General features: G+C 54.9%; 55 protein-coding genes, 1 other RNA gene and 1 pseudogene (2 of these 57 running past the window's edge). 27 read left to right on the top strand and 30 right to left on the bottom strand.

Annotated features, from left to right (window positions below):
- From AB2B48_RS14810 to AB2B48_RS14820, 3 genes are all read left to right on the top strand, one after another.
- Positions 1–321 carry the 3' portion of a DoxX family protein gene (locus AB2B48_RS14810; RefSeq protein WP_064542109.1) on the top strand. 72 nt of this gene lie to the left of the window's left edge, so the window shows 321 of its 393 coding nt (coding positions 73–393); its start codon lies off the left edge, out of view; its stop codon occupies positions 319–321.
- A 70-nt stretch (positions 322–391) separates the two neighbouring features.
- Complete coding sequence (locus AB2B48_RS14815; protein ID WP_220440909.1) at positions 392–1,378, top strand: glutathione S-transferase family protein; 987 nt, start codon at positions 392–394, stop codon at positions 1,376–1,378.
- A 129-nt stretch (positions 1,379–1,507) separates the two neighbouring features.
- On the top strand, positions 1,508–1,873 hold the full coding sequence (locus AB2B48_RS14820; protein WP_185667866.1) for a DUF805 domain-containing protein: 366 nt from the start codon (positions 1,508–1,510) through the stop codon (positions 1,871–1,873).
- A gap of 75 nt (positions 1,874–1,948) precedes the next feature.
- Here AB2B48_RS14820 and AB2B48_RS14825 read toward each other — a convergent pair whose 3' ends face one another.
- Entirely contained in the window at positions 1,949–2,845 is an 897-nt protein-coding gene (locus tag AB2B48_RS14825; protein WP_185667865.1) for a LysR family transcriptional regulator, read from the bottom strand.
- Between the two features lie 104 nt (positions 2,846–2,949).
- On the opposite strand from AB2B48_RS14825, the gene AB2B48_RS14830 reads away from it, so the two are divergent.
- Positions 2,950–3,651, top strand: coding sequence for a pirin family protein (locus AB2B48_RS14830; protein ID WP_185667864.1), 702 nt, complete (start codon positions 2,950–2,952; stop codon positions 3,649–3,651).
- A gap of 26 nt (positions 3,652–3,677) precedes the next feature.
- On the top strand, positions 3,678–3,839 hold the full coding sequence (locus AB2B48_RS14835) for a hypothetical protein (RefSeq protein ID WP_185667863.1): 162 nt from the start codon (positions 3,678–3,680) through the stop codon (positions 3,837–3,839).
- A gap of 33 nt (positions 3,840–3,872) precedes the next feature.
- On the opposite strand, the gene AB2B48_RS14840 is transcribed toward AB2B48_RS14835, so the two are convergent.
- The 7 genes from AB2B48_RS14840 to AB2B48_RS14870 all read right to left on the bottom strand — a co-directional run bounded on the left by AB2B48_RS14840 (position 3,873) and on the right by AB2B48_RS14870 (position 11,781).
- Positions 3,873–5,177 carry a serine dehydratase subunit alpha family protein gene (locus AB2B48_RS14840; protein ID WP_368299531.1) on the bottom strand — a complete coding sequence of 435 codons (1,305 nt, stop codon included), beginning with the start codon at positions 5,175–5,177 and terminating at the stop codon, positions 3,873–3,875.
- Between the two features lie 19 nt (positions 5,178–5,196).
- Positions 5,197–6,522 carry a hypothetical protein gene (locus AB2B48_RS14845; protein ID WP_368299532.1) on the bottom strand — a complete coding sequence of 442 codons (1,326 nt, stop codon included), beginning with the start codon at positions 6,520–6,522 and terminating at the stop codon, positions 5,197–5,199.
- A gap of 546 nt (positions 6,523–7,068) precedes the next feature.
- Positions 7,069–7,449, bottom strand: an RNA gene (rnpB, locus tag AB2B48_RS14850) — RNase P RNA component class A.
- 32 nt (positions 7,450–7,481) lie between these two features.
- Positions 7,482–8,627, bottom strand: coding sequence for a glycerate 2-kinase (gene garK, locus AB2B48_RS14855; protein ID WP_368299533.1), 1,146 nt, complete (start codon positions 8,625–8,627; stop codon positions 7,482–7,484).
- A 95-nt stretch (positions 8,628–8,722) separates the two neighbouring features.
- Entirely contained in the window at positions 8,723–9,613 is an 891-nt protein-coding gene (gene garR, locus AB2B48_RS14860; RefSeq protein WP_185667859.1) for a 2-hydroxy-3-oxopropionate reductase, read from the bottom strand.
- A 30-nt stretch (positions 9,614–9,643) separates the two neighbouring features.
- Positions 9,644–10,414 carry a 2-dehydro-3-deoxyglucarate aldolase gene (gene garL / locus AB2B48_RS14865; protein ID WP_220440907.1) on the bottom strand — a complete coding sequence of 257 codons (771 nt, stop codon included), beginning with the start codon at positions 10,412–10,414 and terminating at the stop codon, positions 9,644–9,646.
- A gap of 26 nt (positions 10,415–10,440) precedes the next feature.
- Positions 10,441–11,781: an MFS transporter gene (locus AB2B48_RS14870; RefSeq protein ID WP_185667857.1), complete on the bottom strand. Its 1,341-nt coding sequence runs from the start codon at positions 11,779–11,781 to the stop codon at positions 10,441–10,443.
- Between the two features lie 413 nt (positions 11,782–12,194).
- Here AB2B48_RS14870 and garD point away from each other — a divergent pair, with 413 nt between their 5' ends.
- Complete coding sequence (garD, locus tag AB2B48_RS14875; RefSeq protein ID WP_368299534.1) at positions 12,195–13,766, top strand: galactarate dehydratase; 1,572 nt, start codon at positions 12,195–12,197, stop codon at positions 13,764–13,766.
- A gap of 58 nt (positions 13,767–13,824) precedes the next feature.
- Here the strand turns inward: garD and AB2B48_RS14880 are convergent, their stop codons facing one another.
- Positions 13,825–14,778, bottom strand: a complete 954-nt coding sequence (locus AB2B48_RS14880) for a sugar kinase (RefSeq protein ID WP_368299535.1) — start codon at positions 14,776–14,778, stop codon at positions 13,825–13,827.
- Positions 14,779–14,788: 10 nt separating this feature from the next.
- The gene (locus AB2B48_RS14885; RefSeq protein ID WP_368299536.1) at positions 14,789–15,622 is read right to left on the bottom strand and encodes a DeoR/GlpR family DNA-binding transcription regulator; all 834 of its coding nucleotides are present in this window, start codon (positions 15,620–15,622) and stop codon (positions 14,789–14,791) included.
- Between the two features lie 316 nt (positions 15,623–15,938).
- Between AB2B48_RS14885 and AB2B48_RS14890 the strand changes: the two genes are divergently transcribed.
- The 10 genes from AB2B48_RS14890 to AB2B48_RS14935 all read left to right on the top strand — a co-directional run bounded on the left by AB2B48_RS14890 (position 15,939) and on the right by AB2B48_RS14935 (position 25,573).
- The gene (locus AB2B48_RS14890) at positions 15,939–16,793 is read left to right on the top strand and encodes a tagatose bisphosphate family class II aldolase (protein ID WP_368299537.1); all 855 of its coding nucleotides are present in this window, start codon (positions 15,939–15,941) and stop codon (positions 16,791–16,793) included.
- Between the two features lie 23 nt (positions 16,794–16,816).
- A complete protein-coding gene (pfkB, locus tag AB2B48_RS14895) occupies positions 16,817–17,731 on the top strand; it encodes a 1-phosphofructokinase (RefSeq protein WP_368299538.1) in 915 nt (304 codons plus the stop codon).
- A 10-nt stretch (positions 17,732–17,741) separates the two neighbouring features.
- Complete coding sequence (locus tag AB2B48_RS14900; protein ID WP_368299539.1) at positions 17,742–19,154, top strand: PTS fructose transporter subunit IIC; 1,413 nt, start codon at positions 17,742–17,744, stop codon at positions 19,152–19,154.
- Between the two features lie 10 nt (positions 19,155–19,164).
- Complete coding sequence (locus tag AB2B48_RS14905; protein WP_368299540.1) at positions 19,165–19,980, top strand: HPr family phosphocarrier protein; 816 nt, start codon at positions 19,165–19,167, stop codon at positions 19,978–19,980.
- 176 nt (positions 19,981–20,156) lie between these two features.
- Positions 20,157–21,428 (top strand): tagatose-bisphosphate aldolase subunit GatZ, encoded by a 1,272-nt coding sequence (gene gatZ, locus AB2B48_RS14910; protein ID WP_368299541.1) that lies wholly within the window; start codon positions 20,157–20,159, stop codon positions 21,426–21,428.
- Between the two features lie 14 nt (positions 21,429–21,442).
- The gene (gene gatA, locus AB2B48_RS14915; RefSeq protein ID WP_368299542.1) at positions 21,443–21,907 is read left to right on the top strand and encodes a PTS galactitol transporter subunit IIA; all 465 of its coding nucleotides are present in this window, start codon (positions 21,443–21,445) and stop codon (positions 21,905–21,907) included.
- Positions 21,908–21,936: 29 nt separating this feature from the next.
- Positions 21,937–22,221, top strand: coding sequence for a PTS galactitol transporter subunit IIB (gatB, locus tag AB2B48_RS14920; RefSeq protein ID WP_368299543.1), 285 nt, complete (start codon positions 21,937–21,939; stop codon positions 22,219–22,221).
- 4 nt (positions 22,222–22,225) lie between these two features.
- Positions 22,226–23,599: a galactitol-specific PTS transporter subunit IIC gene (locus tag AB2B48_RS14925; RefSeq protein ID WP_368299544.1), complete on the top strand. Its 1,374-nt coding sequence runs from the start codon at positions 22,226–22,228 to the stop codon at positions 23,597–23,599.
- Between the two features lie 46 nt (positions 23,600–23,645).
- Positions 23,646–24,689, top strand: coding sequence for a galactitol-1-phosphate 5-dehydrogenase (gatD, locus tag AB2B48_RS14930; RefSeq protein ID WP_368299545.1), 1,044 nt, complete (start codon positions 23,646–23,648; stop codon positions 24,687–24,689).
- 110 nt (positions 24,690–24,799) lie between these two features.
- Positions 24,800–25,573: a DeoR/GlpR family DNA-binding transcription regulator gene (locus tag AB2B48_RS14935; protein WP_368299546.1), complete on the top strand. Its 774-nt coding sequence runs from the start codon at positions 24,800–24,802 to the stop codon at positions 25,571–25,573.
- Positions 25,574–25,684: 111 nt separating this feature from the next.
- On the opposite strand, the gene rsmI is transcribed toward AB2B48_RS14935, so the two are convergent.
- The gene (gene rsmI, locus AB2B48_RS14940; RefSeq protein WP_368299547.1) at positions 25,685–26,548 is read right to left on the bottom strand and encodes a 16S rRNA (cytidine(1402)-2'-O)-methyltransferase; all 864 of its coding nucleotides are present in this window, start codon (positions 26,546–26,548) and stop codon (positions 25,685–25,687) included.
- Positions 26,549–26,610: 62 nt separating this feature from the next.
- Here rsmI and AB2B48_RS14945 point away from each other — a divergent pair, with 62 nt between their 5' ends.
- Genes AB2B48_RS14945 through dolP form a run of 4 tightly spaced genes read left to right on the top strand, consistent with a single transcriptional unit; the run spans position 26,611 to position 30,243 of the window.
- The gene (locus tag AB2B48_RS14945; protein ID WP_368299548.1) at positions 26,611–28,704 is read left to right on the top strand and encodes a penicillin-binding protein activator; all 2,094 of its coding nucleotides are present in this window, start codon (positions 26,611–26,613) and stop codon (positions 28,702–28,704) included.
- A complete protein-coding gene (locus AB2B48_RS14950) occupies positions 28,662–29,051 on the top strand; it encodes a YraN family protein (RefSeq protein ID WP_185667844.1) in 390 nt (129 codons plus the stop codon). The genes AB2B48_RS14945 and AB2B48_RS14950 overlap by 43 nt, the downstream gene beginning before the upstream one ends.
- 16 nt (positions 29,052–29,067) lie before the next feature.
- Entirely contained in the window at positions 29,068–29,658 is a 591-nt protein-coding gene (gene diaA, locus AB2B48_RS14955) for a DnaA initiator-associating protein DiaA (RefSeq protein ID WP_035891056.1), read from the top strand.
- Between the two features lie 9 nt (positions 29,659–29,667).
- Positions 29,668–30,243, top strand: coding sequence for a division/outer membrane stress-associated lipid-binding lipoprotein (gene dolP, locus AB2B48_RS14960; RefSeq protein ID WP_185667843.1), 576 nt, complete (start codon positions 29,668–29,670; stop codon positions 30,241–30,243).
- A gap of 24 nt (positions 30,244–30,267) precedes the next feature.
- On the opposite strand, the gene AB2B48_RS14965 is transcribed toward dolP, so the two are convergent.
- The 5 genes from AB2B48_RS14965 to AB2B48_RS14985 all read right to left on the bottom strand — a co-directional run bounded on the left by AB2B48_RS14965 (position 30,268) and on the right by AB2B48_RS14985 (position 37,097).
- Entirely contained in the window at positions 30,268–30,906 is a 639-nt protein-coding gene (locus AB2B48_RS14965; RefSeq protein WP_368299549.1) for an NAD(P)H-binding protein, read from the bottom strand.
- A gap of 47 nt (positions 30,907–30,953) precedes the next feature.
- Positions 30,954–34,097, bottom strand: a complete 3,144-nt coding sequence (locus AB2B48_RS14970; RefSeq protein ID WP_368299550.1) for a CusA/CzcA family heavy metal efflux RND transporter — start codon at positions 34,095–34,097, stop codon at positions 30,954–30,956.
- Positions 34,098–34,107: 10 nt separating this feature from the next.
- Positions 34,108–35,343 (bottom strand): efflux RND transporter periplasmic adaptor subunit, encoded by a 1,236-nt coding sequence (locus AB2B48_RS14975; RefSeq protein ID WP_368299551.1) that lies wholly within the window; start codon positions 35,341–35,343, stop codon positions 34,108–34,110.
- Positions 35,343–35,645: a copper-binding protein gene (locus AB2B48_RS14980; RefSeq protein ID WP_368301970.1), complete on the bottom strand. Its 303-nt coding sequence runs from the start codon at positions 35,643–35,645 to the stop codon at positions 35,343–35,345. Before AB2B48_RS14980 ends, AB2B48_RS14975 begins: the two co-directional genes overlap by 1 nt.
- Positions 35,646–35,711: 66 nt before the next feature.
- Positions 35,712–37,097: a Cu(I)/Ag(I) efflux RND transporter outer membrane protein gene (locus AB2B48_RS14985; protein ID WP_368299552.1), complete on the bottom strand. Its 1,386-nt coding sequence runs from the start codon at positions 37,095–37,097 to the stop codon at positions 35,712–35,714.
- Positions 37,098–37,609: 512 nt separating this feature from the next.
- On the opposite strand from AB2B48_RS14985, the gene AB2B48_RS14990 reads away from it, so the two are divergent.
- Positions 37,610–38,896 carry an ABC transporter substrate-binding protein gene (locus AB2B48_RS14990; protein WP_368299553.1) on the top strand — a complete coding sequence of 429 codons (1,287 nt, stop codon included), beginning with the start codon at positions 37,610–37,612 and terminating at the stop codon, positions 38,894–38,896.
- A 96-nt stretch (positions 38,897–38,992) separates the two neighbouring features.
- Here AB2B48_RS14990 and AB2B48_RS14995 read toward each other — a convergent pair whose 3' ends face one another.
- Together AB2B48_RS14995 and AB2B48_RS15000 are read right to left on the bottom strand one after the other, a co-directional pair.
- Positions 38,993–39,409 carry a helix-turn-helix domain-containing protein gene (locus AB2B48_RS14995; RefSeq protein ID WP_185667836.1) on the bottom strand — a complete coding sequence of 139 codons (417 nt, stop codon included), beginning with the start codon at positions 39,407–39,409 and terminating at the stop codon, positions 38,993–38,995.
- A complete protein-coding gene (locus AB2B48_RS15000; RefSeq protein WP_185667835.1) occupies positions 39,406–39,717 on the bottom strand; it encodes a type II toxin-antitoxin system HigB family toxin in 312 nt (103 codons plus the stop codon). Before AB2B48_RS15000 ends, AB2B48_RS14995 begins: the two co-directional genes overlap by 4 nt.
- Before the next feature lie 191 nt (positions 39,718–39,908).
- Here AB2B48_RS15000 and AB2B48_RS15005 point away from each other — a divergent pair, with 191 nt between their 5' ends.
- Positions 39,909–40,592 carry a copper/silver response regulator transcription factor gene (locus AB2B48_RS15005; protein WP_185667834.1) on the top strand — a complete coding sequence of 228 codons (684 nt, stop codon included), beginning with the start codon at positions 39,909–39,911 and terminating at the stop codon, positions 40,590–40,592.
- Positions 40,582–42,027 (top strand): Cu(+)/Ag(+) sensor histidine kinase, encoded by a 1,446-nt coding sequence (locus AB2B48_RS15010; protein WP_368299554.1) that lies wholly within the window; start codon positions 40,582–40,584, stop codon positions 42,025–42,027. The genes AB2B48_RS15005 and AB2B48_RS15010 overlap by 11 nt, the downstream gene beginning before the upstream one ends.
- Here the strand turns inward: AB2B48_RS15010 and AB2B48_RS15015 are convergent.
- Positions 42,024–42,449, bottom strand: a complete 426-nt coding sequence (locus AB2B48_RS15015) for a YhbP family protein (RefSeq protein ID WP_333012214.1) — start codon at positions 42,447–42,449, stop codon at positions 42,024–42,026. The two genes, AB2B48_RS15010 and AB2B48_RS15015, sit on opposite strands and share 4 nt — an antisense overlap.
- A gap of 54 nt (positions 42,450–42,503) precedes the next feature.
- Here AB2B48_RS15015 and AB2B48_RS15020 point away from each other — a divergent pair, with 54 nt between their 5' ends.
- Positions 42,504–42,788: a GIY-YIG nuclease family protein gene (locus tag AB2B48_RS15020; RefSeq protein ID WP_317983846.1), complete on the top strand. Its 285-nt coding sequence runs from the start codon at positions 42,504–42,506 to the stop codon at positions 42,786–42,788.
- Here AB2B48_RS15020 and AB2B48_RS15025 read toward each other — a convergent pair.
- Together AB2B48_RS15025 and AB2B48_RS15030 are read right to left on the bottom strand one after the other, a co-directional pair.
- Positions 42,775–43,278: a GNAT family N-acetyltransferase gene (locus AB2B48_RS15025; RefSeq protein WP_185667830.1), complete on the bottom strand. Its 504-nt coding sequence runs from the start codon at positions 43,276–43,278 to the stop codon at positions 42,775–42,777. The two genes, AB2B48_RS15020 and AB2B48_RS15025, sit on opposite strands and share 14 nt — an antisense overlap.
- Positions 43,272–43,796: a ubiquinone anaerobic biosynthesis accessory factor UbiT gene (locus AB2B48_RS15030; protein WP_185667829.1), complete on the bottom strand. Its 525-nt coding sequence runs from the start codon at positions 43,794–43,796 to the stop codon at positions 43,272–43,274. The genes AB2B48_RS15025 and AB2B48_RS15030 overlap by 7 nt, the downstream gene beginning before the upstream one ends.
- Positions 43,797–44,015: 219 nt before the next feature.
- Between AB2B48_RS15030 and AB2B48_RS15035 the strand changes: the two genes are divergently transcribed.
- The 3 genes from AB2B48_RS15035 (at position 44,016) to AB2B48_RS15045 (ending at position 47,040) form a co-directional block, all read left to right on the top strand.
- On the top strand, positions 44,016–45,011 hold the full coding sequence (locus AB2B48_RS15035; RefSeq protein ID WP_368299555.1) for a ubiquinone anaerobic biosynthesis protein UbiU: 996 nt from the start codon (positions 44,016–44,018) through the stop codon (positions 45,009–45,011).
- A gap of 8 nt (positions 45,012–45,019) precedes the next feature.
- The gene (locus AB2B48_RS15040) at positions 45,020–45,898 is read left to right on the top strand and encodes a U32 family peptidase (protein WP_185667827.1); all 879 of its coding nucleotides are present in this window, start codon (positions 45,020–45,022) and stop codon (positions 45,896–45,898) included.
- Positions 45,899–46,032: 134 nt separating this feature from the next.
- On the top strand, positions 46,033–47,040 hold the full coding sequence (locus AB2B48_RS15045) for a luciferase-like monooxygenase (RefSeq protein WP_368299556.1): 1,008 nt from the start codon (positions 46,033–46,035) through the stop codon (positions 47,038–47,040).
- Positions 47,041–47,115: 75 nt separating this feature from the next.
- On the opposite strand, the gene AB2B48_RS15050 is transcribed toward AB2B48_RS15045, so the two are convergent.
- The 9 genes and pseudogenes from AB2B48_RS15050 to rbfA all read right to left on the bottom strand — a co-directional run.
- Positions 47,116–48,294: a hypothetical protein gene (locus tag AB2B48_RS15050; RefSeq protein ID WP_368299557.1), complete on the bottom strand. Its 1,179-nt coding sequence runs from the start codon at positions 48,292–48,294 to the stop codon at positions 47,116–47,118.
- Positions 48,295–48,348: 54 nt separating this feature from the next.
- Positions 48,349–49,595: pseudogene (gene mtr / locus AB2B48_RS15055) on the bottom strand (tryptophan permease).
- 145 nt (positions 49,596–49,740) lie between these two features.
- Positions 49,741–51,711, bottom strand: a complete 1,971-nt coding sequence (locus AB2B48_RS15060) for a DEAD/DEAH family ATP-dependent RNA helicase (RefSeq protein WP_185667824.1) — start codon at positions 51,709–51,711, stop codon at positions 49,741–49,743.
- A complete protein-coding gene (gene yrbN, locus AB2B48_RS15065; RefSeq protein ID WP_100249910.1) occupies positions 51,704–51,784 on the bottom strand; it encodes a protein YrbN in 81 nt (26 codons plus the stop codon). The genes AB2B48_RS15060 and yrbN overlap by 8 nt, the downstream gene beginning before the upstream one ends.
- Positions 51,785–51,889: 105 nt before the next feature.
- Complete coding sequence (nlpI, locus tag AB2B48_RS15070; protein ID WP_185667823.1) at positions 51,890–52,774, bottom strand: lipoprotein NlpI; 885 nt, start codon at positions 52,772–52,774, stop codon at positions 51,890–51,892.
- Positions 52,775–52,884: 110 nt separating this feature from the next.
- Positions 52,885–55,020: a polyribonucleotide nucleotidyltransferase gene (pnp, locus tag AB2B48_RS15075; protein WP_185667822.1), complete on the bottom strand. Its 2,136-nt coding sequence runs from the start codon at positions 55,018–55,020 to the stop codon at positions 52,885–52,887.
- Between the two features lie 357 nt (positions 55,021–55,377).
- Positions 55,378–55,647, bottom strand: coding sequence for a 30S ribosomal protein S15 (rpsO, locus tag AB2B48_RS15080; protein WP_035891092.1), 270 nt, complete (start codon positions 55,645–55,647; stop codon positions 55,378–55,380).
- Positions 55,648–55,799: 152 nt separating this feature from the next.
- Positions 55,800–56,744, bottom strand: coding sequence for a tRNA pseudouridine(55) synthase TruB (truB, locus tag AB2B48_RS15085; protein WP_185667821.1), 945 nt, complete (start codon positions 56,742–56,744; stop codon positions 55,800–55,802).
- On the bottom strand, positions 56,744–57,083 hold the 3' portion of the coding sequence (gene rbfA, locus AB2B48_RS15090; RefSeq protein ID WP_185667820.1) for a 30S ribosome-binding factor RbfA. The gene runs 65 nt beyond the window's last position; 340 of the gene's 405 nt are visible here — the last part of the coding sequence; its start codon lies beyond the right edge, outside the window; its stop codon occupies positions 56,744–56,746. Before rbfA ends, truB begins: the two co-directional genes overlap by 1 nt.

The following is a 57,083-nucleotide window of genomic DNA, read 5'->3' on the forward strand; positions in this document are numbered from 1 at the left end:
TGGGGCAAAATCACCGGGTATGCGGGTACGCAGCAGTATATGGAAGCAATGGGTGTCCCTGGTTTCCTGCTGCCACTGACCATTCTGCTTGAGTTTGGCGGCGGTCTGGCGATTCTGTTCGGTTTCCTGACTCGTACCACCGCGCTGTTCACCGCAGGCTTCACTCTGCTGACCGCCTTCATCTTCCACAGCAACTTTGCTGAAGGCATGAACTCGCTGATGTTTATGAAAAACCTGACCATCGCTGGCGGCTACCTGCTGCTGGGTATCACCGGTCCAGGCGCATTCAGCATCGACCGCGTGCTGAATAAAAAGTGGTAAGCGCACTATACTGAATGAATAAAAAAGCGAGGAGATATCTCCTCGCTTTTGCTATCTGGAGGAGAACATCATGGGACAATTGATCGATGGCGTCTGGCAGGACGTCTGGTATGACACCAAATCCACCGGTGGACGTTTCCAGCGTTCGGTATCCGCATTTCGCAACTGGCTGACCGCCGACGGCGAGCCAGGCCCGACCGGTAACGGTGGTTTTGCCGCCGAGAAGGATCGCTATCACCTGTACGTCTCTCTTGCCTGTCCGTGGGCGCACCGCACGCTGATCCTGCGTAAGCTCAAAGGGCTGGAGCCATTTATCTCGGTTTCCGTCGTGAATCCGCTCATGCTGGAAAACGGCTGGACCTTCGACGCCGATTTCCCGGCCGCCACTGGCGATACGCTTTATCAGCATCAGTTCCTTTATCAACTCTATCAGCATGCCGATTCCAGCTACTCCGGGCGCGTAACCGTACCGGTGCTGTGGGATAAAAAGAACCAGACCATCGTCAGCAACGAATCTGCAGAGATCATTCGCATGTTCAATACCGCCTTTGATGCCCTGGGCGCCAAAGCGGGTGATTACTATCCGGTCGCGCTGCGCGAGCAGATTGACGAGCTGAATAGTTGGATCTATGACACCGTGAACAACGGGGTCTATAAAGCCGGCTTCGCCACCAGCCAGGCAGCCTATGATGATGCCGTCGAGAAAGTCTTTAGCTCGCTGGATCGCCTGGAGAAGATCCTCGGCCAGCACCGCTACCTGACCGGTAATCAGCTCACCGAAGCCGATATTCGCCTGTGGACGACGCTTATCCGTTTCGATCCGGTCTACGTGACCCACTTTAAGTGCGATAAGCACCGCATCAGCGACTATCTGAATCTGCACGGCTTCCTGCGTGATATCTACCAGATGCCGGGTATTGCTGAGACCGTCGACTTCGACCATATCCGCAACCACTACTTCCGTAGCCACAAAACCATCAACCCGACCGGGATTATCTCCATCGGGCCATGGCAGGATCTGGACGAGCCGCACGGCCGCGACGAGCGTTTCCGCTAAGCACACCGGGCATCGGTCCTCGATGCCCAATTAATTCACTCCATCAATATTTACCACCTTTTCATTCACGACTATCCTTAGCTTGATCGCTTTAAAAACAAGTGATTAATGATCAACTGAGGCATAAAAATGGATTGGTATCTCAACGTTCTACGTAATTACATTGGGTTTGGCGGCCGCGCCCGTCGCAAAGAGTACTGGATGTTCATTCTGGTGAACGTCATTTTGACGTTCGTGCTGGGGGTGATAGACAAGATGCTGGGCTGGCAGCGCGCTGGCGGCGAAGGGATCCTCACCACTATTTACGGCATTCTGGTCTTTATTCCGTGGTGGGCAGTGCAGTTCCGCCGACTGCACGACACCGATCGCTCGGCGTGGTGGCTGTTGCTACTGATCATTCCGGTGATTGGCTGGATTGTGATCATCATCTTTAACTGCCAGAACGGAACGCCTGGCGACAACCGTTTCGGACCGGATCCGAAGCGTCTTTCCTGATCCCGGGTCGCTTCGCTCGTCCGGGCTACATGTTGCAGGTAGCCCGGACGAGGTGCGAAGCACCGACTCCGGGGTTTATTTCGCGGTTAACAACTTTTGAATCTCACGCAGACACCAGGACTTCGCTTCGCCCATGCTGTCGCGACGCCAGGCCATGATGATATCAATTTCGCTGGTGTATTCGGGGCTCACCACGCGTAAGCGCCCCTGCGCGATATCCTCTTCGACCATTGGATACGGCATAGTCGCTACGCCCAGGCCGGCTAACAGCGCCTGGCGCTTCTCTTCCATCGACGTGACCGTCAAACGCGGTTGCTTATCCAGCAACTGTACCGTCAGTACCGGACGTTCGCGGGCGGTGTCGGCAATCGCCACGCCGCGATACTTCACGCGCGTCACTTCCGACAGCGGTTCGGCTTCCTGATGGATAGGGTGATCCGGCGCGGCAACATAAACGTTCATCACCGAATAGAGTTTGCGGGAGTTAATCTCCGTCGATGAACGGAAATGCATATCCGGCGCAATCACGATATCCGCCCGCCCCTGCTCCAGGCGCTCCCAGGCACCCGCCAGCACTTCGGTAATAATCGACAGTTGGGTATTGGATTTGGTCGCCAGCTTTTCCACCAGCGGGAACAGCGCAGAGGTTGGGATCAGCGCTTCTGCTACGATGGTGAGATGGGTTTCCCAGCCGCGAGCCAGCGCTTCGGCATCGGTCGTCAGCTTATCGGCGGCTTCCAGCAGCACGCGCCCGCGTTCCAGCAGCATGCGCCCCACGTTAGTGAATTTTGTTCGATGACCCGAGCGGTCAAACAGAACCACGTCCAGCTCTTCTTCCAGCTTTTGCATGGTGTAGCTTAATGCCGAAGGCACGCGTCCGAGCTCATCAGCCGCGGCGGCAAAGCTTCCGCGTCTATCGATGGCGTCCATTACTCGTAGTGCTTCCAGCGTCAGTGCTCTCTCTTTAGCCATGGCGTGCTCATTCAGTAAATTTGAACATACCGGGCAGAATATCTGGCTAACAATGCAGCGTCCATACCTTTACCATTGTTTTAGTGTAAAGGAGGGTCAAGAAGATGATTACCACAAGAACAGCGAAACAGTGCGGACAGGCAGACTTCGGTTGGCTGCAGGCTCGCTACACCTTCTCTTTTGGGCACTACTTTGATCCGAAGCTGCTGGGCTACGCCTCACTGCGCGTGTTGAATCAGGAAGTGCTCGCACCGGGTGCCTCATTCCAGCCACGCACCTATCCAAAAGTCGATATTCTGAATCTGATTCTGGAAGGTGAAGCGGAGTATCGCGATAGTGAAGGCCACCATATTCATGCCAAAGCCGGTGAAGCGCTGCTGATTGCCACTCAGCCAGGCGTCAGCTATAGCGAGCATAATCTGAGTAAAGACAAGTCGTTAACCCGGATTCAAATCTGGCTCGACGCCTGCCCTGAGCGCGAGAACTCGCGCGTGCAGAAGATCAAACTGAAAGAGATCGATCACCAACTGTTAGCCTCGCCGGACGGCAGCCAGCACAGTCTGCAGCTGCGCCAGCAGGTATGGCTGCACCATATCGAGCTTGCCAAAGGCGAGCAGGTCAGCCTGCAGCTGCACGGGCCGCGTGCCTATCTGCAGTCGATTCATGGCACGGTTCACGCACTGGCTCACGAGGCGGAAAAACAATCTCTGACCTGCGGTGACGGGGCGTTTATCCGCGATGAGAGCAATATCACACTGGTGGCTGATACCCCGCTGCGCGCTTTGCTGATAGATTTACCGGTGTAACGATTTTCAGGGACACCGAAGACAAAATGAGTAAGCGAAACAACAAAAAGCAGCACAAGGCCGTCGTCGTTAAAGCACCACAGCCGGTCAGCGCGCCAAAAAGCTTTGGCTTTGAAGAGATGCTGAACGAGCTGGAAGCGATTGTTTGTGAAGCAGAACGTCATCAGGCAGCAGAACACGCCGCCTGAGAAGATGCCCCGGCCAGTCACCGGGGCTTTTTTTTACGCGAGCTTGCTCGCCATAATCTGAATCACCTGCTTGTCCGTCTGCTGCATGGAGTGGCAGGCCAGCGAGCAGAGGTTGCTAATCGACTGCTCCACATCGTTTGCCACAATCCCCTCATTTCCAGTTACCGCCGTTTCATCCAGCGCCATCAGCACCGCTTTCCACGCCGACGACACGCTGGTTGAGACCTTCATCGCGCAGCTGTTAGACGCGCCATCGCAGATAATGCCGCTGACGTCGCCGATCATGCTGCTGATGGCCATCGAGATGCTGCGGTAGCTGCCGTCGATAAGCCAGCAGATACCGGCTGCCGCTCCCATCGAGGCGGTGGTCGCGGCACAAAGCGCCGACAGCATCGGCAACTGGTGATGGATATAGATAGCCGTCAGGTGCGAAAGAATCAGCCCGCGGGCCATTTTTTCCTGCGAGCAGCCCAGATGCTCCGCCACTACCACCACCGGCATAGTCGCAGCAATGCCCTGGTTGCCCGAGCCGGAGTTGCTCATTGCTGGCAGGCAAGCGCCGCCCATGCGTGCATCAGAGGCCGCCGAAGTGCGGATCATGATGTCGGTCAGCAGATCTTTTGCCAGCAGCCCGCGCTCGCGCTGACGTTGCAGGGTTGCGCCAATATGCAGGCCGTACGGCGCACGCAGCCCTTCATGAGAGAGCGCGCTGTTCAGCAGGGCGGCATCGAGGATAAAGCTTATCTTTTCAAACGGCACCTGCTCGGCAAACTCAACGACCTGCTCCAGGGTGACATTTTCAAGGGATGTTGTCTGCTCTTCTTCTGCGCCTTCGCCATTGCTGACATTCAGCAGCGTCACGCCATTTTTCACTACGCGAATCACTCGCGTATGGCCACCGGCAATGGTCACCGTCGCCGATTCATCGGGGGTATAGACCGTGGCGCTGGCATAGAGCACGTCATCGCACGGATCTTCCATCGTCACCGACACTTTACCGCTCGCCAGCAGAACCTTGGCCGCCGTAATGTCCTCCACCGACGCGCCCTTCAGCACTTCCAGCCCGGCCTGCGCGTCGCCACCCAGCGCACCCAGCGCGGCGGCAATCGGCAGCCCCACCATCCCCGTACCCGGCACGGTAACGCCCATGCCGTTTTTCATCAGGTTCGGCGACACTTTAGCCACGATATGACTAACCCTGCCCGCCAGATGCGATGCCGCAATCGCGCTCGCCAACGCCAGTGAAACCGGCTCGGTGCAGCCCATTGCGGGCTTCACGTTCTGTTTTACCGCCTGAATCATGTTGTCCCAGAGCGGATTCATTGATACATCAACCATATTCATTACCACACGTAAATCAGGAGAAGGCCAGGAACGGCGAGACGCAGAGCAGCAGGCCGGTAATGATGATAATCACCAGCGAGACGCCTTTGTATTTGTGTAGCGCCGGGACTTTGTAGACCAACCAGGCCGGGATCAGACAACCCACCATGCCGAAAATAGGGCTACAGATAGAGGTGAAGCTCAACACTGGCGCATTGAGAACAATGGCGCTCCAGGCCAGCAGGATGGCGAAGACCATGATCCCGCGCTGCACCAGCTTCTGATTGATTTGTTCTTCCGGCATTTTGCGGCGCAGCAGGTTGATAACGATCCCCTGCGTCGCTTCGCGGAAGCCCAGATAAACACCGAAGAAGGCGGTCATCACAGCAAAGATATTGAGGATCACGCTCACCACGGTCACCCAGGCACCCGCGCTGCCGTTAATAAACTGGGCGGCAATCGCCAGCGCCGAGATGTTCTGCTCGTAAGCTTTCACCGCTTCATCGTGACCCATCGCCAGCGTAAAGGAGACGGCGTAGAAGAAGACCACCACGAACAGAATACCGAAGGCGATGTTCATCGCCCGCAGCGCCTTGTGACGCGCCACTTCGCGAGATTTCTCCTTTGAGCGGTAGGAGATAACCATCGGGCTCAGGGTTTGAATAAACAGGATTGAGGTCAGGGTAAACGGCAGCGTGATGATGGCGTTCTTAATCAGCAGCCCCATCGGCGGCAGCGTCCCGGCGTTGTACAGATGCCACATGCCCACCATCGACACCCCAAGTGCCGCCACTACCAGCAGTTTGGTCAGCACCATAAAGCTGGAGACTTTAAACAGCAGCTTCTCCCCGCGCGACGATATCGCTACCAGCACGCAGATCAGCACCAGGCCATAAAACGGGTTTTCGGAGAGCAATCCGTCGGTCACGCCGAAGGTATGCAGATAGGAGGCGCTGTCGTTGGTGATCGCCGTGGAATAGACGAACATCCAGATAACCAACATGATGAAGTAGAGCGCACCGAGTAAGATCCCCCAGTTTTTGCCGAGGTAGCCGCTGATAACGCTCGGGTAGTCTTTACACTCTGGCGATTCGGCCAGGGTGTTGATAAACAGACGCTGGAACAGGTACATCGCCGGGTAGCCAACGATGGAGGAGAGCAGGAAGACCCACAGTCCCATCAGGCCAACCTGAACCGGTAGGAACACGATCCCGGCCCCGATAGCCATCCCGATACTCATAATGACCCAGCCAACGTCGGTACTGTCGAATTTTATTGCCGCCTGCCATTCACTTTCTGACATGCCCGCTCGCGCGGCCGCTGACGACGTCGGCGCGGTTGCTATTGAGATTGTTTCCATAACAAATTCTCACTCTTAGTATGTAGGGGTTTATTGTTCTAATTCAGTTTGATGTTCTGGATGGTGCGAATATTACAGGCTTATTCACTGCCTTTTTTAGAGTGAGAAAATGATAGCGCGGGTTATGGAGAAAAAACTTGCAACTCCATGCGCTGAGAAACGTCGAAAGTAGAAAATATTGCTACGATTAGCGCAAAATAAACCAATGTATTTCTCTTGAACTAAAAAAAGAGAGATTTCGGTTGTTTTCGCTTCCAACATAATAATCGTAATAAATTGTTTTATAAGGAATTTTAATCGGATAGCGATTTCTTCGATGATGAACGCTACGCAGGTTTTGTGAGATAGCGCAATGAGTCGTGTTAACAAGATGTGAAGTTAAAGAAAGGTAAAAAATGACGGTTATCACACCATTACATCAATTTAGTGAATAACTCTATTTTTTGTATGGATATGGTAAACAAATAGAATATAACGCTACTGAAAAGGCGTGTCCTTCAATCAGCGCCGAAAAGCAAAAACCCCGCCGAGGCGGGGTTTTTTAAGAGGTGAAACTGACCGATAAGCCGGGTTCTGTCGTGGACAGTCATTCATCTAGGCCAGCAATCGCTCACTGGCTCAAGCAGCCTACCCGGGTTCAGTACGGGCCGTACCTTATGAACCCCTATTTGGCCTTGCTCCGGGTGGAGTTTACCGTGCCACGGACTGTTACCAGCCGCGCGGTGCGCTCTTACCGCACCCTTTCACCCTTACCTGATCCCGCTTGCGCGGGCCATCGGCGGTTTGCTCTCTGTTGCACTGGTCGTGGGCTGTTACACCCCCCAGGCGTTACCTGGCACCTTGCCCTATGGAGCCCGGACTTTCCTCCCCTCCGCCCGTCTCCCCCGAAGAGGACGACGACGAAGCGGCGACTGTCTGGTCAGCTTCGGCGCGCAGTATAGAGGGTTTGCGCGCCGATGTCACCCTTCGATCCGCATCCCCACCTGAATGGCGGCGGCAATGTTCCGGGAGGTCTGATAAATGTTCTCCGCCGCATCGCGGAACGCCTCTTCCAGCGAGCCAATACGGTTCAGCACGCTGAATACCGAATCAATGCCGTACTGGTGCACCACGCCAACATCGCGCGTCAGGCTACCGGCAATGCCGATAACCGGTTTATGGTATTTCTTCGCCACGCTGGCTACGCCTACCGGCACCTTGCCGTGAATGCTCTGGCTATCGAGACGGCCTTCACCGGTGACCACCAGCGTGCAATCGTGAATATGCTCTTCCAGATTCAGCGCCTGGGTCACAATCTCAATGCCGCTGCGCAACTCTGCGCCCAGGAACGCCATCAGCGCCGCCCCCATTCCGCCCGCGGCGCCAGATCCCGGCACGGTTTTCACGTCGATACGCAGCGAGGCTTTGATCGCCTCCGCATAGTGGGCCAGGTTGCGATCCAGTTCGACGATCATCGCCTCGGTCGCCCCTTTCTGCGGGCCAAAGATGCAGGAAGCGCCCTGCGGCCCGGTCAGCGGGTTCGTCACATCGCACGCTACGCGAATCGCGCAGTGTTGCAGGCGGGCGTCCAGGCCGGAAATATCAATGTGATTAAGACTCATCAGGCTGCCGCCGCCAAAGCCAATCGACTTGCCTTCGGCATCGCACAGCTTCGCGCCCAGCGCCTGCACCATACCGGCACCGCCGTCGTTGGTCGCGCTGCCGCCAATACCGATAATAATGTTCTTCACCCCACTCTCCAGCGCCTGGAGGATCAGTTCCCCGGTGCCGTAAGAGGTGGTAATCAGCGGGTTACGCTGTTCTGGTGGCACTAAGGCCAGGCCGCTTGCGGCCGCCATTTCAATAAAGGCGGTATTCCCGTCGCCGGAGATCCCCCACTGTGCTTCCACGGCTTCGCCCAGCGGGCCGGTGACTGTTGATGTCACCGAACGCCCCTGCGTGGCCGCAATCATCGCCTCAACCGTTCCTTCTCCACCGTCGGCGACCGGCACTGACACGAATTGCGCTTCCGGAAAGATTTCCCGAAATCCTTTTTCTATTGCCTGAGCTACCTCGGTGGCAGAAAGGCTTTCTTTATAAGAGTCTGGGGCGATTACGATTTTCATATCTGAGCCTATTAGCGCACGACGCCGGAGGGCGTTTTACTGCTCCGGCCTACCCTGTAAGCCCGGCACGCAATGCGCCACCGGGCACAACGTCCTTAGCGAGTGACTTCCACTTTCGCCAGCTTTTCGTAATAGCATGCCAGAGCGCTATGGTCAGCGGTTCCCAGACCATCGGCACGCAGCGCCTGCATCATTTCCATCACCGCCGCGGTCAGCGGCAGCTGTGCGCCAACGCCGTGCGAGGTATCCAGGGCATTCGCCAGATCTTTAATATGCAGGTCGATACGGAAACCTGGCTTGAAGTTACGATCCATCACCATCGGTGCTTTCGCGTCCAGCACGGTGCTGCCCGCCAGGCCGCCGCGAATCGCCTGATACACCAGATCCGGGTTGACGCCCGCTTTGGTCGCCAGGGTCAGCGCTTCAGACATCGCCGCAATGTTCAGCGCCACGATCACCTGGTTTGCCAGCTTGGTGACGTTACCCGCACCGATGTCGCCGGTATGTACCACCGAACCCGCCATCGCTTTCATCAGGTCGTAGTATTTATCGAAGATAGCTTTATCACCGCCCACCATCACCGACAGCGTACCGTCGATGGCTTTTGGCTCGCCGCCGCTGACCGGCGCATCAAGCATCTCAACGCCCTTCGCCTTCAGCGCATCGCTAATTTCACGGCTGGCCAGCGGAGCAATCGAACTCATGTCGATAAGCACGGTGCCCGGCTTCGCGCCTTCGATAATGCCGTTTTCGCCCAGCGCCACGTCTTTCACGTGCGGGGAGTTTGGCAGCATGGTGATGATCACATCACACTGCTCAGCAATCGCTTTTGCCGTGGTTGCCGTTTCGGCACCAGCGGCGATCACTTCAGCGATCGTTTCAGGATTACGGTCAGAAACCACCAGCGAGTAACCTGCTTTCAGCAGATTTTTACTCATCGGTTTACCCATGATACCCAGGCCAATAAAACCAACTTTCATCGTCATTTCCTCAAATGTGTATGTATTCGGTGGTGGTTACTTCTTGAAGGCGTCAGCCAGCTTCTGCGTACCGGCGCGGAACACGCCCAGATCGCTGCCGACCGCCACAAAGGTTGCGCCCCACTCCAGATAGCGACGCGCATCGGCTTCTACCGGTGCCAGAATGCCGCTCGGCTTACCGTGCGCTTTGGCACGGGCGAAAATGTGTTGAATCGCCTGCTGCACTTCCGGGTGAGAAGCGTTGCCCAGATGGCCTAACGCCGCGGCCAAATCGCTTGGGCCGACGAAGATACCGTCAACGCCGTCGGTAGCGGCAATGGCATCAACGTTATCGACGCCAAGCTGGCTCTCGATCTGCACCAGGATGGTGATGTTCTTATTGGACTGCGCGAAGTAATCCGGCACGGTGCCAAACATGTTGCCGCGATGCGAAACGGATACGCCGCGAATGCCTTCTGGCGGATAGCGGGTAGAGGAGACCGCCTGCGCGGCTTCTTCTTCGGTTTCTACGAACGGGATCAGGAAGTTGTAGAAACCGATATCCAGCATGCGCTTGATAATCACCGGCTCGTTAGTCGGGATACGCACCACCGGTGCGCTCGCGCTGCCTTTTAAGGCCATCAGCTGCGGGATGAGCGTCGTCACGTCGTTCGGCGCATGTTCACCGTCCAGTACCAGCCAGTCGAAACCGGCCAGTCCTAACACTTCGGTGCTGATTGGGCTGGAGAGTGCGGACCAGCAGCCAATCTGAACCTGTTTGGCAGCCAGTGCCGCTTTGAATTTGTTAGGGAAAATCGCGTTATCCATTTTCATTACCTTAAGTTAGTCGTGGCTTACTTACGCAGTTCCAGACGTTTGATGTCGCCCACCACGAACAGGTAGCAAACCATCATCATCAGCGCAGAGCAGCCTACAAAAATCAGTGCGCCATTAAAGGAGTGCAGCTCACTCACGATATAGCCAATCACCAGCGGAGTGACGATAGACGCCACGTTGCCGAAGACGTTAAACAGCCCGCCGCACAGCCCAACAATCTCTTTCGGTGCCACATCGGAGATAACCGGCCAGCCGAGTGCGCCAAAGCCTTTACCGAAGAATGCCAGCGCCATCAGGGTTACCACCAGCGCGGTGTTATCGGTGTAGTTACACAGAATAATCGTCGATGCCAACAGCATGCCCAGCACGATAGGCAGCTTACGAGCAAAGGTCAGCGTACAGCCACGGCGGATCAAGTAGTCAGAGAACAGACCGCCCAGCACGCCACCGGCAAAGCCACACAGCGCCGGGATAGATGCCACCAGCCCTACTTTCAGAATCGACATCCCTTTATCCTGCACCAGGTAAATCGGGAACCAGGTGAGGAAGAACCAGGTAATGGTGTTCAGGAAGTACTGACCAAAGAAGATACCTAACATCATACGGCTGCTGAGTAACTGCTTGATGTACTCCAGCTTCGGACCTTTTGCCGCATCGCTGCCCGGCTTTTTATGGTCCATATCGACCACAGCACCGTTATCCGCAATAAACTTCAGCTCATCTTTAGACATACGCGGATGGTCAGTCGGGTTATGAACAAACTTCACCCACATCCCGGTCAGCACGAAGCCAATCGCCCCCATCACGGTAAAGACGTGTTCCCAGCCCCAGGCAAAGGTCAGCCAGCCCAGCAGTGGAGAGAACAACGCTAACGAAAAATACTGCGCAGAGTTAAAGATAGCGGACGCGGTGCCACGCTCTTTAGTCGGGAACCAGGCCGCCACGATACGGGCGTTCGCTGGGAAAGATGGTGCTTCGGAGAAGCCCAGCATAAAGCGCATAAAGAACATGGAGACGCCTGCCCACGCTAATGGGAAGAAGCCAACAAAGCCCTGCAGGAAAGTGAACAGCGACCAGAAGAACAGGCTGTAGGTGTACACTTTCTTCGAACCAAATTTATCCAGTAACCAACCACCGGGGATCTGCATGAGCAAATAAGCCCAACCGAACGCAGAGAAGATATACCCCATTTCTACCGCGCTCAGCCCCAGCTCTTTCGCCACCGATGTACCGGCAATGGAGAGCGTGGCGCGGTCAGCATAGTTAACGGCCGTAACAATAAAAATAACTAACAAAATTAAATAACGAGTCGGCATTCCTTTCGTTGATCCAGAAACATCAGCAGTATCATGTATCATTTTATTATCCTCGGGGGTACAGAGCACCTTAATTGTATTTTTATTATTAAGGCATATTTCGCTGATTATTAATTGATAACAAGCGACTAAATAAACCAATAAGACACTATGAAATCGGGATTCAGTATAATCAGGAAACCAGCGCCATACATTGTGCAAACACACAATCTCAACGCTTTTAAAAATCTTTTAATTATACATATGCACATAACACTGGGCGCTGATGCACAATTTCACGCTTTGATACCCTTGCGCCACGGGGCATCACAATAATAAGTGATCTCAATCACATTTTTAAACTTCAACACCTGACATGCTTTATTCCATAATCAAAGTGTTCTTATTTTCAATAATGAAAACCCTGACACTTATATCTTTTATTTTTTGCCCCGCTGGCTGGAGAATACTGGACAATGGCTAACATTGAAATCAGACAAGAATCGCCGACTGCCTTTTATATTAAAGTGCACGACACTGATAATGTGGCGATTATTGTTAACGATAACGGATTAAAAGCAGGAACACGTTTTCCTGATGGTCTGGAATTAATTGAGCATATTCCCCAGGGGCATAAAGTGGCTCTGGTGGATATTCCCGAACACGGCGAAATTATCCGCTACGGCGAGGTCATCGGCTATGCCGTTCGCGATATCGTGAAGGGCAGCTGGATTGATGAGTCCACGGTCATTCTGCCGGAAGCACCGCCGTTGAACACGCTCCCGCTGGCCACCAAAGTGCCGGAAGCGCTGCCGCCGCTGGAAGGCTACACCTTCGAAGGCTACCGCAACGCCGACGGCAGCGTCGGTACCAAAAACCTGCTGGGCATCTCCACCAGCGTGCACTGCGTGGCCGGCGTGGTGGATTACGTGGTCAAAATTATTGAACGCGATCTGCTGCCAAAATACCCGAACGTCGACGGCGTGGTAGGCCTTAACCACCTGTACGGCTGCGGCGTGGCGATTAACGCCCCGGCGGCCATCGTGCCCATTCGTACCATTCATAACATCGCCCTGAACCCGAACTTTGGCGGCGAAGTGATGGTGGTCGGCCTCGGCTGCGAAAAACTGCAGCCCGAACGCCTGCTGCAGGGCACCGAAGATGTACAGAGCATCCCGGTCGACAGCGCCAGCATTGTGCGCCTGCAGGACGAACAGCATGTCGGCTTTAGATCGATGGTCGACGACATTCTGCAGGTAGCTGAACGCCACCTGGAAAAACTCAATAAACGCCAGCGTGAAACTTGCCCGGCATCGGAACTGGTCGTTGGGATGCAGTGCGGCGGCAGCGATGCCTTTTCCGGCGTCACCGCCAACCCAGCGGTGGGCTACGCGTCTGATCTGCTGGTACGCTGCGGCGCAACCGTCATGTTCTCGGAAGTCACCGAAGTACGTGATGCGATCCACCTGCTCACCCCACGCGCTATCAACGAAGAGGTCGGTAAACGCCTACTGGAAGAGATGGCCTGGTACGATAACTACCTCGATATGGGCCAAACCGACCGCAGCGCCAACCCGTCTCCGGGCAACAAGAAAGGCGGTCTGGCAAACGTGGTAGAAAAAGCGCTGGGCTCTATCGCCAAATCAGGCAAGAGCGCCATTGTGGAAGTGCTATCACCGGGCCAGCGCCCGACCAAACGCGGCCTGATTTATGCCGCCACCCCGGCAAGCGATTTCGTCTGCGGCACCCAACAGGTGGCCTCCGGCATTACCGTTCAGGTCTTCACCACCGGCCGCGGTACGCCTTACGGCCTGATGGCGGTGCCGGTGATTAAGATGGCGACCCGCACCGAGCTGGCGAACCGCTGGTATGACTTAATGGATATTAACGCCGGAACCATTGCGACAGGCGAAGAGACCATTGAGGATGTTGGCACCAAGCTGTTTGAGTTTATTCTCGACGTGGCGAGCGGGCGGAAGAAAACCTTCTCGGATCAGTGGGGGCTGCATAACCAGCTGGCGGTGTTTAACCCGGCACCGGTGACTTGATATTCAACACGGCGGTTAGAATAAGTCCTGCGGGAGGTCATTGTACCTCCCGCATTTTTTATGCGGCATGATGTTGTGCGAAGAATGCTTCAATTTGCGCGCGCGTTGACGTTCCTTCCATTGGGCCACGCTGCGCTATCGCCAGCGATCCACTCGCATTAGCCCACTTCAGCGCTTCTGGCGGCTGAACGCCAGACAAGAACAGGCTCACAAACGTCGCACCAAAACAGTCTCCTGCACCAGTTGGATCAATCACAGGGACATTAAAGCCTGCGACATGGTGGGTTTCCTCAGCGCTGAAATAGCTGGCACCTCGCGGGCCTCGTTTAATGACCACATGCTTCACGCCGCGTTTTAGCAACTTGTCGACTAACACCTGTTCATCGCGCCCACGGTTAAGCCCAAAATAATCCAATTCACCATCACTGGGTAAAAAGATATCGGTGTAATCAAGAATGTATTCAAAGGCCTGAGACATCTCCGGAATATTGAGCATCTCTTTGCGAATATTGGGGTCGAACGAGACCGTGCCGTTACGAGATTTCACATTCTCAATCGCTTTGCGCATGGCATCGATGATGCGAAAAGAGAACAGCGATGATCCCATGATGTGGAAATGGTTGCACTGATTTAATAACGTCTCGTCAATATGCTCCGCCGTCAGCAACCCACAAGCGCTATTGGGCATGTTGAAGATAAAATCACGCTGCGCCTGGTTACGGTAGCTCACAAAGGCGCTCCCGGTCGTCGCCTTCTGCAGCATTGCGATTCCACTCACGTTGACGCCGTCCTTTTCCAGCCGGGCAATGTTCATTTCACCAAAGGCATCGCTTCCTACGCAGCTAAACAATACGGAACCAAAACCTAACTTCGCCACCTGATCGGCAAAAATGGCTGGCGCACCACTGGGATAGGGCCCCCAAAATTCTCCAGGTTGCGAGAAACCCTGATTTTCTTTCTTGGCGAGGAACTCCACCAACAGCTCACCGATGGTACAAATGGTCACGTTCATCACCGCTCCTTCACTTCGCTTTTTGCAACGCAGGGTTGAGCCATGTCAGGCATTCATTGTTGGTATAGCTATTGGTCAGCCCTGCCGTGAGAAAACGGGCATGATATTCAGCAGCCACAACCTGTGGCGTCACAATGCCGCTGATTTGCTGTAATTCCCCCACAGCATAGCGTTTTTCACCGTAAACGGGCCGCCCAGCAACCACTGCTATCATGCGTTCACTTTGCGCCACAGCTTCATGAAGCAGTCGCGCTCGCATTTCGTTTCTAACGCTTAGCGTACCGTCTTCAGCAATATGATCGACAGCAATCAACGCTCGGGAAGGACGATAATGACGGAGCGCACTTACCACCATTTCTCCCTCGATTTCGTTGCCTTCACGACTAATAACACCACCGAGAAGTACGCTTTCCCCGTTAAGAAACTCCTGAGCGAAAGGAACATGCGCGAGATCGTTCATGAGCAGGCAAAGCTCTTCATTGCCAGCAAGAAAAGGAATCACCTTTCGTAAGGTAGAGCCAGGGCCTAAAAAAACCGTCTCCCCATCATCAATGAACGAAGCAACCTGGCGTGCAATTTCAGTTTCCAGCGCTTTATCAACGACAGCAGTGACAGGTTCCCTCTGCTGAGCAGTCGGCGCGCCCTGCTGCGCAGTATAAATTGCACCACCAAATGAGCGTTTCAGGTAGCCTTGCTGCTCAAGATAGTTCAGGTCATTACGGATGGTGACTCCAGAAACAGCAAGCATCTCAGCCAGATCGTCGACCTTAATCTCTCCGTTCTTACGGACGATCTCTGCAATATCTAAGCGTCTTTTCAGCAGGCTGGTTGACGGTTTTGCCACAGTGTTATGCCCTATTTTCATCTCAAGGAATAACTTTCATTTTTAAATTTTCATTATCTATTGTCAAACAACTCGATGGTACAGCGCTTTTACAAAACAATAAAAGTCATATATTTCAATAAATTGAAAATTTTTATTTATTTAAAACATAACTTACAAACGAAAACAAAAAATAAATCTTAACTTTCATTTTTAAAATCAATTCATCGTTGTGTGCGTTTGATCACAACGTATCCGCAGAACGATCGCTACATTACTTTCAAAACGAAGGAGTAAAGCACGATTTAACTTTAATTTTGAAAACAAAGGGTCGAATATGTACATCATCTCTAGTAAAAACATGTTGTTAAAAGCTCAACGCAAAGGCTATGCCGTTCCCGCTTTTAACATCCACAATCTGGAAACAATGCAGGTCGTCGTGGAAACCGCCGCTGAACTTCGCTCGCCGTTGATCCTGGCCGGCACCCCAGGAACTTACAGCTATGCTGGCACCGGCAACGTTGTGGCGATTGCCAGGGATCTGGCAAAGCTTTGGGATCATCCGCTGGCGCTACATCTTGATCATCATGAAGATCTTGCCGATATCACTCATAAGGTACAGGCAGGGATCCGCTCGGTAATGATCGATGGGTCTCATTCCCCATTCGAAGAAAATATTGCGTTGGTGAAAAACGTCGTTGAGCTTAGCCACCGCTACGATGCCAGCGTAGAGGCCGAATTAGGCCGCCTGGGCGGCGTGGAAGATGATCTGATCGTTGACGCAAAAGATGCGCTTTACACCAACCCAGAGCAGGCGCGTGAATTTGTCGCCCGTACCGGTATTGACTCGCTGGCTGTGGCTATCGGCACCGCCCACGGGATGTATGCAGCCGAACCGAAACTCGACTTTGAGCGACTGGCTGCCATTCGTGACCGTGTTGAAGTTCCGCTGGTGCTGCACGGCGCTTCAGGCTTGCCGGACAGTGATATCCGCCGGGCCATTTCACTGGGTGTGTGCAAAGTTAACGTGGCTACCGAACTGAAAATTGCCTTCTCTGACGCGCTGAAACAGTACTTTATTGATAAGCCTGACGCTAACGATCCACGTCATTATATGAAGCCTGCAAAAGAAGCGATGAAAGAAGTTGTTCGTAAGGTCATTCACGTCTGCGGTTGCGAAGGGCAACTGTAAAATCCGGCGCAAGGAGCTTTGTCGTGATCCACACCCTGACGCTAAACACCGCTATCGATATGAATATCTTTTGCGGTTCATTACAGCCTTCAACAGTGAATCGAACGCAACACACAGAATACTGCCCAAATGGGAAAGGCGTTAATGTTTCTCTGGTACTTAACCATTTCCAACAACCCACGCATGTGATGGGAATATTTGGTGGATTTACCGGTCGGTATATTGTTGAAGAGCTACGTAAGCAGTCGATAAAAGTGACCCCTGCCTGGGTATCTGAGCCAACACGCATTAATATATTTATTAATGATGGAAATGATGAATATAAATTAGTTAACCCTGGAGCCAGAATTGATGATGACTGTAAACAACAGGTTATTCATCATTTAGATTGCGTAGCTCCCGGAGATTACTTAGTTATTAGCGGCAGCTTGCCACCAGGCATTGAAAGTCGCTTCTATGCTGAGATTATGGCGCTGTGCCAGCAGAAGGGCTGTGAAATTATTCTGGATATAAGCCATCCCTCGCTACGACAGCTGCTTGAATTCCAGCCATTACTGATCAAACCCAATGACGATGAATTGAAGGATATATTTGATCTCGAGGTCGACAACGCGCAGCAAGTTCGTGAAGCCATGCTGATGCTACACCAACTCGGCGCCCGTAACGTGCTGCTTACGCTAGGGGCAAAAGGGCTCTATTTCTCCAATGGAGCGGAGTTGTGGTTCTGCTCTGCTCCGGAGGTCGAACTCGTCAGTTCGGCCTGCGCAGGGGATGCTGCGCTTGGCGCATTCTTAAGTAAATGGCTCAACGACGACGATGTCAGCCACGCGCTCACGCTTGCCAGCGCAACCGGTGCCGACGTCGCAAGCTCCGCAGGCCTTGGCAAGCTCAACCGCACAGAAGAATTACAACAACAGGTTCAAATCGTCCAATTATAAAGGTCCGATTATGAAAAAGATTATTGCAGTTACCGGCTGCCCTACAGGTATTGCCCATACTTTTATGGCTGAAGAAGCCTTAAAAACCGCAGCAAAAAAACTAAATATTGAAATTAAAGTGGAAACCAATGGGGCGTCAGGAGTTGAAAACCCCATAACTCCTGACGATCTTAAAAATATTTACGGTGTTATTGTTGCCGCAGATAAAGATGTTAATGCCGAGCGTTTTAATGGCCTCCCAGTCATTGAAGTGCCAGTAAAAGAAGCAATTCATCACCCTGCTGATTTAATTAATAAAGTTATCAGCGGCCAGGCAACGCGGCGTCAAGGAACCACTTCATCTTCAGAAGATGTAGATAAATACGAGCAGGAGTCATTTGGACGCCAGATTTATAAACATCTAATGAGCGGCGTATCAAATATGCTGCCTTTTGTCGTCGCAGGCGGGATCCTGATTGCAATCTCCTTCCTGTGGGGGATCTATTCTGCCGACCCAAATTCGCCACAGTATAACGTGATTGCCTCCACGCTGATGAAAGTCGGCCAACAGGCCTTTTCCATTATGGTGCCGGTCTTTACCGCCTATATTGCCTGGTCGATTTCCGGTCGCCCAGGCATGGTGGCCGGTTTCGTCGGTGGTTTACTGGCAAACGCCACCGGCGCGGGCTTCCTCGGCGGGATCATAGCGGGGTTTGCCGCAGGCTATTTTATGCTGCTGGTTCGAAACCTGCTCAACGGACTACCGCGTCAGTATGAAGGGCTGAAATCCATCTTTATTATGCCGCTGGTTGGTGTACTGGTGATTGGCGTGCTGATGGTGCTGCTCGGTAAACCCGTTGCGGCCATCAACAACGGCATGATGAGTTGGCTGAGTTCGTTACAGCAGGCCAACCCAATTCTGCTTGGCATTGTCGTCGGCGCAATGTGCTCCTTCGACTTTGGCGGCCCGGTCAATAAGGCTGCCTACGTCACCGGCACCTTGTTGCTCGGCCAGGGGAATTTCTTCTTTATGGCTGGCGTTTCTGCGGCCTGCATCACTCCGCCGCTGGTCATCGCCTTAGCCACCACCTTCTTCCCGAAAGGTTTTAGCGAGGAAGAGCGTGCCGCGGGCATGGTGAACTATATCCTCGGTTGTACGCACATTACCGAAGGGGCAATCCCGTTTGCCGCAAAAGATCCGCTACGCGTCATCCCGATGATGATGATTGCTTCCTCTATTTCAGCGGTTCTCAGCTACAGCCTGCATATTGAGGTTCCGGCACCGCACGGCGGTTTCTTAATCCTACCGTTGGTCAATAAACCGTTGACCTGGGTGCTGTGTATCCTCGCGGGTTCCGTCTGCGGTGCAGTCATGCTGGGATGCTGGCGGTTATGGCAAAAACGTTCTCAGGAAGCGGTGGCGCTGGCCAACGCGATTAAATAAGGAAAGCGCTATGCAACTGACTCTTGCCGATATCCATTTCAATCACCAGATTAAAACGAAAGACGAAGCACTCACCCATGTTGTCGGTGCGCTCACCGACGCCGGGCATACCCGGCCCACATACCTGCAAGGGATGCGCGACCGTGAAGGGCAAATAAGTACCTATCTGGGGAACGGTATCGCTATCCCTCATGGTACACCGCAGAGTCGCGATGCGGTGCTGGAAACAGGAGTAAAAGTGCTGGCCTGCCCGCAGGGCGTAGATTGGGGAGAGGCGCAGACTGCCTATCTGATTGTCGGTATTGCAGCACAGGATAACGAGCATCTGGATATCCTGCGTCAACTCACCCACGCCCTGAGTGACGATCGTGTCCCTGAGGCCCTCTCTCGAGCAGAAAATGCGCAGGCGGTACTGGATATTCTTGCCGGGAAGATTGCCCCTGCCGAAGGTGACGAAGTAGAGCCACCGCCGGTATTCGATGAAGATGCGACCTTCACGCTGCGTAACCCACACGGCCTGCACGCACGTCCCAGTGCAGTGCTAGTGAAAGCGGTAAAGCAGTGGCAATCGCAAATACGCGTGGAAAACCTCGATACCCAATCCGCCATTGTCGATGCCAAAAATTTAATGCGCGTCGTATCGCTAGGGGCAAAGCAGGGGCATCGACTGCACTTTATGGCCAGCGGAGATGATGCTCATCAGGCGCTTTGTGCTATTGGCAGCGCATTTGATGCCGGTCTTGGCGAAATTGCTGCCCAGCCTCAGCAGGGCTCTCAGCCAATAACAAAAGACCGCCGCAGCTGGATTTCCAGATTATTTAGTTAGTTTTCATAACATTACTTACGCTCTGCCGTTAACGCCAGGGCGTTTTTTTCATGCCTGAAATTTCTGTTTTTCCTGTTATCCCCCGTTTTTCAGAGAAAGATCACAAAACAAAACAAAGGTGTTTGCGATGAAAACAAAACATAACGAATATATTCGAAAGAAAACGGAGGGTTAAAATGAAAGATATAATTTCCAGACACAAAGCAGGTGAGCACATCGGTATCTGTTCAGTATGTTCTGCACATCCCCTGGTGATTGAAGCTGCGTTACGTTTCGATCTTCACAGCGACCAAAAAGTGCTGATTGAAGCCACCTCTAATCAGGTCAATCAATTTGGGGGCTACACCGGTATGAAGCCAGCTGATTTCCGCGACTTCGTCTACAACATCGCGCAGGAAGTCGGCTTCCCGCGTGACAGACTGATCCTCGGCGGCGATCACCTTGGTCCAAACTGCTGGCAAGATGAAACCGCCGCAGAGGCGATGGAGAAATCCGTCGACCTGATTAAAGCCTACGTCGCCGCGGGCTTTAGCAAAATTCACCTCGATGCATCCATGTCCTGCGCGGACGATCCCACCCCGCTCGATCCCGCCGTTGTTGCCCAGCGCGCGGCGATCCTTTGCCAGGCAGCAGAAGAGACGGCAACCGATGACCAAAAACGCCAACTGACCTACGTTATCGGCACCGAGGTTCCGGTTCCCGGCGGTGAAGCCAGTACCATCGGCACCGTTCACGTGACCCGCGAGGAAGATGCCGCGCGGACGTTGGAAACCCATGAGGCCGCCTTCCGGGCCTTAGGTCTTGAAACCGCGCTGGAACGCGTTATCGCTATCGTGGTTCAACCTGGCGTTGAGTTTGACCATACCCAAATTATCCACTATCAGCCCAATGCGGCCGAAGCGCTGTCCGCCTGGGTCAGAAAGACGCCAATGGTCTATGAAGCGCACTCCACCGATTATCAAACTCGTCAGGCCTACCGCTCGTTGGTCCGTGACCACTACGCCATTTTGAAAGTCGGCCCCGCGCTCACCTTCGCCCTTCGTGAAGCCATCTTTGCGTTGGCGCAAATGGAAATGCAACTGGTTTCCCCGGAGCAGCGTAGCCACGTACTGGAAGTGATTGACGAAGTCATGCTCAACGAACCGGGTTACTGGAAAAAGTACTATCGTCCAACCTGGAGCCAGGCGATGGTCGATATCCATTTCAGCCTGTCCGACCGCATTCGCTATTACTGGCCGCATCCGCGTATCCGCCAAAGCGTAGAGAAGTTAATTACCAACCTGGATGACGTATCGCTACCGCTGGGGCTGATTAGTCAGTACTTACCAATGCAGTTTGAGCGCCTGTCCGCAGGCACCCTGACTGCCACGCCCCATAACCTCATTATCGACAAGATCCAGGACGTTCTGCGCGCATACCGTTTCGGTTGCGTAGCCGAAGCCGCCTGATAAAAGGAGCCCCTATGAGCCAACTATTTGTCCGTACCGGAATTGAGTTCAACACGTGCCAGGAAGCGCTGACGCACATTGGTGAGGAGATGCTGGCGAAAGGGGTGGTACACGATAGCTATCCGCTGGCGTTGCTCGAACGAGAAGCCGTATTCCCTACCGGGATTGCGCTGGAGCGCCATGCGGTGGCGATCCCGCACTGTGAGGCGACGCATGCCAGGTCGCCCGCTATTTATCTGATTCGCCCGGATAAACCGGTACATTTTCAGCAAGCGGATGATGACGCGGAAATTGGCGTCTCGTTGATTATCGCCCTGATTGTAGAAAATCCGACGGCGCAGTTGAAGCTACTGCGACGTCTGTTTAGTGAGCTGCAAAACCCTAACACCCTCGACGCCTTGCTGAGCGCCCCTGATGCTGAGCTCGCTGCGTGTTTTCGGGAAACCATCCTCGAGCCTGAGCTGTGCAATCAGGCTTGATAAGAAACTGATAATAAAAGGAGTACCCTATGAAACGTAAAGTGATTGTCGCCTGTGGCGGCGCCGTAGCGACCTCAACAATGGCCGCAGAAGAGATCAAAGAGCTGTGTGAAGCTAATAATATTATCCTCGATCTAGTGCAGTGCCGGGTGACTGAAATTGAAACCTATATGGATGGCGCGGATCTTATCTGCACTACCGCCCGCGTTGATCGCTCATTTGGTGATATTCCCGTTGTTCACGGTATGCCGTTTGTATCCGGTGTGGGTATCGAAGCGTTGCAACAAAAAATCCTGAACATCCTCGTGGGGTAACGTCATGTTTAGCGAAATAATGCGCTATATCCTGGATTTAGGTCCAACGGTCATGCTGCCGCTGGTGATCATCATCTTCTCTAAACTACTGGGGATGAAACTCGGGGACTGCTTTAAATCCGGTCTGCATATCGGGATTGGCTTTGTCGGCATCGGACTTGTGATTGGCCTGATGCTCGACTCCATCGGACCTGCCGCAAAAGCAATGGCAGAACAGTTCCAGATAAACCTGCACGTGATCGACGTAGGCTGGCCGGGGTCTTCACCGATGACCTGGGCATCCCAGATTGCCCTCGTCGCGATTCCAGTGGCTATCGGCGTCAATATTCTGATGCTGGTCACTCGAATGACGCGCGTGGTGAACGTCGATATCTGGAATATCTGGCATATGACGTTTACCGGCGCCATGCTGCATCTGGCAACCGGGTCATACTGGTTGGGAATTCTTGGCGTGGCGGTTCACGCGGCCTTCGTCTACAAACTGGGCGACTGGTTTGCCAAAGATACCCGGGATTTCTTCGGCCTCGACGGCATTGCTATTCCGCACGGTTCTTCGGCCTGGTTTGGCCCCATCGCCGTTCTCGTCGACACCATCATTGACAGAATCCCTGGGCTGAACCGCATTCACTTTAGCGCGGATGACGTTCAGAAACGCTTTGGCCCGTTCGGCGAACCGGTCACCGTCGGTTTTATCATGGGCCTGGTTATCGGCATACTCGCCGGCTATGACGTGAAAGCCGTGCTGCAACTGGCGGTCAAAACCGGCGCCGTGATGCTGCTGATGCCACGCGTCATTAAACCGATTATGGATGGCTTAACGCCGATTGCTAAACATGCTCGTAAGCGTTTGCAGGCAAAATTCGGTGGTCAGGAGTTCTTAATCGGCCTCGACCCGGCGCTACTGTTAGGCCATACGTCCGTGGTCTCTGCCAGTCTGATTTTTATCCCGCTGACGATTCTGATTGCCGTGCTGGTGCCGGGTAACCAGGTTTTACCGTTCGGCGACCTCGCCACAATTGGCTTCTTTGTTGCTATGGCGGTCGCGGTGCATCAGGGCAACCTGTTCCGCACGCTGATTTCCGGCGTCATCATCATGGGCATCACTCTGTGGATTGCCACCCAAACCATCGGGCTGCATACCCAACTCGCCGCTAACGCAGGGGCGCTGAAAGCCGGTGGCCAGGTGGCCTCGCTGGATCAGGGAGGGTCGCCGATTACCTGGCTGCTGATTCAACTGTTTACCTGGCAAAACCTGGTGGGATTCCTGGTTATCGGCGTCATCTACCTGCTCGGGGTCGCACTGACCTGGCGGCGGGCCCGTGGTTTTGTCGCCACGGAGAAAGCCGCCACCGCGCAGCAAAGCCAGACCGTATCTTAATTTTCGGGGGGACATTCGCTCCCCCTTTCACTTTATGGAGACTGTTATGAAATCAGTGGTGATTCACGCTGAGGGAGACGTGCGCGTTGAAGAACGCCCGATGCCAACCCTGAAGAACGACGACGATGTACTGGTCAAGGTTATCTGCTCTGGGCTTTGCGGTTCAGACATCCCACGTATTTTCGCCAAAGGTGCGCACTATTATCCAATAACACTGGGGCATGAATTCAGCGGTTATGTGGAATCGTATGGCCCTGCCGTCACCGATATGCAACCGGGTGATGCCGTTGCCTGCGTCCCCTTGTTACCATGCTTCGATTGCCCGCAGTGCGCTCGCGGCTACTTCTCACTGTGCAAGCAGTACCAGTTTGTCGGTTCACGCAGCGAGGGGGGCAATGCTGAATACGTGGTCGTCAAACGCGCAAATCTCTTTCGCCTGCCGAGCGAAATGCCGATTGATGACGGCGCGTTTATTGAGCCCATTACCGTTGGCCTGCATGCGTTTCACCTGGCACAAGGCTGTACTGGGAAAAACGTGATTATCATCGGCGCCGGGACAATTGGTCTGTTGGCGCTACAGTGCGCACGCGAACTGGGTGCAAAAAGTGTTACCGCCATTGATATCAACCCTCAAAAGCTGGAGCTCGCAAAATCGCTGGGCGCAACCCACGCTTTCAATAGTCGGGAAATGGATGGAAAGGCTATCCAGGCGGCACTGGAGGACGTTCAGTTCGATCAGTTGGTACTGGAAACTGCGGGAACACCACAAACCGTCTCCCTTGCCATTGAAGCCGCTGGCCCCCGCGCGCAGTTGGCCTTAGTCGGCACGCTGCATCATGATCTTGCCCTATCCTCGGCCACCTTCGGCCTCATTCTGCGCAAAGAACTTACGCTTATCGGTAGCTGGATGAACTACTCCGCACCGTGGCCGGGAGAGGAATGGGAGACAGCAGCTAGACTGCTGACAGAGAAGCGTATTCAACTCGCTCCGCTCATCGCGCATCAGGGCGATGCGGCGAGTTTTGCCCATGAAGTCAAAGCGCTCAACGGCGCACCGATGCAGGGAAAAATACTGCTGAAAATGGCATAACACGGCGAGCCAGCAATCAGAGCTGGCTCACATTACCTTTCGAAAATTATCATATAACTTTCATTAACCTTCGTTTAAACTAACTTCAGTTAATTATCAGGCAAATCAATATGAATTCATTTGAACGAAGGAACAAAATCGTCGATATGGTGAATACGCAGGGTAGCGTCCTGGTATTAGACCTTTCGAATCTCTTTGGTATTTCTGAGGTTACCATCCGTGCCGATTTACGCCTGCTTGAAGAAAAGGGCTTACTGACCCGCTTTCACGGTGGCGCAGCCCGGCCCGGCAGCAATCTTGCCGAAACCGAAAATCAGGAAGTAATGCTCGAAGATCGTTACCAGCTCGCCAGCGATCCTAAAAAGCGAATAGCCAAAGCGGCAGCGGCGTTGATTAAGGAAGGTATGACGGTCATTCTCGACAGCGGCAGCACTACGCTACTGATCGCAGAGGAACTGGTGAATATGAACAATATCACCGTCATCACCAACAGCCTGCCTGCGGCTTTTGCACTATCGGATAATAAAGACATTACGCTGGTCGTCTGTGGCGGTACGGTGCGTCATAAAACGCACTCCATGCACGGCACCATTGCTGAGCGTTCACTGCAAGGTATTTGCGCCGACCTGATGTTTGTCGGTGCCGACGGCATTGATGCGACACACGGCATCACGACCTTTAACGAAGGCTACTCGATTAGTAGCGTCATGGCCGCCGCCGCGCATAAAGTCATAGCCGTTCTGGATGCAACCAAATTTAATCGCCGAGGATTTAACCAGGTTCTGCCGATGGAGAAGATCCATTGCGTCATGACCGACAGCGAGATTGCGCAGTCGGATATTGCCGCGCTGGCAGAAACGGGCGTTGAGCTGGAGATTGTTTAAGCCCAGACATAAATGGCGGGCCAGCGCCCGCCATGCTTTATCGGGCGTTCAGCGCCTCCGCAGAGCGGGTAGCAAAAGGCGTTTTCTTCCGACACGCGCAGGCGCTCACCCTTACTCCCCCTGCTGCTCCAGCGCATACTTATACAACGCATTCTTCTTCACGCCGTGGATTTCCGCCGCCAGCGCCGCCGCCTTCTTCAGCGGCAGTTCAGCCTGTAACAACGCCAGGGTACGCAGCGCGTCGGCAGGCAGTTCGTCCTCCTGCGCTTTGTGCCCTTCTACAATCAGCACCATCTCGCCTTTACGGCGGTTTTCATCTTCTTTCACCCACGCCAGCAGTTCGCCTACCGGCGCGCCGTGGATGGTTTCCCAGGTTTTGGTCAGCTCGCGCGCCAGCACCACGTAGCGGGATTCACCCCAGACGGCAACCATATCTTCCAGGCTGTCGAGCAGACGGTGGGTGGATTCGTAGTAAATCAGCGTGCGTGGCTCAGTTTCGATAGCCTTCAGCGTGTCGCGACGACCTTTAGATTTAGCGGGCAGGAAGCCTTCGTAGCAGAAACGGTCCGACGGCAGCCCGGCAGCGCTCAGGGCAGCAATCGCCGCACATGGGCCCGGCAGCGGCACCACGCGGATACCCGCTTCGCGACAGGTACGCACCAGATGGTAGCCAGGGTCGTTGATAAGCGGCGTTCCGGCGTCAGAAACCAGCGCGATGTTCTGCCCTTCCTTCAGTTTCGCCACCAGCGTTTCCGCTTTTTGTTGCTCATTGTGATCGTGTAAGGCAAACAAACGGGCGTTAATGGCGAAGTGTTGCAGCAATAAACCTGTATGACGGGTGTCTTCAGCCGCAATTAAATCAACAGCTTGCAATACTTCGAGCGCTCGTTGGGTAATATCAGCCAAATTTCCGATAGGAGTAGGTACAATAAAGAGTTGGCCTTGAGAATTATCCGCCGATTCGTGTTGTTTCATTGTTTCGTCCGTATTGCCGATTTAATATTGAGCATTGCGTAAAAAATATTACTGGATACAGAATGGTACCCTCAACATTTTCTCGTATGAAAGCCGCGCGCTGTCTGCCGGTCGTCCTGGCAGCGCTGCTGTTTGCAGGCTGTGGCACCCAGGCCCCCGATCAGAGTGCAGCCCAACTTCAGGGCGCGACGCAGGCTGACTCCGGCTTTTATCTGCAGCAGATGCAGCAAAGCTCGAATGATAGCAAGACCAACTGGCAATTACTCGCCATTCGTTCATTGCTGAAGGAAGGCAAGAGCCAGCAGGCGCTGGAGCTGTTCAATCAGCTGCCGCAGCAACTGAACGCAGCCCAGCGTCAGGAACAGGCGCTGTTAGCGGTTGAACTGAAGCTAGCACAGAAAGATTACGCTGGCGCACAGGCGCTGCTGCAAAAGCTGAAAGCTGATGATTTCGACAGTGCGCTGCAGGCGCGTTTCTGGCAGGACACCATCAGCGCCGAGCAGGGTAAACCGTCCCTGACGCTGCTGCGTGCCCTGATTGCCCAGGCACCGCTGCTGACCACTCAGCCGGAAAGACAGCAAAACAGCGACGCCACCTGGCAGGCGCTTTCCTCCATGACCCAGGAGCAGGCCAACGCGCTGGTGATCAATGCGGATGAAAACGTGCTGCAAGGCTGGCTCGATCTGCAGCGTGTCTGGTTCGATAACCGTAACGATCCCGATATGCTGAAGGCCGGTATTAAAGACTGGCAGACCCGCTATCCGCAGAACCCTGGCGCGAAAGTGCTGCCGTCGCAGCTGGCGAACGTACAGAACTTTAAGCCAGCGTCGGTCAACAAAATCGCCCTGCTGTTGCCGTTAAACGGCCAGGCAGCGGTGTTTGGCCGTACCATCCAGCAAGGCTTTGAAGCCGCGAAGAACGGCACCATGCCAGTGAGCGGCAGCGCGGTACCGGAACAGGTCGCACAGGCAGCGACCGCCGCCGTGGTTAGCCCATCTCAGGCTGAAGTGACCGACCTGACTACACCGCAAAGCCAGGCGCCGGTTCAGGCGCCAGCAGCGGCTCCAGTTCAGGCCGCGCAGGCTAACAACGCAGCCTCGCCTGCGGCTCAGGCACCAGCAGATGAGGCGGCTCCTGCTCAAACACCGGCAGTGCAGCCCGTCGCGAGCGTAGCGGCAAACCCATCGGCAGAGCTGAAAATCTACGACACCTCTTCCCAGCCGCTGAACCAGATTCTGGCACAGGCGCAGCAGGACGGCGTCAGCCTGGTGGTTGGCCCGCTGCTGAAAAACAACGTTGAAGAGCTGATTAAAAGCAACACCACGCTGAACGTGCTGGCGCTGAACCAGCCGGAAGCGGTAAGCAACCGTGCTAACATCTGCTACTTCGCGCTGTCGCCTGAAGATGAAGCCCGCGATGCGGCGCGTCATATTCATGACCAGGGCAAACAGTCTCCACTGCTGCTGGTGCCACGCAACGCCCTCGGCGATCGCGTCACCCAGGCCTTCGCCGACGAGTGGCACAAAATCGGCGGTGGTACGGTCTTACAGCAGAAGTTTGGCTCCCTGTCCGAGCTGAAAGGCGGCGTGAACGGCGGTTCCGGTATCTCGCTGTCCGGCACCCCGGTTATCTCCGCGCAGTCTCAGCCGCAGGGCGTCACCATCGGTAACCTGACCATTCCAGCCGCACCGACCGACGCGCAAATCACCGGCAGCAACAAGGTAGACGCGGCCTATATTCTGGCAACCCCGGAAGAGATCGCCTTTATCAAACCGATGATTGCGATGCGTAACGGCAGCCAGAGCGGCGCAATGCTGTACGCCAGCTCCCGCAGCGCACAGGGCACCGCTGGCCCGGATTTCCGTCTGGAGATGGAAGGCCTGCAGTACAGCGAAATCCCCATGCTTGCTGGCAGTAACCCGGCGCTGATGCAGCAGGCGCTGCGTGCGGTGAACAATGACTATTCACTGGCGCGTCTGTACGCCATGGGCGCGGATGCCTGGGCGCTGGCTAACCACTTCGCGCAGATGCGCGGCGTGCCGGGCTTTGAGCTGAACGGCAATACCGGCGATCTCAGCGCCACCCAGGACTGCGTGATTAACAGGAAGTTATCATGGCTCAAATACCAGCAGGGGCAGATCGTTCCCGCCAGTTAACGACAAAACAGGTTGGCGACGCCGCGGAACAGCGCGCGCGTCGCTGGCTTGAAGGCCAAGGACTGGCGTTTATCGCCGCCAACGTGCGCGAGCGCAGCGGCGAAATTGATTTAATTATGCGGGAAGGGACGGTCACGGTTTTCGTGGAAGTTCGCTATCGCAGCTCGGGGTTTTACGGCGGTGCTGCCGCCAGCGTGACCCGGAGCAAACAAAACAAACTGTTACAGACTGCCCGCTTGTGGCTTGCCCGCCACAATGGGAGTTTTGACACTGTGGATTGCCGTTTCGATGTGATAGCCTTCACCGGCAATGAAATCGAATGGTTTTCAAACGCTTTTAGCTCATAGAATGTAAAGGGATATCGTGCTCGAAAGAATCAAAGTGTGCTTCACCGAAAGCATTCAAACCCAAATCGCCGCGGCAGAAGCGCTCCCGGACGCTATCTCCCGAGCTGCGATGACCCTGGTACAGTCGCTGCTGAACGGCAACAAAATTCTCTGTTGTGGTAACGGTTCATCCGCCGCCAACGCACAGCATTTTGCTGCCTGCATGATTAACCGTTATGAAACAGAGCGTCCCGGTTTACCCGCGATTGCACTTAATTCCGATAATGTGGTCTTAACGGCAATAGCGAACGATCGCCTGCATGATGAAATCTATGCCAAGCAGGTGCGTGCGCTGGGTCACGCTGGTGATGTTCTGCTGGCTATTTCAACCCGTGGTAACAGTCGCGATATCGTCAAAGCGGTAGAAGCGGCTGTCACGCGTGACATGACCATCGTCGCCCTGACCGGCTATGACGGCGGTGAACTGGCGGGCCTGCTCGGTCAACAGGATGTGGAGATCCGCATTCCGTCGCACCGCAGCGCCCGTATCCAGGAGATGCACATGCTCACGGTAAACTGTCTGTGTGATTTAATTGATAACACCCTTTTCCCACACCAGGACGACTAAGGAGAACAAATGAAGGTGATTTCGACCCTCGCGGTCCTTATTTCCGCAATGCTGCTCCAGGGATGTATTGCAGCTGCCGTTGTCGGCACGGCTGCAGTCGGCACCAAGGCCGCAACTGACCCCCGCACGGTGGGAACTCAGGTGGATGACAGCACGCTGGAAGTTCGTGTGAACAGCGCCCTGTCTAAAGATGCGCAAATTAAGAAAGAGACGCGCATTAACGTGACCGCCTACCAGGGCAAAGTGCTGCTGACCGGTCAGACGCCGGATCTGAGCCTCGCCACCCGTGCGAAGCAGATCGCCGTTGGCGTTGATGGCGCAACCGAAGTGTATAACGAAATTCGCCAGGGCCAGCCGATTAGCCTCGGTACCTCGTCTTCCGATACCTGGATTACCACCAAAGTCCGCTCCCAGCTGCTGGCGAGCGATCAGGTGAAATCCTCTAACGTGAAGGCGACGACCGAAAATGGTGAAGTGTTCCTGATGGGTCTGGTCACCGACCGCGAAGGTAAAGCCGCGGCCGATATCGCCAGCCGCGTGAGCGGCGTGAAGCGCGTCACCACCGCGTTCACCCCAATTCAATAACGTCTCACACCTTGCCCGGCAGGTTCACTGCCGGGCGATTTCCCTCAGCTTACGCGACGATAGTATCTCTACCTGCGCATGTCCCGGGTGCCTTGCCGCACTCAGCATCGCCTTTGCCACATCATGTGCTTCAATCGCCTTCCAGTTCCCCGGCAGCACGCTAAACAGCGGTGCCAACAGGCGCTCGTTCAGGCGCGGTTTACCGCGTTGACCGAGCAGCATTGAAGGTCGCGCGATAACCAACTGCGGCCAGCCCTGGTCTATCAACGCGGTTTCCATTTCCCCCTTCACCCGATTGTAGAAAAAGGGGGAGTTCGCGTTTGCTCCCATCGCGCTGACCACCAGCAGCTGCTGTGCGCCCAGCCGCAGGCCGGAGCGGGCGGTTTCCAGCACCAGATCGTAATCGACGTGGCTGAAAGCGGCCTTCGAGCCCGCGTCGCGGATTGTGGTGCCAAGGCAGCAGAAAACGGTATCGACGGGCGAGGTGACCTTCGCCAGCGCCACGCTGAGATCCGGGTCGTGCGGGTTGACGATCCCAAAGGCGTGCTCCAGCGGATGGCGCGTAGGCGCGACGATGGATTCCACCTGCGACTCCCGGCGAAGCAGATTAAGTAAGTGCCCACCAACAAGGCCGGTGGCACCGGTAATGAGGACGTGGTGCATGGGGCTCTCCGTGTATTCCCGGCGTCGCAAAGCTCGGCCGGGCTACCTTATCGGCTGCGTCTGTTGCGATGCAACCATATCAATTTATAGGCCGCCGGAATGATAAACAGCGACAGCAGCGGCGCGGTGATCATGCCACCAATCATCGGCGCAGCAATGCGGCTCATCACTTCAGAACCGGCCCCGGTTCCCCATAGTATGGGCAATAGCCCGGCAATAATCACGGTCACCGTCATCGCTTTTGGCCGCACGCGCAGCACGGCCCCATGATACAGCGCCTCGTCCAGCGCCTGCGGGCTAAAGGTATCAGCCTTTTGCAGCCGCGGTTCGGCTTCAATCGCATGACGCAAATACATCAGCATCACCACGCCAAACTCCGCCGCCACCCCCGCCAGGGCGATAAACCCAGTTCCCGTTGCCACCGACATATGGAACCCTTGCCAGTAGAGGAACCAGATACCGCCCACCAGCGCAAACGGCAGGCTCATCAGAATCAGCAGCGCTTCATCCACCCGGCGGAAGGCCAGATAGAGCAGGATGAAGATAATCATCACCGTCATCGGCACCATCAGCTTGAGTTTCTTATTGGCATGTTCCAGCAGCTCAAACTGCCCGGAAAACGCCACGCTGGTGCCCGGCTTCAGGGTTACACTGCGGCTAATCGCCGTTTGCAGGTCATGCACGACGGAGACCATGTCGCGGTCACGGGCATCAATGTAAATCCAGCTCGCCGGTCGCGCGTTCTCGGTTTTCAGCATCGTCGGGCCGGAAACCACCTTCACGTCAGCCACATCGCCGAGTGTAATTTGCTGCTTCGTCGGCGTGAGAATCGGCAACTGGCGCAGTGCCGTCGGGCCATCGCGGAAACCTTGTGGATAGCGGATATTGATAGGGTAGCGCGCTACGCCTTCCACCGTTTCCCCCACCGTCGCCCCGCCGATTGCCGACGAGACAAACAGCTGCACATCACCCACCGTCATACCGTAACGCGCGGCTTTCTCGCGGTTGATATCAACGTCAATATAGCGCCCGCCCTCCAGCCGTTCAGCCAGTGCGGAGACCACACCCGGCACGGTTTTGGCCACCGTTTCAATACGCTGGGCGGCTTCATCAATATCCGCCAGTGACGTACCGGAAACCTTGATCCCAATCGGGCTCTTAATCCCGGTGGAGAGCATATCAATGCGGTTACGAATCGGCGGCACCCACAGGTTCGCCAGCCCCGGCAGCCGCACGGTGGCATCCAGCTCGTCGATAATCTTGTCGAGCGTCATCCCCGGCCGCCACTGATCCTGCGGCTTGAGCTGAATGGTGGTTTCAATCATCTCCAGCGGCGCGGAGTCGGTCGCGGTTTCCGCTTTCCCCGATTTACCAAACACCGATGCCACTTCCGGCACCGTCTTAATCAGCTTATCGGTCTGCTGGAGCAGCACCGCCGCCTGCCCCGGTGAAATTCCCGGTAGCGTCGAAGGCATATACAGCAGGTCACCTTCGTTAATTTTCGGCAGAAACTCACCGCCCACTTTGCTGAGCGGCCACAGCACGGTGAAGATAGACAGCAGTGCCACCAGCAAGGTGAACTTCGGCCATTTCAGCACCTTCAGCAGCAGCGGGTGGTAGATCGCAATCAGGAAGCGGTTCAACGGGTTGCGCGATTCCGCCGGGATCTTACCTTTGATCCAAAAGCCCATCAGGATAGGGATCACCACGATAGCTAGCGCCGCCGCCCCCGCCATGGCGTAGGTTTTGGTAAACGCCAGCGGGCCAAACAGACGCCCTTCCTGCCCTTCAAGGGTGAAGATCGGGATAAACGACAGCGTGATGATCAGCAGGCTGATAAACAGCGCAGGCCCCACTTCCACCGCCGCGTCGGTGATCTCTTTCCAGCGGGTAGCGTTATCCATCGGCTCATCAGGATGCGCCTCCTGCCAGTGTTCGAGCCGCTTGTGGGCGTTTTCGATCATCACGATCGCCGCATCCACCATCGCGCCGACGGCAATGGCGATCCCGCCCAGCGACATAATGTTGGCGTTCAGCCCCTGGAAATGCATCACGATAAAGGCGATGCACAAGCCCAGCGGCAGCGAGACGATCGCCACCAGCGCCGAGCGCACGTGCCAGAGGAACAGCGCGCAGACCACCGCCACCACGATAAACTCTTCAATCAGCTTCGAGCGCAGGTTGTCGATGGCCCGGTCAATCAGCTGGCTACGGTCGTAGGTGGTGACCACCTCAACCCCTTCCGGCAGGCTTTTTTGCAGTGAGGCGAGCTTCTCTTTCACCGCCGAAATCACTTCACGGGCGTTCTTACCCGAGCGCAGCAGCACCACGCCGCCCGCCACTTCACCCTCGCCGTTCATTTCAGCGATACCGCGGCGCATTTCCGGGCCAACCTGCACCCGCGCCACGTCTTTCAGGTAGACCGGTACGCCGTTCGCTTCGGCCTTCAGGACGATATGGTTAAAGTCTTCCAGGCTTTTGAGATAGCCGGTGGCGCGTACCATATATTCCGCTTCGGCCATCTCCACCGATGAACCGCCCGCCTCCTGGTTGGAGGTGGTCAGCGCCTGCTTCACATCGCTAAGACTGATGCCGTATTGGGCGAGCTTCATCGGGTCGACCTGCACCTGATACTGCTTCACCACACCGCCAACGGAAGCCACTTCCGCCACGTTCGGGATGGTTTTCAGCTCATATTTGAGGAACCAGTCCTGCAGCGAACGCAGTTCGGCAAGGTCGTGCTTACCGCTTTTGTCCACCAGCGCATATTCAAAGATCCAGCCCACACCGGTAGCGTCTGGGCCAATCTCCGAGCTCACGCCCTGCGGCAGCTTACCCTGCACCTGGTTGAGGTACTCCAGCACGCGCGAACGCGCCCAGTAGAGGTCGGTGCCGTCCTCAAAAATCACGTACACGTAGGAGTCGCCAAACTGCGAGAAACCGCGCACCGTTTTCGCGCCCGGCACCGACAGCATGGTGGTGGTGAGCGGATAAGTTACCTGATTCTCGACAATCTGCGGCGCCTGCCCCGGATAGCTGGTTTTGACGATCACCTGTACGTCAGAGAGATCCGGCAGCGCATCCACCGGCGTGTTGACGATGGTCCAGCCGCCCCAGAGGCTCAAAAACAGCACGCCCATCATCACCAGAAAACGGTTGGCGACCGAGCGCCGGATAATCCATTCAATCATCACCGTCTCCTTAATGCCCGACGTGGGCGTCAGCGGTATGCCGCATTCTGTCCAGCGCGCCGCTGATATTCGCTTCCGAGTCGATCAGGAACAGGCCGTTCAGCACCACCGATTCCCCTTCCGATAGCCCCGCGCCAATGCCGGCCTGATGCTGAGATTCATGCAGCACCTGGATCTTTTTCGGCACAAACTCGCCGTTGCTCGCCACCGTAATCACCCGTTGTTCATCGCCGGTATCAATCACCGCCTGAGACGGGATCAGCAGCATCTCGTCGCTTTGCGCGTTCAGCTTCAGGTAGGCGTTCATCCCCGGCTTCAAGAGCTCATCTGGGTTATTGACCTGCAAACGCACCTGCAGCGTACGCGTGGTTTGGTCGACGCTCGGCAAGATAGACCATTTCTGGATCGGGAAGGTTTTGTCCGGATAGGCCGGGATAGCCACCGTAAACTGGGTGGAGTCTTTAAGCAGATAAGCGATCGATTCCGGCACGGCGGCGGTGATCCACACCGGGTCCATGCCCTGAATCTGCGCCACCACGCTGTCTTTGGCGATGTTCATACCGCTTTTCAGGCTAAACGCCGTCAGTACGCCATCGATAGGCGCGGTAAGGGTAAAGCGCGTCTGTACGCGGCGTGTGCTGCGCATCCGCTGGATATCCGCTTCCGGCATGCCCGCCAGCCGCAGACGTTCCAGCACGCCATCAAGCTGGCTTGCCGTGCCGCCTGAGCTTGCCAACAGCAGGTATTCGCTCTGCGCTTCCACCCACGAAGGAATGGTGACCACCACCAGCGGCGTGCCCTTACGCACTTTGTCGCCCACCGTCAGCGGGGAGACCTTTTCGATAAACCCTTCGGCGCGCGCCTGGACAATCACAAACTGGTATTCGTTGTAGCTGACGTTCGCCGGAAGGGTCTGGCCATAGTTGAGGCGGCCCTTGCTGACTTTCTCCGTACGCAGCCCCAGGTTGTGCACCTGAGTGGGGTCGATACGGACGCCGCTCGACTGCGCATCCCCGCCCTCATCGGCGTATTTCGCTACCAGGTCCATGTCCATAAACGGCGATTTACCCGGCTTATCGAAGCGCACGTCGGGCTTCATCGGATCGTACCAGTACAGCACCTTACGCTCGGCAGGCTGAGATTCAGCCTGGGCGTTCGGCGCCATAAAGCGGCTTATCACCGCCGTCGCCAGGCCGCCAATAATCAGGCTACAGACAATGGCGGCCGTATATTTTAATTTAGCCATCAGATTGACTTAATATCCTGAAGCAGCGAGATGTTCCCCTGCTGAATAAAGGAGAAGTTCACGTGACAGCCCTCTTTCAGCTGATTAATAGCTTCGGTGGGCGCGGAATAGGTAAAGCGCATGGTCATCGCCGGCCAGCCAATGGCGGGAATGGCTTCATGGGCGATGGTGATTTTTTTCGCCGCTTTATCCACGGACTGCACCACGCCGGTACCCTGAATAACCGCCTGCTGGGTATTCATTTCCATCATCTGGCCATGTCCGTCATGCTGCATTTCGGCGGCCTGAACGTTCAGCGTCATCGCCATCAACATTCCGCCAACCAGCATCGTTACGTTACGCATATCGAGAATCTCCTGAATAAAGGGTTACGCTTTCCAGCCGCCACCGAGTGCGGTGAATAAATTAATTTCGTTAACCTGTTGGGAATAAAGTAAATCGAGGATCGCCTGCTGCGTGGTGAAGATAGCGCGCTCGGCATCGAGCACTTCGATATAGCTCACCGCACCGCTGGCATATAATCCGCGGGCGCGCTGCAGGGTAATTTGCAGCGACGCTAAATAACGCTGCTGCGCCACCAGTTGGCCTTCGATGCTTTCGCGAAGCGACAGCGCATCGGCCACCGCTTTAAAGGCTGCCTGAATTTTCTGTTCGTAGTTCACCACCGCCTGACGCTGCTTCACGTTAGCCAGTGCCAGGTTGGCTTCGTTACGCCCGGCATTGAAGATGGGCAGATCCACTTTCGGCACGAAGTTCCACATGCCGCTTGCCGCATTGAACAGGCTGGAGAGCGACGAACTGCTGCTCGAAATGCCGCTGGTTAACGTTATCGACGGAAAGAAGGCCGCGCGGGCCACGCCGATATTGGCATCCGCCGCGCGCAGTTGGTGCTCGGCCTCCATGATGTCCGGACGCTGAAGCAGAATGGTCGATGGCAGGTTAGCTGGCAGCGGCAGTGGCTTTACCGCCGTGACGTTCTGCGCGTCATCGCTTAGCGGGGTGTTGTAGGTGCCCAACAGCTGCTGCAACGCGTGATTGGCCTGCGCCAGCTCACCTTCCCGCTGGGCGATATCGGCACGGGTGCTTTCAATCACCCCACGCGCCTGCTCCAGCGCCAGCACGTTGGTGCTACCGGTAACCAGCTGCTGTTCCACAAACGCGTAGGATTGCTGGTAGTTACGCAGCGTCTCTTTGGCGATCGCCAACTGGACTGCTAGCCGCCGCTGGTTGAAGTATGCCTGTGAGACGTTCGTCACCACCACAATCTGCGCCGCCCGCTGGGCGGCCTGGCTGGCGAAAAAGCTCTGCCGATCCGCCTCGCTCATGTTTTTCAGCTTGCCGAAAAAGTCGAGCTCGAAGCTCAGGTTCAGGCCCGCGCTATAGCTTTTAGTGGTGGCGTTTTTTCCCTGCAGGTCGCCTTCATAGCTGCCGCCCGTCGAGCCATCAAGCTGCGGGTAGCGGCCAGCGTCGGTCACGTTGTACTGCGCGCGCGCGGCTTCAACGTTCAGCACCGCCATGCGTAAATCACGGTTGTTGTGCAGGGCGACATCAATCAGGCGTTTCGCCTGTGGGTCGACGAAAAAGGTCTGCCAGCCGGTTTCCTGCCACTGGCCGCCGCTCGGCACCAACGCCCCCTGAGACAGCGAAAACTGCTGAGGTACTACGTTTTCCGGCTGTCGGTAATCCGGTGCCAGCGAGGTGCATCCGGCTAGAATGAACGCCATCATCAGCGTCAGTTGTTTTACTTTAAACATGTCACGTCCTGTTCAGCCGAATCAAAAGGGGCTGGCTATGTGGCTACTTTACGGAGGTGACTCTGTTTGCTCGGTGACAGGTTAATGACAAAGCTGTCATTTACGCGCGGTGGAACGTGATCGGCATGGCGAAAAATAAGCCGCAATCGCGGTGGGAAATAATAATGGGCCAAAAAATTGCTCTTTTTTTTCTGCAATATTCATTGGCGATCACGCTTTCACGGAAAAAGGCTAGCGCGCTCACGAATTTATTCTCTTGCTATCCCCCCGTGTTTATTTAGTACAAAACGATAACGGTAATCTTTTCATACGGTTAAATTATCGAGAATAAATATCGCCTGATTTTCCTTGTGAACTCATCCACATAATTATCTGATATTCCTGCAATTACATTTTCAAAACATTGTTTCATCATCGTCACGCTCCTATCATCATTTTCGTTCCTTTTTTCACCAATCCTTACCTCTGTTCAGGGATGGCAAATATCTACCGTAAAAAATCGGAGTCAATATATGCAATTCAAAACCAAAGCGCTGGGTTTGGCCCTGTTAATTAGCCTTTCACATAATGCTTTCAGCGAAGAACTGGATGTCTGGATCCGCGCCAGCAACGATTCAAAAGTGATTTACCAACAGCTTGCGGACCAGTTTAAAAAAGAGACCGGGATATCGATTAAATACTTCAACGCGGTGACCGACTTCGACCAGCGTCTGGCACGGGCGGCCACCGGCAACGCGCTGCCGGACGTGGTGTTCAACGATGCAATTATCGTCGGCCAGATGGTGCAGCTCGGCATCGTCGATGAAATTAAGCCGGGCGAGCTAAAGGGCGGTAGCGATGTCTATGAGGCGGCGTGGAAATCCACCCAGCTGCCGGACGGGAAATATTACGGCGTCCCAACCTCCGCGCATACCTACGCGCTATTTATCCGTCAGGACTGGCTGAATAAGCTCAACCTGAAAGCCCCGACCACCTGGGAGGAGCTTAAAAACGTGGCGAAGGCGTTTACCCATGACGACCCGGACGGCAACGGTAAAAACGACACCTATGGCTTTACCATGCCATTAGCGACCACCCGCGGCTATGCCAGCTCGTTCTCATCGTCCTATCTGTGGCAGGCGGGAGCGAATTACCTGGTGGCAACGCAGCCGGGGAAATTTAAAGCGGCACTGGACAGCAAAGAGATGGTCACCGCAATGACGTTTATGCGCGGGATGGTGTGCGAAGGGTTGGCGCAGCCGGGGGCAATTAACCATACCACCGCCGATGCCAACACCTCGTTCCGTTCCGGGCAGACCGGAATGTACTCCTCCGGCCCGTACCACATCGCACTGTTCGATAAAGATCCGGGCAAAGAAACCTACACCGTCGTGCCACCACCGGCAGGCCCCGGCGGCGCCATCTCCATGGCGGAAGGCACCACGGCATTCCTGATGAAGACCAGCCAGCATAAAGCGGCGGCGAAGCGGTTCCTTGAGTTTTTGATCTCGCCTGAGGGGCAGAAGATCGGTATGGCGACCGACAGCACCTCAATGCCGATCGTCCGTCTGCCCATTAACAAGACGCTGAATATCAAAGATTATCATGACGATCCGCGCTGGGAAGTGTTCGCGGAAACCTACGCCAAAGAGGGGCGCTACATGCCACAGCTCCCAAATTGGATCCCGGTACGGCAAATCACCGCCGACGGCTTTAATAAAATCTACGCCAGCTGCGACGGTGATATTCCTGCCGTGCTGAAGGAGATCAACGGCAAGGTGAACGAGGAGTTGAAGCGCCAGAACGCGTGGGCGGAGTAAATGTAGCCCGGACGAGGTACGTCAGCGCCGACTCCGGGGTAACTCGGTGCCAAACCCGGCGTCGCATGCGCTCGGCCGGGCTACACGAATATGTGCTTAATCTACAAATGCTGATACGGGGAGGTTAAAGCGTTTTGCCAGCGCGCGCATATGATCGAGCGTCAGGGCCCGCTCTCCATTCAGTATTCGGCTGACTAACGATCTTTGACCTATTTCATGCTCAAAATCTGACTGCTTTAGTCCATGCTGGTCCATCAACACACGCAGTAGCGCTACGCCGTTACATCCGGTTGCAATACGTGTATTAAATGCAGCAAACTCTACGGCACTATCTTCATAGGCCGCTATTTTGCTGGCCAGCATATCAACAAGAGGGCTATCGGGCTCGTTCTCCAACAGATACTCAATCAGCTCCAGCGCCTCTTCATAATCTTTACGAGATGTACTCCCACCCAACAGTGGCACAATGCTGGCGAGATCGTTGGCCGCTTTGATCGCTTCTCTGAAAATCATTCTCTATGCTCCCGATAATATTTTGTTAATCGGTCATACTCCGGATGTGTGGTGATATGTTTAATAAACACCTTTCCCCGTTCGAAATCGGCAAAAAACATCATTCTCAATGTGTTACCGCTAATATCAATAACCCACCATTTATCCCGGTACTTCATACGATCCAGGCTGCTAAAATACTGCCTGAGTTCATCCGGAGTGGCGGCGTTCGCTCGTTTTAAAACCCGATATGTATCATCCAGTGCGGTGGTCTCGTTTGGGTATTTCCTCACCGCCTCATCAAATGGCGCCCTTGATATGACATGCACGACATAACCTCCATGTTTCCATATTGGAACATTTTAGCAAGCCGCCATTTTGTTGACAATATGGAAACAATATCCACATCCGGACAGCGCGCTCGCCTTCTCTTCCGTTTAAGGAAACTCCCCATCAGGTATTCCGTCCTCGCCGACTCCTCATTAGAATGGCCCCATCACACAGCGGCGATGGAGGGCAGATGAAAATTCTGGTGGTGGAAGACGAGGTCAAAACCGGTGAATACCTGGCAAAGGGGTTGACGGAAGCGGGCTTTGTGGTGGATCACACCGACAACGGTCTCAACGGTTATCACCTGGCGATGACCGCCGATTACGACCTGATTGTGCTGGATATTATGCTGCCTGACGTCAACGGCTGGGATATTGTGCGGATGCTGCGCGCGGCCAACAAAGGGATGCCAATCCTGCTGCTCACCGCGCTCGGCACCATTGAGCATCGGGTGAAAGGGCTGGAACTGGGTGCCGATGATTATCTGGTGAAGCCCTTCGCTTTTGCCGAACTGCTGGCGCGCGTCAGAACGTTATTGCGCCGTGGGGCGGCGGTGATCGTTGAGAGCCAACTGCAGGTTGCCGACCTCACGCTCGACAGAGTCTCCCGCAAGGTGACCCGCGGCGATACGCGCATCACCTTGACCAGCAAAGAGTTTACGCTGCTGGAGTTCTTCCTGCGCCATCAGGGCGAGGTGCTGCCGCGTTCGCTGATTGCCTCCCAGGTCTGGGACATGAATTTCGACAGCGACACCAACGCCATCGACGTCGCTATCAAGCGCCTGCGCGCCAAAATTGATAACGACTTTACCCCGAAGCTGATTCAGACCGTTCGCGGCGTAGGCTACGTACTTGAGGTTCGCGATGAAGGTTAACGCGCGCCGCCGCCCGTTCTCGCTCGCCACCCGCCTGACCTTTTTTATCAGCCTGGCAACCATTCTCGCGTTTGCCGCCTTTACCGGAATGATGCTGCATTCGGTGGAAAAACACTTCGCCGAGCAGGATGTGAATGACCTCAAGCAGGTGAACGCGACGCTTAATGCGCAGCTCACCGCACCGGATGTCTCAGAGGCCGAGAAGCTTGCCAATATCCAGAGCGCACTGGCGGGCTATCGCAATATCGTCGTGCTGCTGCGCAGCCAGAACAATCCGCTGCTGTATCGCTCCCCTACCGGACCGGATCTGTCGCCGATCTTTGCCTCTCCCCAGTTTTCCCAGGCGTTAAAATCCCAGCGCATGTTCCGCTGGGTCGGCAGCAGCATGCCGCCGATGGCAGGCCACGACGCCAGCGCCATGCCGACGGCGACCTATCGGGTTATCGCCTCAACGATCCAGAGCGATAGCCAACGCTATACGCTGCTGACCGCGCTATCGATAGACTTCCACCTGCACTATCTCAAAGAGCTCAAACGTAATCTGATGATGATCGCCGCCGTCATCAGCCTGTTTATCGTGGTGATCGTGCTGATCGCCGTTCGTAAAGGCCACCAGCCGCTGCGCGACGTCAGCCTGGAGATCAAAAACATCACTTCGGAAAATCTCGACGTGCGGCTGGATCCTACCCGCGTGCCGATCGAGCTGGAGCAACTGGTTATCTCGTTTAACCAGATGATCGGCCGGATCGAGGATGTGTTCCGACGTCAGGCCAACTTCTCCGCCGATATCGCCCACGAGATGCGCACGCCAATCACCAATCTGGTCACCCAGACCGAGATAGCGCTCAGCCATCCCCGGACGGTCAAAGAGCTGGAAGACGTGCTTTACTCCAGCCTTGAGGAGTACAACCGGATGGCGAAGATGGTCAGCGATATGCTGTTTCTGGCGCAGGCGGATGAGAACCTGCTGGTGCCGGAGAGCGTGCCGCTGGATCTGCAGACGGAAACCATGAAGGTGTTTGAGTTCTTTGAAGCCTGGGCGGAAGAGCGTGACGTGGCGCTGCGCTTTGTCGGGCAACCGTCGCTGGTGATGGGCGATCCGCTGATGATCCGCCGGGTCATTAACAATCTGCTCTCCAACGCCATCCGCTACACCCCGCGCGGGATGTCGGTCACCGTCCAGGTGAGCGCGCATGACGAAAGGGTCATCTACAGCGTGGAAAATCCCGGCACGCCGATTGCCGAGGAGCATTTGCCGCGCCTGTTCGATCGCTTCTACCGGGTTGATCCTTCACGGCAGCGGAAAGGGGAAAACAGCGGAATTGGGCTGGCGATCGTGAAGTCGATCGTCCGGGCGCATCATGGGAAGATTAGCGTGACGTCAGATACCGTCGCCACGCGCTTTATCATTGAACTGCCGACGCTTAACGCTTAATCGCGCAGCCAGTGCAACTTCTTGCCAAAGCCGAGGGTGTTGTCGGTGAACTTCAGTTCGTCGAGGCGCAGTTCCCACACCGGCGCGGAGAGCATCCGGGCAACGGGGAAACGTTTGACGTAGAGCGCGCGTTTTTCCTCGGCTTCGTCACCGCTCAGCAGGCGGATTTCGCCTTTAAACTGCACGCCGCGAATCAACGCTACGGTCTTTGGCTGGCCATTGATCGTCCCGGCGACCGGCGCCTGCTGTCCCGTCATCTGGCCATGGCGGGTGGTCTCTTCGCTGAGCAGGTAAAAGGCGACACGCTGCGCGTCGTAAACGTAGAACGCGTTAGCGCACCATAGCTCGCCTTCCTTTGCGACGCACCAGCTGACGACATGCTGCTTTGCCAGCCACTTGCTAATGGCAGTGAGGGTTTCCATCCGTTCTCTCCGTTATGCTATGGTGCGTTCACCCACATAGACAGGTTGCCACACGTGCGTTGGTTTCTTTATCTCGTCCGTACTGAGGACGACAAATTGTACACCGGTATCACCACCGATGTTGAACGACGGTTCCACCAGCATCAAAGCGGTAAAGGGGCGAAAGCGTTGCGCGGCAAAGGCGAGCTGCGGCTGGCGTTTTCCGGTGAGGTTGGCGAGCACTCGCTGGCACTGCGCCTGGAGTACCGTATTAAGCAGCTAACGAAGCGCCAGAAAGAGCGCCTCGTTGCCGGTGACGGTTCATTCGAAACGTTACTGAGCGGCCTTAAACACGATTGAAGTGGTCAGAATACTCCACCAGCCCGTGAACGCCGTTCAGCGCATCGTCCGCCAGACGATGCACCATAAACGCCTCTTCGGTGCCCGGCCAGCGACAGCGCAGATCGTACTGTGCCGCACGCTCAAAGCCAAATCGACCGTAGAGTTCAGGTTCACCCAGCGTCACCACCGCCGCGTAGCCAAATTCATTGAGCGAATCCAGCCCTTCATAGACCAGTTGACGCGCCAACCCCTGACCGCGGTAGGCTTCGTCAATCGCCAGCGGAGCCAGCCCCACCCACTGTAACTCTTCGCCTTCAATGCTGACCGGGCTAAACGCGACGTAACCCACAACATGGCCTTCATCGTCCGTTGCTACCAGCCCGAGCGTGATCAAGCCATCTTCGCGCAGCTCGCGCACCAGGTTGGCTTCACCGTCACGCTTGAAGGTTCGACGCAGCAGCGCGTCGATGCCCGGCGCATCTATTCCTATTTCTACTCGAATCAGCATGGCTCACCTACCGATGTATGTTTAGTTTCTGATGGTGATTTTAGGCCAGCCTCTACGAAATCAGCCAGCTGCATCAGCATCATGCGCAGCGCTTTCGGCATCTGCTCAAGCTCAATGGCATCCATCAGGTTTTTGACATAAAGACCCAGCTCCGTATCCCCTTCAATCACCAGCCGACGCTGGAAGAAGAGCGTATCCGGGTCCTGTTTGCGCGCGGCGATCATTAACAGATCGCTGGCATCCGCGCTGAAGCTCACGTCCGCCTGAGCGGTGTCGCTAACAATTAAGCGCCCGTTCTCAACGGAGGTAAACCAGGTGAGGCCAATATCTCGCACCTCAATACTCAGCCAGCGGCCGTCAAGAAAATCCAGTTCTCCGTCATCCAGCGCCTGGCGGAACTGCCAGCTTAGCACCTGCTGAAGAACCTGCCGTTTAAGCGCGAACGGCGTGAATTTCACCGGAACGCTCATCAGAGTCGGTGCAACATGGACCAGACGTGAACGCAGTTTATCCAACACAAGCTTTACTCCCTGAATGCAATAGTTCCGTTATTTTGCCATATCAGTTAAACGACATAGCGGCGTAAATCAACAATTATGTCGTGAGGTAGGCGGATTATTGGCGTCATCAATACGCTTTTGTCTGCCTCAAATCAAAAATGATTAGCGATAGGTTAACTAAAATCCTCATTCATTAACAATAATGCGCCCTGCTGGGCCGCTAACTCAGGAAGAATTATGGAGTTGCTCTGCCCTGCCGGAAACCTCCCGGCGCTAAAGGCGGCTATCGAAAACGGAGCCGATGCGGTGTATATCGGGCTGAAGGACGATACCAACGCCCGCCATTTCGCCGGTCTTAATTTTACCGAAAAGAAACTGCAGGAAGCCGTTAACTTCGTGCATCAGCATCGCCGTAAGCTGCACATCGCGATTAACACCTTTGCCCACCCGGACGGCTACGTCCGCTGGCAGCGCGCCGTGGATATGGCTGCGCAACTGGGCGCCGATGCGCTGATCCTCGCCGACCTCGCCATGCTTGAGTATGCCGCAGAGCGCTACCCACATATTGAGCGCCATGTCTCCGTTCAGGCATCAGCGACCAACGAAGAGGCGATTAATTTCTACCACCGTAACTTTGACGTGGCCCGCGTAGTGCTGCCGCGCGTACTGTCGATTCACCAGGTGAAGCAGCTCGCTCGCGTTACGCCGGTGCCGCTGGAGGTATTCGCCTTCGGTAGCCTGTGCATCATGGCCGAAGGCCGCTGCTATCTCTCATCTTACCTGACCGGTGAGTCGCCGAACACCGTTGGCGCCTGCTCACCTGCACGCTACGTGCGCTGGCAGCAAACCCCACAGGGGCTGGAGTCTCGCCTTAACGAAGTGCTGATCGACCGCTATCAGGATGGCGAGAACGCTGGCTACCCGACGCTGTGCAAAGGCCGCTACCTGGTCGACGGCGAGCGCTATCACGCGCTGGAAGAGCCAACCAGCCTCAACACCCTGGAGCTGCTGCCGGAGCTGCTGGCCGCCAATATCGCCTCGGTGAAAATCGAAGGCCGCCAGCGTAGCCCTGCGTACGTCAGCCAGGTGGCGAAGGTGTGGCGTCAGGCAATTGACCGTTGCATGGCCGACCCGCAAAACTTCGTCCCGCAGGCCGCGTGGATGGAGACGCTCGGCTCGATGTCAGAAGGCACCCAGACCACCCTCGGCGCTTATCGCCGTAAATGGCAGTAGGAACAGCAATGAAATATTCATTAGGACCGGTGCTTTACTACTGGTCAAAAGAGACGCTGGAAGATTTTTACCAGCAGGCCGCTAACAGCAGCGCCGATACCATCTACCTCGGTGAAGCAGTGTGCAGCAAACGCCGCGCGACCAAAGTCGGCGACTGGCTGGATATGGCGAAATCCCTCGCCGGCAGCGGCAAACAGGTCGTGCTCTCTACGCTGGCGCTGGTCCAGGCATCATCCGAACTGGGCGAGCTTAAGCGTTACGTGGAAAACGGTGATTTTCTGGTTGAAGCCAGCGACCTTGGAGTGGTGAACCTGTGCGCCGAGCGCAAGCTGCCGTTTGTCGCCGGTCACGCGCTGAACTGCTACAACGCCGTTACCCTACGCCTGCTGCAAAAGCAGGGCATGGTGCGCTGGTGCATGCCGGTTGAGCTGTCTCGCGACTGGCTGGTGAACCTGCTCAATCAGTGTGAAGAGCTGGGCATCCGCGATAAGTTTGAAGTGGAAGTGCTGAGCTACGGCCATCTGCCGCTGGCCTACTCCGCCCGCTGCTTTACCGCGCGTTCGGAAGATAAGCCAAAGGATGAGTGTGAGACCTGCTGCATCAAGTACCCGAACGGGCGCAGCATGCTGTCGCAGGAGAATCAGCAGGTCTTCGTGCTGAATGGCATTCAGACTATGAGCGGCTACGTTTATAACCTCGGCAACGAACTGACGTCGATGCACGGATTGGTCGATATGGTACGCCTGTCGCCGATGGGCAATGAGACCTTCGCCATGCTCGACGCCTTCCGCGCCAACGAAAACGGCGCTGCCCCACTGCCGCTGACCGCTAATAGCGACTGCAACGGTTACTGGAAGCGTCTGGCCGGACTGGAGTTGCAGGCCTGATAAAACCGCTCACTTTGTTAACAACAATGGTCAGATTTTAATGCATTATTAAAGATGCAGCTTTTCTGGCCGGGGATGCCCGGCGGGAACAAGACCTTCAATCTGATGACTATGCTGTAGCAAAGTGAGCCTTTATGACTGACAAAACCGTTGCATTCTCGGTGCTCGATCTTGCGCCGATCCCTCAAGGTTCCTCCGCACGAGAAGCCTTCTCCCATTCGCTCTCTCTGGCACAGCTCGCTGAAAAGCGCGGCTACCACCGCTATTGGCTGGCAGAACACCACAATATGGTGGGTATCGCCAGTGCGGCCACCTCGGTGCTGATTGGCTACCTCGCCGCCCACACCACCACGCTGCATCTGGGTTCCGGCGGCGTGATGCTGCCTAACCACTCGCCGCTGGTGATTGCCGAGCAGTTCGGTACGCTCAACACGCTCTATCCAGGACGTATCGATTTGGGTCTTGGCCGTGCGCCGGGCAGCGATCAGCCAACGATGCGCGCGCTGCGCCGTCATATGAGCGGCGATATCGATAACTTCCCGCGCGACGTCGCGGAGCTGGTGGACTGGTTTGATGCGGTCGACCCTGACCCGCAGGTACGCCCGGTACCGGGCTATGGCGAGAAGATCCCGGTGTGGCTGCTCGGTTCCAGCCTGTACGGCGCGCAGCTTGCCGCACAGCTCGGCCTGCCGTTTGCTTTCGCCTCACACTTCGCCCCGGACATGTTGTTCCAGGCGCTGCATCTCTATCGCACCAACTTCAAACCGTCGGCGCGGCTGGAAAAACCGTATGCGATGGTATGCATCAATATCATCGCCGCCGACAGCAACCGCGATGCCGAATTCCTCTTTACCTCTATGCAGCAAGCGTTCACGAAACTGCGTCGTGGAGAGACCGGGCAGCTGCCGCCGCCGATTCAGCAGATGGAGCATTTCTGGACGCCATCGGAAAAATACGGCGTTGACCAGGCGCTACGGATGTCGCTGGTCGGTGATAAGGCGAAAGTACGCCACGGGCTGGAGTCTATTCTGCGGGAAACGCAGGCGGATGAGATTATGGTTAACGGCCAGATTTTCGATCATCAGGCGCGGCTGCATTCGTTTGGGTTGGCGATGGATGTGAAGCAGGAATTGTTGGGATAGCCGCTCCTCCATTTGACTTTAGAGTCAAACGATGATGTATAAATGTCCCGGCAGAAGCCGGGACATTGCAGGAAATCAGGGCGTTATCCCCTCTTTCCACAACGGATTTGGATTCACATCCCCCCCCTGCTTATTCTGATCTTCCGTTTCACGATGAAATACAAAATTCACCCGGAACATGACGTTCATTACCCACGCAGCCAACTCCTTTGCCTCTTTTTTCTTCAAACCAAAATGGCGAATATAGTAATGAGTCAGTGCGTTTTCCGCGACAGGGTATGTGTGAATGATTTCTTTGTATAGGCGGCGAAATGATGGTGCTTTTTTTGACCATTCTAATAAAGCAGCATTAACCTGCTCCGTAGAGTTATACGCATCATCGTCAGACAAGGCCCACGGCCGCAGAATGGCATTAGCCCATCCCTGTTGAACCCCTATTCGGATATATAGGGTTGACTGCAATGTTCCTTCAAGAGGGCCATTCCCAATAGTTCCATCGACGAGTCTGGCGAATTTGCGCACTTCTTTGGGTAATAGTTCAGTACCAGTATTCCCCTTTGGACGAAAACTTATGACACACGCTTGTTTAAACCCATCCGGTTCTTCCCTGTAAACAGTCCAATCCGGCATAATTTGGTACCATTCGCCAACCACAATAAACCATAGCGCTTTAGATAGTCCCTCGAAGATAATAGGTGGTCGCCATGTCGATCGCAGAATTTCCGAATGAACTTCCTTTTTGGAGTCGCTTTCTCTTCCGGCAGATATATCCGCAAGTGCCTTACTTTGTTCTTTCGCTGCATCGAGAAAATAAAGTGAATAAGTGTCTCCGCGCCATCCAGAAAAACTCTCACGAAGAAATAAACGTATGCCATATTTGGGCGTCTTTGCGATAAAAAAATCACGTCGACGACCTCCACCAGAGACATCAACCGTTTCAAATACACTATTATCTGCACTCAATTCTCTCCCACCGGAGATGTCAACTTTCGTAGCGCCAAGCACAAATTTACTATTAACGCTCTTCGGAATAGTCAGCGGGGCATATAGTCTAGATGATCTTGCATCAAACATTGCTTTTGACAATGCAAAGGCATCCAAACATTCAGGACTGGATATATCACCAGAAATAATAGGATATTTACTTACCGCAACACTAGCACCAGAAAATAGAAGCGTAGAACTCAAAAAGCAGGTAATAATACCCCGCCTGATATAATCATCCATAGGTATAAACAATTTAAATTTCTCCATAAATCCATTACGGATAAAATCAATAATCCAACCGGAATAAACGTTAAAACAGTCCTATGACTGATAAACCGGCAGCAGATTAAAGCTCGACAGCACGTGTACCAGCGCGTTACCCACACCAAAGACCAGAATCAACGCAATCATCGGCTTACCACCCCAGACGCGGAATTTCGGGCTACCGAAGCGCTTACGGGATTTACGTGCCAGCAGCGCCGGGACAATCGCCGCCCAGATGGTCGCCGCCAGCCCAGCATAGCCAATGGCATACAGGAAACCGTTCGGCCACAGCAGGCCACCGATAATCGGCGGCAGGAAGGTCAACAGCGCGGTTTTGAAACGCCCCAGCGCAGAGTCATCAAACTTGAACAGATCTGCCAGATAGTCGAACAGGCCCAGCGTCACCCCGAGGAACGAACTCGCCACGGCAAAGTTTGAGAATACCACCAGCAGCAGATCCAAGCTACGGCTATTGAGCACGCCGCTCAGCGCCTGCACCAGCACATCAATGTTACCGCCCTTCTGCGCAATGCCGATAAACTCCGGACGCGGGATGTTGCCCATCGTCCCCAGCAACCACACGGTATAGAGCACCAGCGCCAGCAGCGTGCCGTACACCAGGCACTTCACGATGGTCTTAGGATCTTTGCCGTAGTACTTCATCAGGCTCGGTACGTTACCGTGATAGCCAAACGAGGCGAGACAGAACGGCAGCGTCATCAACAGGTAAGGCGTATAGCTGGCGTGAGTCTCAGCCACATTAAACAGCGTGGCGGGCGTGACGTGCCCCATCAGGCTACCGAAGGTCAGGAAGAAGGTAATCACCTTGGCGCCCAGCACGATAGCGGTCATGCGGCTCACCGCTTTGGTGCTCAACCACACCACGAACGCCACCAGCAGCGCAAAGCCAAAGCCTGCGCCCGAAGCGGGACGTTCAGCGACATCTCAGCGAAGGTGTGATGCAGAATCGAGCCGCTCGCCGAGATATAGGCGTAGGTCAGGATGTAGAGCACGAAGGCAATAGAGATGCCGTTCACCACGTTCCAGCCTTTGCCCAGCAGATCTTTGGTAATGGTGTCGAAGCTCGAACCAATACGGTAGTTGAGGTTTGCTTCAAGGATCATCAACCCCGAATGCAGCATGCAGAACCAGGTAAACACCAGCGCCGCCATCGACCAGAAGAACCACGCCCCAGACATGACCACCGGCAGAGAGAACATTCCCGCACCAATGATTGTGCCGCCGATGATCACCACGCCGCCAAGCAGCGAAGGTGACGTTTGGGTGGTGGTTAGTGTCGCCATACAGCCTTTTCTCCAGTGTATTATTTTGCTACTGCATTTTAATGTGTCGCACTGTACCAGTACACGAGTACAAATGGAATAAAAAAAGCCCCAATCATGACGATCGGGGCTGTATATATTACTTTACGCTTTTAAACCGTGAGGCTTATGCGTCACCGCCGAAACGACGACGACCGGTAGAGTCATCACGACGTGGAGCAGCGCCTGCATCATCACGGCGCGGCGCACGGTTACCACCGTCACGACGCTCACCGCTGAAACGACGACCATCACCACGACCGCCTTCACGACGCTCACCGCCGAAACCGCGACCGCCTTCACGACGTTCGCCACCGAAGCTACGACCACCTTCACGACGTTCACCGCCGAAGCTACGACCGCTACGCTCTGGACGAGGCTGCGCGTCGCCGATCAGCTGCATGTTCATCGGCTTGTTCAGGATGCGGGTACGAGTAAAGTGCTGCAGTACTTCGCCCGGCATGCCTTTTGGCAGTTCGATGGTAGAGTGGGTACCGAACAGCTTGATGTTACCAATGTAACGGCTGCTGATGTCGCCTTCGTTCGCGATAGCGCCAACGATGTGACGAACTTCAACGCCGTCATCACGACCCACTTCAATGCGGTACAGTTCCATATCGCCAACGTCACGACGTTCGCGCTTAGGACGATCTTCACCACCGCGTTCTGCACGGTCGCCACGTGGGCCACGGTCATTGCGGTCGTTACGGTCACGACGTTCGAAACGATCGTCACGGTCACGGAACTCACGCTTAGGACGCATTGGCGCATCTGGTGGAACGATCAGAGAACGTTCGCCCTGTGCCATTTTCAGCAGCGCAGCGGCCAGCGTTTCAACGTCCAGCTCTTCGCCTTCAGCCGTCGGCTGGATTTGCGCCAGCAGTGCACGGTACTGATCCAGATCGCTGCTTTCCAGCTGCTGCTGTACTTTCGCGGCGAATTTTTCCAGACGGCGTTTGCCCAGCAGATCTGCGTTTGGCAGTTCAACTTCTGGAATGGTCAGCTTCATAGTACGTTCGATGTTGCGCAGCAGACGACGCTCGCGGTTCTCAACGAACAGCAGCGCACGGCCAGCACGACCCGCACGACCGGTACGACCGATACGGTGAACGTAAGACTCGGAGTCCATTGGGATATCGTAGTTAACAACCAGGCTGATACGCTCAACGTCCAGACCACGTGCCGCAACGTCGGTTGCGATCAGGATGTCCAGACGACCGTCTTTCAGACGATCCAGAGTCTGCTCACGCAGGGACTGGTTCATGTCACCGTTCAGCGCGGCGCTGTTGTAGCCGCTACGTTCCAGGGCTTCAGCCACTTCCAGGGTCGCGTTTTTGGTACGAACGAAGATAATCGCCGCATCAAAATCTTCCGCTTCCAGGAAACGTACCAGCGCTTCGTTTTTGCGCATGCCGTACACAGACCAGTAGCTCTGGCTGATGTCCGGGCGGGTCGTTACGCTGGACTGAATGCGTACTTCCTGTGGATCTTTCATAAAGCGACGGGTAATACGACGGATAGCTTCCGGCATGGTTGCAGAGAACAGCGCGGTCTGATGACCTTCTGGAATCTGAGCCATGATGGTTTCAACGTCTTCGATAAAGCCCATACGCAGCATTTCATCAGCTTCGTCCAGTACCAGACCGCTCAGTTTAGAGAGATCCAGGGTACCGCGCTTCAGGTGGTCAAGCAGACGACCTGGAGTACCGACGACAATCTGTGGCCCTTGACGCAGGGCGCGTAACTGCACGTCATAACGCTGGCCGCCGTACAGGGCAACCACGTTTACGCCGCGCATATGTTTAGAGAACTCAGTCATTGCTTCAGCCACCTGAACCGCCAGTTCGCGGGTCGGGGCCAGCACCAGAATCTGTGGTGCTTTCAGCTCAGGATCGAGATTGTTCAGCAGTGGCAGGGAAAACGCTGCGGTTTTACCACTACCTGTCTGGGCCATACCCAGAACGTCACGACCGCCCAGCAGGTGCGGAATGCACTCAGCCTGGATCGGAGATGGTTTTTCGTAACCCAGATCGGTAAGGGCTTCAAGGATAGGAGCCTTCAGGCCCAGATCTGCAAAAGTGGTTTCGAATTCAGCCATGTAGTACAAGTGCCTCAATATTAATGGCGGCCAGTCTACATAACTCATCATGAAATTGATCTGCAATTTTCATTGAAAAGTGTGAACCGGCTCAAAGTAGGTGTATTAACGAACAACAACGCCCTCACCCGCGAAGGTGATGGCAATCAAAAAGATTACGGGCTGATGTAGTCGTCAGCTATTGCTGGTCCGATTCTGCCAGGTCATCTTGGTCCTGGCCCAGGAGCGATAATTCCAACAATGCGTATCGGTGCTCAACGTAGTTGTGTACGTTGTTGGCAACCGCCAGTTTGAACAGTGCCGTAGCGCTGTCCTTGTCCCCAAGACTTAGGTAATACTTACCTAAATAGAAGTTGGTTTCACTGAGATGCTCAGCGAGCGAGGTGTTATCCGTTGCGTCCGCCTTCAGGCGTTCCATTAACGTTTTTTCGTCAATGTTGCCTAAGTAGAACTCGACAATGTTCCATCCCCACTGTTCTTTATCCGATTTGTCGAAGCGTTGCTTCAACGCATCTTTCGCCTGCTTCTCATCGAGCTTCTGCTCAGCGAGATAAAGCCACAGACTGCGGAAAGGATCATTGGGATCGTCTTGATAAAACGCCAGCAGATCATCTTGCGCTAACTTCGCACGGCCACCGTAATAAAGCGCGATGCCGCGATTCAAGTGCGCATAATTGTAAGTTGGATCAAGCTCAAGTACAGAATCAAACGCTTCATAGGCAGCATCAAAATTGCCTGCCTGCGTTAAATAAATGCCTAAGTAGTTGAATACTTCAGGCATATCAGGTCGGATTGCCAGCGCTTGCGAGAAATCGTTACGCGCTAATGCCCTCAGACCGAGACTATCATACAACACTCCGCGCTCATATAAAAGCTGTGCGCGTTCGTCATCGGTTAAAGCCCGACTGGCAAGAATTTGTTCCATGCGTGCCAGGATCACTTCCTGCTGTAAAGTCGGTTGCAATGGCACTGCGAGGACTTCACTCTTACGCCAGGCAGAGTTGCTGCATCCTGCCAGCGTGAGTGCTGTCGCAACGAAACACCAGCGCAAAAAAGGCTTCATTTCCCACTCCCGAAGACAACAATTGGATGAACGTCCTGTCCCCCGCCTGCAAACAAGGCATCCGGCCAGCTAAATGTGCCCTCCGCAAACGCGGAGGGCAAAGGCAAACCTTACTCGCCCTGCTCTGCTGCCGGAGCTGGTGCTGCGGCGGCTGGCTGAGACTGCTCGGTTGCTTCTTTAATGCTCAGACGGATACGGCCCTGACGGTCAACTTCCAGAACCTTAACCGGTACTTCCTGATTCATCTGCAGGTAGTCAGTCACTTTCTCAACGCGCTTATCAGCGATCTGAGAGATGTGTACCAGACCTTCTTTACCGCCACCGATGGCAACGAATGCGCCAAAGTCAACGATACGGGTCACTTTACCGTTGTAGATACGACCGACTTCGATTTCTGCAGTGATCTCTTCGATACGACGGATAGCGAATTTCGCTTTTTCACCGTCGGTCGCCGCGATCTTCACGGTACCGTCATCTTCGATTTCGATGGTGGTGCCGGTTTCTTCGGTCAGGGCACGGATAACAGAACCGCCTTTACCGATAACGTCTTTGATCTTGTCTGGATTGATCTTGATGGTGTGGATACGCGGAGCGAACTGAGAAATGTCGCCACGTGGCGCGTTAATCGCCTGTTCCATCACGCCCAGGATGTGCATACGCGCACCTTTAGCCTGGTTCAGAGCAACCTGCATGATCTCTTTGGTGATACCTTCAATTTTGATATCCATCTGCAGCGCAGAGATACCGTCGCGGGAACCCGCCACTTTGAAGTCCATATCGCCCAGGTGGTCTTCGTCGCCCAGGATGTCAGACAGAACAACAAAGTTGTCGCCTTCTTTCACCAGACCCATCGCGATACCCGCAACGGCAGCTTTGATAGGCACGCCTGCGTCCATCAGCGCCAGGGAAGCACCACATACGGAAGCCATGGAAGAAGAACCGTTAGATTCGGTGATTTCAGAAACCACACGAACGGTGTACGGGAATTTGTCCAGCTCTGGCATGACTGCCAGCACGCCGCGTTTCGCCAGGCGACCGTGACCAATCTCACGACGCTTAGGAGAACCGACCATACCGGTTTCACCTACGCAGTACGGAGGGAAGTTGTAGTGGAACAGGAAGTTGTCAGTACGCTCGCCCATCAGCTCGTCGAGGTTCTGTGCATCACGGGTGGTGCCCAGGGTCGCAGTCACCAGCGCCTGAGTTTCGCCACGGGTGAACAGCGCGGAACCGTGAGTACGTGGCAGAACGCCAGTACGTACGTCCAGACCACGGATCATGTCTTTTTCGCGACCATCGATACGCGGCTCGCCTGCCAGTACGCGGCTACGAACAACGTTTTTCTCGATAGCGTGCAGGATTTCACCCAGTTCGTTAGCGTCCAGGGTTTCGTCTTCTGCAACCAGCTGAGCGATGGTTTCAGATTTAATCACGTCAACCTGAGCATAACGCTCTTGTTTGTCGGTGATGCGGTAAGCGTCGCTCAGGCGAGATTCTGCCAGCGCAGCAACGCGCGCGTTCAGCGCTTCGTTGACGGCTTCTGGCTGCCAATCCCAACGTGGTTTGCCCGCTTCTTTAACCAGCTCGTTGATCTCTTTGATAACAACCTGCTGCTGTTCGTGACCGAATACCACGGCACCCAGCATCTGGTCTTCGCTCAGCAGTTCTGCTTCGGATTCAACCATCAGTACGGCAGCTTCGGTACCGGCAACAACCAGATCCAGCTTGCTCTCTTTCAGCTCGTCCTGAGTTGGGTTCAGTACGTACTGGTCGTTGATGTAACCAACACGAGCAGAACCGATTGGACCATTGAACGGAATACCGGACAGGGACAGGGCAGCAGATGCGCCAATCATAGCAACGATGTCTGGGTTAACCTGTGGGTTAACGGAAACAACGGTAGCAATAACCTGAACTTCGTTAACGAAGCCTTCTGGGAACAGCGGGCGAACCGGGCGGTCAATCAGACGCGCAATCAGGGTTTCGCCTTCGCTTGGGCGGCCTTCACGACGGAAGAAGCTACCTGGGATACGACCAGCAGCGTAGGTACGCTCCTGATAGTTAACGGTCAGCGGGAAGAAGTCCTGGCCTGGTTTCGCTTTTTTCTGACCTACAACGGTAACGAATACCGCGGTGTCATCCATGCTAACCATAACAGCGGCAGTTGCCTGACGCGCCATCATGCCGGTTTCCAGCGTGACGGTGTGTTGGCCGTACTGGAACTTACGAACGATCGGATTAAGCAAAATTCTATCCTTTCTTATTAAATGGCGGCACACCCTCTGGCGTACCGGCCGATGATACCGATCTTCTTTGCATCCTCGCGACTAATGACAACCCTAACCCGATGCGGGTAAAGCCTCTCATTAGCCGCGCGAACCTCTGCAACGAAGAATATGCACAACAACAATACATTATACCCGTTATCTTTCAAAATACTGCTGTGTCGGTAATTTCAGCTCAATTTTGTCTAAACGAAACGTAGACAGGGAGGATTACCGGGGCGCAGACAGCGTTTCTACGGGCACTCAATTCTTTTAAATTGCCGTCGTCTGGTGGAAAAAAGGGGCCATAAAGGCCCCTCTTTCTGAAACTCGCTAGAATTAGCGACGCAGACCCAGACGCTCGATCAGCGCGGTGTAGCGTGCAACATCTTTACGTTTCAGGTAGTCGAGCAGTTTACGACGCTGAGAAACCATGCGCAGCAGACCACGACGGCTGTGGTGATCTTTTTTGTGCTCTGCAAAGTGACCCTGCAGGTGGTTGATCTGTGCAGTCAGCAGTGCAACCTGAACTTCGGTAGAACCGCTGTCGTTTGCGCCACGACCGAACTCAGAAACGATTTGTGCTTTAGCTTCAACGCTTAGAGACATTTTGAACTCCAAATTTAAAAGAAAGAAAGGGTGCCGATCTCTAATTCAGCAGCCCCTGATATAACGCTTGCCAATTGTTAAACAATTAAGCAGGCGTTAAGCCGCGACATTCTACTCGCAGCGCTCTGTTATCGCAAGCCACACAATCTGGCTTACTCAGCGTATTCAACCACCAGACGGCGTGGTGCCACGCGGCCTTCATCGTCGATTTCGCCCATGCCGAGGAATTTGCCCTCTTCGCCTTCCGTCACACGAACCAGACCTTCCAGCGGTGCGCCTGACGTCCGCACCGGGTTACCATTTTTAAAGTAAACCGATGAGGTTAAAGGGATATTGACTATTGGGTAGTCTGAAGCCGGACTGTCCATCGGCATTAATAGCGGGTCGAGCAGTTCCGCTGCTGGAACGCCCTGCTGCTCGGCTTGTTCGACCAATGCCTGCAGCTGTTCCAGCGTAACCATACGATCAACCGGGTATTTGCTGACCGCCAGACGACGCAGGAAAATCACGTGCGCACCGCAGCCGAGTTTCTCACCCAGATCGTCGATAATGGTTCGAATATAGGTGCCTTTTGAGCAGTGAATCTCCAGCTCCAGCTCGTTGCCTTCGTGGCGAATAAACAGCAGCTCATAGACGGTAATCGGACGCGCTTCACGCGGTACGTCAATGCCCTGACGCGCATATTCGTACAGCTTCTTGCCCTGATACTTCAGCGCCGAATACATGGACGGCACCTGTTGGGTGTCTCCACGGAAGCTCTCCAGCGCTTCGGCCAGTTCCGCATCGCTAAAGGTCACCGGGCGTTCTTCCACGATTTGTCCGTCGGCGTCCGAGGTATCAGTGCGCTGGCCCAGGCGGGCAATCACACGATAACGCTTATCGGAGTCCAGCAGGTACTGGGAGAACTTGGTGGCTTCACCGAGGCAAATCGGCAGCATGCCGGTCGCCAGCGGATCCAACGCGCCGGTATGACCGGCACGGTTGGCGTTATAAATACGCTTTACCTTCTGCAGCACATCATTGCTGGATGCGCCTTGCGGTTTATCCAGCAACAATACGCCGTGAATATCACGGCCGCGACGACGAGGACGACTCATCAGTCCTCCTTGCTGTCGTCCGCTGGGTTCACACGACGTTCGTCGTCATGCTTCACCACGCTGGTCACCAGGTTAGACATGCGCATACCTTCAACCAGCGAGTTGTCGTAGAAGAAGGTCAGTTCCGGCACGATACGCAGGCGCATCGCTTTCCCGAGCAGGGAGCGGATAAAACCAGAGGCTTCCTGCAGTGCTTTGATGCCGGATTTAATCGCCGCTTCATCTTTATCGTTCAGGAAGGTAACAAACACTTTGGCATAGGCCAGGTCACGGGACATTTCGACACCGGAAACGGTGGTCATCATACCCAGACGAGGATCTTTAATTTCGCGCTGCAGG

The sequence above is a fragment of the Kluyvera sichuanensis genome (assembly GCF_040930405.1).
Classification (GTDB): Bacteria; Pseudomonadota; Gammaproteobacteria; order Enterobacterales; family Enterobacteriaceae; genus Kluyvera; species Kluyvera sichuanensis.

What these genes read in the sequence shown, in the direction of transcription:
- AB2B48_RS14815 (WP_220440909.1), top strand. Translation starts at nt 392, where the DNA reads ATGGGACAATTGATCGATGGCGTCTGGCAGGACGTCTGGTATGACACC.
- AB2B48_RS14820 (WP_185667866.1), top strand. Translation starts at nt 1,508, where the DNA reads ATGGATTGGTATCTCAACGTTCTACGTAATTACATTGGGTTTGGCGGC.
- AB2B48_RS14825 (WP_185667865.1), bottom strand. Translation starts at nt 2,845, where the DNA reads ATGGCTAAAGAGAGAGCACTGACGCTGGAAGCACTACGAGTAATGGAC.
- AB2B48_RS14830 (WP_185667864.1), top strand. Translation starts at nt 2,950, where the DNA reads ATGATTACCACAAGAACAGCGAAACAGTGCGGACAGGCAGACTTCGGT.
- AB2B48_RS14835 (WP_185667863.1), top strand. Translation starts at nt 3,678, where the DNA reads ATGAGTAAGCGAAACAACAAAAAGCAGCACAAGGCCGTCGTCGTTAAA.
- AB2B48_RS14840 (WP_368299531.1), bottom strand. Translation starts at nt 5,177, where the DNA reads ATGGTTGATGTATCAATGAATCCGCTCTGGGACAACATGATTCAGGCG.
- AB2B48_RS14845 (WP_368299532.1), bottom strand. Translation starts at nt 6,522, where the DNA reads ATGGAAACAATCTCAATAGCAACCGCGCCGACGTCGTCAGCGGCCGCG.
- garK (WP_368299533.1), bottom strand. Translation starts at nt 8,627, where the DNA reads ATGAAAATCGTAATCGCCCCAGACTCTTATAAAGAAAGCCTTTCTGCC.
- garR (WP_185667859.1), bottom strand. Translation starts at nt 9,613, where the DNA reads ATGACGATGAAAGTTGGTTTTATTGGCCTGGGTATCATGGGTAAACCG.
- garL (WP_220440907.1), bottom strand. Translation starts at nt 10,414, where the DNA reads ATGGATAACGCGATTTTCCCTAACAAATTCAAAGCGGCACTGGCTGCC.
- AB2B48_RS14870 (WP_185667857.1), bottom strand. Translation starts at nt 11,781, where the DNA reads ATGATACATGATACTGCTGATGTTTCTGGATCAACGAAAGGAATGCCG.
- garD (WP_368299534.1), top strand. Translation starts at nt 12,195, where the DNA reads ATGGCTAACATTGAAATCAGACAAGAATCGCCGACTGCCTTTTATATT.
- AB2B48_RS14880 (WP_368299535.1), bottom strand. Translation starts at nt 14,778, where the DNA reads ATGAACGTGACCATTTGTACCATCGGTGAGCTGTTGGTGGAGTTCCTC.
- AB2B48_RS14890 (WP_368299537.1), top strand. Translation starts at nt 15,939, where the DNA reads ATGTACATCATCTCTAGTAAAAACATGTTGTTAAAAGCTCAACGCAAA.
- AB2B48_RS14900 (WP_368299539.1), top strand. Translation starts at nt 17,742, where the DNA reads ATGAAAAAGATTATTGCAGTTACCGGCTGCCCTACAGGTATTGCCCAT.
- AB2B48_RS14905 (WP_368299540.1), top strand. Translation starts at nt 19,165, where the DNA reads ATGCAACTGACTCTTGCCGATATCCATTTCAATCACCAGATTAAAACG.
- gatZ (WP_368299541.1), top strand. Translation starts at nt 20,157, where the DNA reads ATGAAAGATATAATTTCCAGACACAAAGCAGGTGAGCACATCGGTATC.
- gatA (WP_368299542.1), top strand. Translation starts at nt 21,443, where the DNA reads ATGAGCCAACTATTTGTCCGTACCGGAATTGAGTTCAACACGTGCCAG.
- gatB (WP_368299543.1), top strand. Translation starts at nt 21,937, where the DNA reads ATGAAACGTAAAGTGATTGTCGCCTGTGGCGGCGCCGTAGCGACCTCA.
- AB2B48_RS14925 (WP_368299544.1), top strand. Translation starts at nt 22,226, where the DNA reads ATGTTTAGCGAAATAATGCGCTATATCCTGGATTTAGGTCCAACGGTC.
- gatD (WP_368299545.1), top strand. Translation starts at nt 23,646, where the DNA reads ATGAAATCAGTGGTGATTCACGCTGAGGGAGACGTGCGCGTTGAAGAA.
- AB2B48_RS14935 (WP_368299546.1), top strand. Translation starts at nt 24,800, where the DNA reads ATGAATTCATTTGAACGAAGGAACAAAATCGTCGATATGGTGAATACG.
- rsmI (WP_368299547.1), bottom strand. Translation starts at nt 26,548, where the DNA reads ATGAAACAACACGAATCGGCGGATAATTCTCAAGGCCAACTCTTTATT.
- AB2B48_RS14945 (WP_368299548.1), top strand. Translation starts at nt 26,611, where the DNA reads ATGGTACCCTCAACATTTTCTCGTATGAAAGCCGCGCGCTGTCTGCCG.
- AB2B48_RS14950 (WP_185667844.1), top strand. Translation starts at nt 28,662, where the DNA reads ATGGCTCAAATACCAGCAGGGGCAGATCGTTCCCGCCAGTTAACGACA.
- dolP (WP_185667843.1), top strand. Translation starts at nt 29,668, where the DNA reads ATGAAGGTGATTTCGACCCTCGCGGTCCTTATTTCCGCAATGCTGCTC.
- AB2B48_RS14965 (WP_368299549.1), bottom strand. Translation starts at nt 30,906, where the DNA reads ATGCACCACGTCCTCATTACCGGTGCCACCGGCCTTGTTGGTGGGCAC.
- AB2B48_RS14970 (WP_368299550.1), bottom strand. Translation starts at nt 34,097, where the DNA reads ATGATTGAATGGATTATCCGGCGCTCGGTCGCCAACCGTTTTCTGGTG.
- AB2B48_RS14975 (WP_368299551.1), bottom strand. Translation starts at nt 35,343, where the DNA reads ATGGCTAAATTAAAATATACGGCCGCCATTGTCTGTAGCCTGATTATT.
- AB2B48_RS14980 (WP_368301970.1), bottom strand. Translation starts at nt 35,645, where the DNA reads ATGACGCTGAACGTTCAGGCCGCCGAAATGCAGCATGACGGACATGGC.
- AB2B48_RS14985 (WP_368299552.1), bottom strand. Translation starts at nt 37,097, where the DNA reads ATGTTTAAAGTAAAACAACTGACGCTGATGATGGCGTTCATTCTAGCC.
- AB2B48_RS14990 (WP_368299553.1), top strand. Translation starts at nt 37,610, where the DNA reads ATGCAATTCAAAACCAAAGCGCTGGGTTTGGCCCTGTTAATTAGCCTT.
- AB2B48_RS14995 (WP_185667836.1), bottom strand. Translation starts at nt 39,409, where the DNA reads ATGATTTTCAGAGAAGCGATCAAAGCGGCCAACGATCTCGCCAGCATT.
- AB2B48_RS15005 (WP_185667834.1), top strand. Translation starts at nt 39,909, where the DNA reads ATGAAAATTCTGGTGGTGGAAGACGAGGTCAAAACCGGTGAATACCTG.
- AB2B48_RS15010 (WP_368299554.1), top strand. Translation starts at nt 40,582, where the DNA reads ATGAAGGTTAACGCGCGCCGCCGCCCGTTCTCGCTCGCCACCCGCCTG.
- AB2B48_RS15015 (WP_333012214.1), bottom strand. Translation starts at nt 42,449, where the DNA reads ATGGAAACCCTCACTGCCATTAGCAAGTGGCTGGCAAAGCAGCATGTC.
- AB2B48_RS15025 (WP_185667830.1), bottom strand. Translation starts at nt 43,278, where the DNA reads ATGCTGATTCGAGTAGAAATAGGAATAGATGCGCCGGGCATCGACGCG.
- AB2B48_RS15035 (WP_368299555.1), top strand. Translation starts at nt 44,016, where the DNA reads ATGGAGTTGCTCTGCCCTGCCGGAAACCTCCCGGCGCTAAAGGCGGCT.
- AB2B48_RS15040 (WP_185667827.1), top strand. Translation starts at nt 45,020, where the DNA reads ATGAAATATTCATTAGGACCGGTGCTTTACTACTGGTCAAAAGAGACG.
- AB2B48_RS15045 (WP_368299556.1), top strand. Translation starts at nt 46,033, where the DNA reads ATGACTGACAAAACCGTTGCATTCTCGGTGCTCGATCTTGCGCCGATC.
- AB2B48_RS15050 (WP_368299557.1), bottom strand. Translation starts at nt 48,294, where the DNA reads ATGGAGAAATTTAAATTGTTTATACCTATGGATGATTATATCAGGCGG.
- AB2B48_RS15060 (WP_185667824.1), bottom strand. Translation starts at nt 51,711, where the DNA reads ATGGCTGAATTCGAAACCACTTTTGCAGATCTGGGCCTGAAGGCTCCT.
- yrbN (WP_100249910.1), bottom strand. Translation starts at nt 51,784, where the DNA reads ATGAAAATTGCAGATCAATTTCATGATGAGTTATGTAGACTGGCCGCC.
- nlpI (WP_185667823.1), bottom strand. Translation starts at nt 52,774, where the DNA reads ATGAAGCCTTTTTTGCGCTGGTGTTTCGTTGCGACAGCACTCACGCTG.
- rpsO (WP_035891092.1), bottom strand. Translation starts at nt 55,647, where the DNA reads ATGTCTCTAAGCGTTGAAGCTAAAGCACAAATCGTTTCTGAGTTCGGT.
- truB (WP_185667821.1), bottom strand. Translation starts at nt 56,744, where the DNA reads ATGAGTCGTCCTCGTCGTCGCGGCCGTGATATTCACGGCGTATTGTTG.